This is a genomic window from Dolosicoccus paucivorans, from assembly GCF_900100125.1.
GTDB lineage: Bacteria > Bacillota > Bacilli > Lactobacillales > Aerococcaceae > Dolosicoccus > Dolosicoccus paucivorans.
Map to the genome: position 1 here is coordinate 1 of NZ_FNEL01000007.1, position 43385 is coordinate 43385.

General features: G+C 39.6%; 42 protein-coding genes and 1 pseudogene. 33 read left to right on the top strand and 10 right to left on the bottom strand.

The window, feature by feature from the left end; all coding sequences use genetic code 11:
• The first annotated feature begins 306 nt into the window (after positions 1-306).
• The 11 genes from cas1 to BLR79_RS02080 all read left to right on the top strand — a co-directional run bounded on the left by cas1 (position 307) and on the right by BLR79_RS02080 (position 11948).
• Entirely contained in the window at positions 307-1305 is a 999-nt protein-coding gene (gene cas1, locus BLR79_RS02030) for a CRISPR-associated endonuclease Cas1 (protein ID WP_092084371.1), read from the top strand.
• A gap of 7 nt (positions 1306-1312) precedes the next feature.
• Positions 1313-1636: a CRISPR-associated endonuclease Cas2 gene (gene cas2, locus BLR79_RS02035; RefSeq protein WP_092084373.1), complete on the top strand. Its 324-nt coding sequence runs from the start codon at positions 1313-1315 to the stop codon at positions 1634-1636.
• Positions 1637-1644: 8 nt separating this feature from the next.
• The gene (cas6, locus tag BLR79_RS02040; protein WP_092084375.1) at positions 1645-2409 is read left to right on the top strand and encodes a CRISPR-associated endoribonuclease Cas6; all 765 of its coding nucleotides are present in this window, start codon (positions 1645-1647) and stop codon (positions 2407-2409) included.
• Positions 2402-4669, top strand: a complete 2268-nt coding sequence (cas10, locus tag BLR79_RS02045; protein ID WP_092084376.1) for a type III-A CRISPR-associated protein Cas10/Csm1 — start codon at positions 2402-2404, stop codon at positions 4667-4669. The genes cas6 and cas10 overlap by 8 nt, the downstream gene beginning before the upstream one ends.
• The gene (gene csm2 / locus BLR79_RS02050) at positions 4669-5022 is read left to right on the top strand and encodes a type III-A CRISPR-associated protein Csm2 (RefSeq protein ID WP_092084378.1); all 354 of its coding nucleotides are present in this window, start codon (positions 4669-4671) and stop codon (positions 5020-5022) included. The genes cas10 and csm2 overlap by 1 nt, the downstream gene beginning before the upstream one ends.
• A 2-nt stretch (positions 5023-5024) precedes the next feature.
• Positions 5025-5687, top strand: a complete 663-nt coding sequence (csm3, locus tag BLR79_RS02055) for a type III-A CRISPR-associated RAMP protein Csm3 (RefSeq protein WP_092084380.1) — start codon at positions 5025-5027, stop codon at positions 5685-5687.
• A gap of 11 nt (positions 5688-5698) precedes the next feature.
• A complete protein-coding gene (gene csm4, locus BLR79_RS02060; RefSeq protein ID WP_092084382.1) occupies positions 5699-6634 on the top strand; it encodes a type III-A CRISPR-associated RAMP protein Csm4 in 936 nt (311 codons plus the stop codon).
• Positions 6627-7646 (top strand): type III-A CRISPR-associated RAMP protein Csm5, encoded by a 1020-nt coding sequence (gene csm5, locus BLR79_RS02065; protein ID WP_092084384.1) that lies wholly within the window; start codon positions 6627-6629, stop codon positions 7644-7646. The genes csm4 and csm5 overlap by 8 nt, the downstream gene beginning before the upstream one ends.
• Positions 7647-8104: 458 nt before the next feature.
• Positions 8105-9082 carry a LacI family DNA-binding transcriptional regulator gene (locus BLR79_RS02070; RefSeq protein ID WP_159427562.1) on the top strand — a complete coding sequence of 326 codons (978 nt, stop codon included), beginning with the start codon at positions 8105-8107 and terminating at the stop codon, positions 9080-9082.
• 114 nt (positions 9083-9196) lie between these two features.
• The gene (locus BLR79_RS02075) at positions 9197-10564 is read left to right on the top strand and encodes a PTS transporter subunit EIIC (RefSeq protein ID WP_092084388.1); all 1368 of its coding nucleotides are present in this window, start codon (positions 9197-9199) and stop codon (positions 10562-10564) included.
• A 4-nt stretch (positions 10565-10568) separates the two neighbouring features.
• Positions 10569-11948 (top strand): glycoside hydrolase family 32 protein, encoded by a 1380-nt coding sequence (locus BLR79_RS02080; protein ID WP_092084390.1) that lies wholly within the window; start codon positions 10569-10571, stop codon positions 11946-11948.
• A 48-nt stretch (positions 11949-11996) separates the two neighbouring features.
• Here the strand turns inward: BLR79_RS02080 and rbsK are convergent, their stop codons facing one another.
• Complete coding sequence (gene rbsK, locus BLR79_RS02085) at positions 11997-12917, bottom strand: ribokinase (protein ID WP_327020412.1); 921 nt, start codon at positions 12915-12917, stop codon at positions 11997-11999.
• A 274-nt stretch (positions 12918-13191) separates the two neighbouring features.
• On the opposite strand from rbsK, the gene licT reads away from it, so the two are divergent.
• The 15 genes from licT (at position 13192) to BLR79_RS02160 (ending at position 29856) form a co-directional block, all read left to right on the top strand.
• A complete protein-coding gene (gene licT, locus BLR79_RS02090) occupies positions 13192-15432 on the top strand; it encodes a BglG family transcription antiterminator LicT (RefSeq protein WP_092084394.1) in 2241 nt (746 codons plus the stop codon).
• Positions 15429-15974: a PTS sugar transporter subunit IIA gene (locus tag BLR79_RS02095; protein WP_092084396.1), complete on the top strand. Its 546-nt coding sequence runs from the start codon at positions 15429-15431 to the stop codon at positions 15972-15974. Before licT ends, BLR79_RS02095 begins: the two co-directional genes overlap by 4 nt.
• A gap of 16 nt (positions 15975-15990) precedes the next feature.
• Positions 15991-17415: a 6-phospho-beta-glucosidase gene (locus tag BLR79_RS02100; RefSeq protein WP_092084398.1), complete on the top strand. Its 1425-nt coding sequence runs from the start codon at positions 15991-15993 to the stop codon at positions 17413-17415.
• Positions 17416-17542: 127 nt separating this feature from the next.
• Positions 17543-18454, top strand: coding sequence for a DUF7916 family protein (locus tag BLR79_RS02105; protein ID WP_092084400.1), 912 nt, complete (start codon positions 17543-17545; stop codon positions 18452-18454).
• A gap of 11 nt (positions 18455-18465) precedes the next feature.
• Positions 18466-19167: a copper homeostasis protein CutC gene (locus BLR79_RS02110; protein ID WP_092084402.1), complete on the top strand. Its 702-nt coding sequence runs from the start codon at positions 18466-18468 to the stop codon at positions 19165-19167.
• A 65-nt stretch (positions 19168-19232) separates the two neighbouring features.
• Positions 19233-19940: an HAD family hydrolase gene (locus BLR79_RS02115; protein WP_159427563.1), complete on the top strand. Its 708-nt coding sequence runs from the start codon at positions 19233-19235 to the stop codon at positions 19938-19940.
• Between the two features lie 22 nt (positions 19941-19962).
• Positions 19963-21393 (top strand): NADP-dependent phosphogluconate dehydrogenase, encoded by a 1431-nt coding sequence (gene gndA, locus BLR79_RS02120; RefSeq protein WP_092084406.1) that lies wholly within the window; start codon positions 19963-19965, stop codon positions 21391-21393.
• Positions 21394-21406: 13 nt separating this feature from the next.
• Positions 21407-22336 (top strand): ribonucleoside hydrolase RihC, encoded by a 930-nt coding sequence (rihC, locus tag BLR79_RS02125; protein ID WP_092084408.1) that lies wholly within the window; start codon positions 21407-21409, stop codon positions 22334-22336.
• Positions 22336-22563, top strand: coding sequence for a DUF6198 family protein (locus BLR79_RS02130; protein WP_092084410.1), 228 nt, complete (start codon positions 22336-22338; stop codon positions 22561-22563). Before rihC ends, BLR79_RS02130 begins: the two co-directional genes overlap by 1 nt.
• A gap of 134 nt (positions 22564-22697) precedes the next feature.
• The gene (locus tag BLR79_RS02135; protein WP_143338757.1) at positions 22698-23009 is read left to right on the top strand and encodes a DUF6198 family protein; all 312 of its coding nucleotides are present in this window, start codon (positions 22698-22700) and stop codon (positions 23007-23009) included.
• A 228-nt stretch (positions 23010-23237) separates the two neighbouring features.
• Entirely contained in the window at positions 23238-23954 is a 717-nt protein-coding gene (locus BLR79_RS02140; RefSeq protein WP_092084414.1) for an MIP/aquaporin family protein, read from the top strand.
• A 12-nt stretch (positions 23955-23966) separates the two neighbouring features.
• The gene (glpK, locus tag BLR79_RS02145; RefSeq protein WP_092084416.1) at positions 23967-25481 is read left to right on the top strand and encodes a glycerol kinase GlpK; all 1515 of its coding nucleotides are present in this window, start codon (positions 23967-23969) and stop codon (positions 25479-25481) included.
• A 1-nt stretch (position 25482) separates the two neighbouring features.
• Positions 25483-27324, top strand: coding sequence for a type 1 glycerol-3-phosphate oxidase (gene glpO, locus BLR79_RS02150; RefSeq protein WP_092084418.1), 1842 nt, complete (start codon positions 25483-25485; stop codon positions 27322-27324).
• 34 nt (positions 27325-27358) lie between these two features.
• Complete coding sequence (locus BLR79_RS02155) at positions 27359-28837, top strand: amidase (RefSeq protein WP_092084420.1); 1479 nt, start codon at positions 27359-27361, stop codon at positions 28835-28837.
• Positions 28838-28860: 23 nt separating this feature from the next.
• Positions 28861-29856, top strand: coding sequence for a D-2-hydroxyacid dehydrogenase (locus BLR79_RS02160; RefSeq protein WP_092084422.1), 996 nt, complete (start codon positions 28861-28863; stop codon positions 29854-29856).
• A 49-nt stretch (positions 29857-29905) separates the two neighbouring features.
• On the opposite strand, the gene BLR79_RS09160 is transcribed toward BLR79_RS02160, so the two are convergent.
• The 5 genes and pseudogenes from BLR79_RS09160 to BLR79_RS02185 all read right to left on the bottom strand — a co-directional run bounded on the left by BLR79_RS09160 (position 29906) and on the right by BLR79_RS02185 (position 33258).
• Entirely contained in the window at positions 29906-30001 is a 96-nt protein-coding gene (locus tag BLR79_RS09160) for a type II toxin-antitoxin system RelE family toxin (RefSeq protein WP_327020413.1), read from the bottom strand.
• Positions 30002-30152: 151 nt separating this feature from the next.
• Entirely contained in the window at positions 30153-30371 is a 219-nt protein-coding gene (relB, locus tag BLR79_RS02170) for a type II toxin-antitoxin system RelB family antitoxin (RefSeq protein WP_092084424.1), read from the bottom strand.
• Between the two features lie 81 nt (positions 30372-30452).
• Positions 30453-31544, bottom strand: coding sequence for a M24 family metallopeptidase (locus BLR79_RS02175; RefSeq protein ID WP_092084426.1), 1092 nt, complete (start codon positions 31542-31544; stop codon positions 30453-30455).
• Positions 31545-31642: 98 nt separating this feature from the next.
• A pseudogene (locus BLR79_RS02180) lies at positions 31643-32642 on the bottom strand (virulence RhuM family protein).
• A 22-nt stretch (positions 32643-32664) separates the two neighbouring features.
• Positions 32665-33258 (bottom strand): LexA family protein, encoded by a 594-nt coding sequence (locus BLR79_RS02185; protein ID WP_092084428.1) that lies wholly within the window; start codon positions 33256-33258, stop codon positions 32665-32667.
• Between the two features lie 197 nt (positions 33259-33455).
• Here BLR79_RS02185 and yidD point away from each other — a divergent pair, with 197 nt between their 5' ends.
• The 5 genes from yidD (at position 33456) to BLR79_RS02210 (ending at position 37936) form a co-directional block, all read left to right on the top strand.
• Complete coding sequence (yidD, locus tag BLR79_RS02190) at positions 33456-33698, top strand: membrane protein insertion efficiency factor YidD (protein WP_092084430.1); 243 nt, start codon at positions 33456-33458, stop codon at positions 33696-33698.
• A gap of 65 nt (positions 33699-33763) precedes the next feature.
• Entirely contained in the window at positions 33764-34621 is an 858-nt protein-coding gene (cdaA, locus tag BLR79_RS02195; RefSeq protein ID WP_092084431.1) for a diadenylate cyclase CdaA, read from the top strand.
• Positions 34614-35702, top strand: a complete 1089-nt coding sequence (locus BLR79_RS02200; protein WP_092084433.1) for a CdaR family protein — start codon at positions 34614-34616, stop codon at positions 35700-35702. Before cdaA ends, BLR79_RS02200 begins: the two co-directional genes overlap by 8 nt.
• Before the next feature lie 27 nt (positions 35703-35729).
• On the top strand, positions 35730-37088 hold the full coding sequence (gene glmM, locus BLR79_RS02205) for a phosphoglucosamine mutase (protein WP_092084435.1): 1359 nt from the start codon (positions 35730-35732) through the stop codon (positions 37086-37088).
• Positions 37088-37936, top strand: coding sequence for a methyltransferase domain-containing protein (locus BLR79_RS02210; protein ID WP_092084437.1), 849 nt, complete (start codon positions 37088-37090; stop codon positions 37934-37936). Before glmM ends, BLR79_RS02210 begins: the two co-directional genes overlap by 1 nt.
• Before the next feature lie 44 nt (positions 37937-37980).
• Here BLR79_RS02210 and BLR79_RS02215 read toward each other — a convergent pair whose 3' ends face one another.
• The 4 genes from BLR79_RS02215 to nagB form a co-directional block, all read right to left on the bottom strand.
• Positions 37981-39084 (bottom strand): lactate oxidase, encoded by a 1104-nt coding sequence (locus BLR79_RS02215; protein ID WP_092084439.1) that lies wholly within the window; start codon positions 39082-39084, stop codon positions 37981-37983.
• A gap of 27 nt (positions 39085-39111) precedes the next feature.
• Positions 39112-39828 (bottom strand): LrgB family protein, encoded by a 717-nt coding sequence (locus BLR79_RS02220; protein ID WP_092084441.1) that lies wholly within the window; start codon positions 39826-39828, stop codon positions 39112-39114.
• Positions 39821-40186 (bottom strand): CidA/LrgA family protein, encoded by a 366-nt coding sequence (locus BLR79_RS02225; protein ID WP_092084443.1) that lies wholly within the window; start codon positions 40184-40186, stop codon positions 39821-39823. The genes BLR79_RS02220 and BLR79_RS02225 overlap by 8 nt, the downstream gene beginning before the upstream one ends.
• Positions 40187-40350: 164 nt before the next feature.
• Positions 40351-41058 carry a glucosamine-6-phosphate deaminase gene (nagB, locus tag BLR79_RS02230; RefSeq protein ID WP_234970772.1) on the bottom strand — a complete coding sequence of 236 codons (708 nt, stop codon included), beginning with the start codon at positions 41056-41058 and terminating at the stop codon, positions 40351-40353.
• A 138-nt stretch (positions 41059-41196) separates the two neighbouring features.
• Here nagB and nagA point away from each other — a divergent pair, with 138 nt between their 5' ends.
• Entirely contained in the window at positions 41197-42345 is a 1149-nt protein-coding gene (nagA, locus tag BLR79_RS02235; protein ID WP_092084447.1) for an N-acetylglucosamine-6-phosphate deacetylase, read from the top strand.
• 17 nt (positions 42346-42362) lie between these two features.
• The gene (locus BLR79_RS02240) at positions 42363-43046 is read left to right on the top strand and encodes a phosphoribosylaminoimidazolesuccinocarboxamide synthase (protein WP_092084449.1); all 684 of its coding nucleotides are present in this window, start codon (positions 42363-42365) and stop codon (positions 43044-43046) included.
• Positions 43047-43385 lie beyond the last annotated feature (339 nt).

Genomic DNA, 43385 nt, shown 5'->3' on the forward strand with positions numbered 1-43385 from the left:
TTCCTCGTAAGGGGACGGAAACTGTTTCAATTATAAAAGGTTCGTAGTCTTCTGAGTGTATTGATGAACCTTATTCCTCGTAAGGGGACGGAAACTCAAGTCCTTCATAGCGGGCTAGTTCTACTAGGTTATATTGATGAACCTTATTCCTCGTAAGGGGACGTTTAAAATAAATGCAGCGTAAAAACTCTTCATTCTAACAATTGAATGAGGAGTTTAGTTTATTTATAATTGGAAAGATGATAAAATGTGAATATATTAACTTGAGTGATAGGTAAGAAGATGTTAGATAAATAAAGGGGTATTATGAAAGAAATCTATATATTTGAGTCGGCGCAATCTCTTCATTATCGAGATAAAAAATTAATTGTTCAGAATAAAGAAGGTAAAAAGGCTTACGAAGTAGCTGTTAGTCAAGTCAAGCGGGTCAATATTTTTGGAAACCCTACAATTACGACTCAATTACTTAAAGCTTTAGCTCTTAACAAAAAAGAAGTGCATTATTATTCTCAAAATGGAAAGTATTTAATGAGTATGAATTTGCATTACGCGGAAAACTATTCAAGGCAACAAGAACAAATATTGGCGTTATTGGATGACTCCTTTTCTTTAGCGTTATCTAAAAGATTGATCCAATCAAAAATAAAACTCCAAGCGGAGTTATTGAAAGCCTACGATGAAGACGGCTTACTAACAGAAAAAGATTATGTAAAATTAAATAATTATTACCAAGAAGTAGAAAAAGTGGCCTCATTAGAGTCGATTCTTGGCTATGAAGGCCGGTCGGCAAAAACTTATTTTTATTACTTAGGCTTATTAGTACCAACCCCATTTAAATTCTCGCGCCGTTCTAAACGTCCACCGAAAGACCCTTTCAATGCACTGCTTAGTTTTGGCTACAGTATTTTATATAGCTATATAATAGGTGCGATTATTAAAAGTGGCTTAAACCCTGGGTTTTCAGCACTGCATCAAACAAGAAAAAATCATGCAACACTTGCCAGTGATTTAATGGAAGAGTGGCGTCCGGTATTAGTCGATGACGTTGTAATGCAACTGCTGATTAGCGAAAAGTTAACAACAGATGATTTTATTAAAAAACCTACAGGGGAAGTATATTTATCTGCTGATGCACGCCGATTATTTGTACAAGCCTTCAGAGAGCGTATGTTAGAAAAGCACTTTTATTTTGGTAAGGATCGTTATCGTTTTGTTTTTCTAAATAGTGTCGATCAACAAATAGATAGTCTGAAAAAGGCTTTTAAATATCAAGATCCTTTAATGTATCAAACGATTGGAGGATAAAAGAGATATGCGATTATTTAACGTCCCTCCTCATCAAAGAGAACAACTCGTAGAACGAAAAATTAATAGTTTAATTATTTATGATATTTCAAATGATAAACGTCGTCTTAAATTGGCTAAGTTATTAGAAGGCTATGGTATCCGAGTTCAATATTCCTGCTTTGAAGTCAGCTTACGACCAACTCAGCATAAAGAATTAGTGGATCAAATTATGACATTTCATGCAAATCATGAAGAAGATAACATCATTATTTATCAGTCACTAAATACAGAAATTACTCGTTTAAATGCTATAGAGGTTAATATTAATGAAGATTTTATATTTTTATAGGAGGGTCTATGCAAAAATTTATTATTAAATTTATCCCTTTAAGTGATGAAAGAATTTATGCTAATCAGTTGAATGCACCCCTTCATGGATTGTTGATGGAATGGCTACCTCCTCTAATTGCGCAACAGCTTCATGAAACGGACGTTAATCCCTATTCAATGAGCGTCAACTATTGTCAAAATTATTTTCAATGGGAAATTAACGCTTTAACGGATGAAATGTCTACTATTTTTTCTAATATATTACTTTGTGAGTCTCTAGCCCAGTTTGAGTTAAAGTCATTTAATCAGATGTCTTGTGCAATTATCGAACGAAGAGCTGAGACCCTGTCACCTAAAGAGTTGGCTCATCATTTTTATCAACGTCCTTCAAATCATTTACTAGATTTAACTTTTAACTCTCCCACTGCTTTTAAACAACAAGGTCAGTATGTGTTGTTTCCAGATATTCGCTTAATATTTCAAAGTTTACAAAATAAATATTCTAGCATATTTGAAGAAGATCCTAAAGACAACTTAGAGCTACTTGAAGAAGTTGAAAATTGTGTTTCTATTCATCGTTTTAACATTCAATCCAGTGTAATTTATGTACATGGTCATGGGGTGCCAGGGTTTACGGGACGAGTCGTTTTAAAGTTGAAAGGAAATGACGTATTAAAGTCATACGTTGAAATGCTAGCCTCTTTTGGCGAATATTCTGGTGTAGGTATGAAGACTTCCATTGGTATGGGAAGTATCAAGATCAATCATAGAAAGGAGTCTATAAATGAGTGAACAAACGCGGAATGATTTAGTAATGAGTGCCTTGTTATATAATATCGGAAAAGTGGTACAATACGCTAAAGACAGCTCGGGAGATTCTTTTGAATTGGGTTACGAATTACTTTCTTCCTTAAATGCGCCACAAGACATACTCGAGCCACTAAAGTATCATGACAAAAACGAAATAGAAAAGCAGCAATTGTCACCCAATCATTTAGCTTATGTGATTGATTATGCTAATCGTCTTGCCAATGAAACCGTAAAAAAGCCATCTAATGGGAAAGTAAAGGCTCAAAAAACAGATTGGACGAACCAAGCAGATATCTTTAACGACTTTGGAAAACGAACTGGACATCGTTTTTATCAGCCATTAACCTTTGATGATCGCCATTATTTTCACTTTGCTAGTGAATCTCAGCGACCTTATCAGCCGGAAAGTTATCAACGTATTTTAGATCAGTTAAAAGAAGAACTCGCGTTGATGGAGTTTTGTTTCAGCTACGAAGCCAAGGTGCTAAATATGTTAGAGCGATTACTGAGCTTTGTTCCTAGTGATATGGATTCATTAGCTGCACATGATATTTCTTTGTATGACCACTCCAAGATCACAACCGCTATAGCGACTTGTGTCTTTGATTATTTGATGGATCAAGAAAAGAATTTTAATCACTTACTCAATTCTTTGGCATTTAATAATGAACCCGCCTTTTTACTTTTAACTTATGATGTGAGCGGGATACAAGACTTTATCTACACCATTCGTGATAATAAGGCAGCTAAAATGTTACGTAGTCGTTCTTTTTATTTAGAGATGATTGCTGAAAATGTTAACTATCAGTTACTTAATTGCTTAAAGTTAAGTAGAGCAAACCTTCTTTATAGTGGAGGAGGGGGCGCGTATTTATTGATTCCTAATACAGCTCGCTCGAGGGAGGTAGTGGCGCAAGTTCAAAAAGAAATTAATGCTTTTTTACGCCACACCTATGGTTCAGGATTGTTCATCGCTTTTTCGCACCAAGCCTTTAGTGCCTATGACATGCTAGAAGATATGGGAAGTGTCTATCAAAAAGTTGGACACAAAATTAGTGAACAAAAGTTAAACCGTTACTCAGCAACAGAGCTTTTAGAGCTAAATACATTAGGTAAAAAGACTGGGAGAGAATGTAATGTTTGCCACCGTATCTATAACCACCCGACGTCTGAACGATGTGCTATTTGTGAAGGGTTAGTGAACTTTTCTAATGACCTACAAAATCAAGGGTTCTTTGAAGTAAGCTCTAATCAACGAGGGCTTCCTTTAGGATTTGGTGACTATTTAATACCGATTTCTGAGCAAGACCTTTTAAAAGGAAAAGTAGAAGGCCGAATCTACTCTAAAAATAAATTTTACGTGAGTGACTACCCAGCCACTCATTTGTGGATCGGAGATTATACAGATAAAGAAGCACCAACTTTTAACGATTATTTAAAAGACAATGCAGGTATTCGTCGCTTAGGTGTTGTACGATGTGATGTTGATGATTTAGGTAGTGCATTTATTGCTGGCTTTTCCAAGGAATATCAGTCCTTTACACGAACTGCCACTTTGAGCCGTTCACTTGCTTTATTTTTCCAGTATTACATTAATGAGATTTTACGCGAGTGCAACACGACAGGAAGTATTATTTATGCTGGTGGGGATGACGTCTTCGTTGTGGGACACTGGTTAGATATGATTGAATTTGCGATTAAATTAAGACAAAGTTTTATACAATATACGCAAGGAAAATTAACCTTATCGACAGGAGTTGGTTTATTCCCTGGGAAAACACCTATTTCCATTATGGCTCAACAAACAGGAGATTTAGAGTCAAGTGCAAAGGGGGCTTTCAGTGATAAAGATGCGATTACGTTATTCCACCCTGACTACACCTTTAAATGGAATCACTTTATTGAACATATTTGGTGTGATAAATACCCGTTAATTGCTAGTTTTTTTGATCAGTCTAGTATGGACCGCACTTACGGAAAAGCTTTTTTATACCGTTTGTTAGATTTAATTCGCTCAAGCTTTGTTGAAGCTCAAGGGTCATCTCGCGGGCAATTTAAAACAATTAGTTGGGCCCGCTGGGTCTATTATTTAAGTCAGATGGAGCCAAAGGGTGAAAAAGAAAAAGAGCATTTTAAAAAGTTTGCTCAAAAACTTCACCAATACTTTGAAGATGAACAAGAAGCTAAAGAATTAGAATTAGCAATTATGTTATATATTTATACGATTAGGGAGGATATATAATGGCGACACTAACGACATCCAATTATATTGATAAAGCTGAAAAAGTCTTTGACGATCATTGGTTAATAAATAATTTAACGACTAGTCAAATAAGAAAATTACTTAATTTAACGAGTCGGTTGTATGACGAGTCTAAAGTAAAGTCCTATGAGCAATTAGAAGAAAGTATTAATTATTTACGAGTGCAATTTCTCTATCAAGCAGGAAGAGAATCAGCGGTTAAAACATTGGTAGAAAGAGCCAATTTGATTGAAGCGGTCAAAGAAATCAAAGATATTGATTCATTAAGATTATTTAGTCGCTATATGGAAGCATTAGTTGCTTACCATCGCTATAAGGGAGGAGAGGATTAATAATGAAACGTATTAAAGCAAAGGTCAGAATTACAGGAACTCTTAGGTTACAAACAGGGCTTCATATTGGGTCAAGCTCAGCTTTTGCGGCGATTGGAGCAACCGACTCTCCTATTATCAAAGATCCGCTCACTAACTTGCCCATTATTCCAGGCTCTTCTTTGAAAGGGAAAATGCGTTCTTTATTAGCGCGTACAAAAAATGAAAAAGTAGCCAACCAACCTGATGAAGATCATGAAACGATTCGGCGTCTTTTTGGAGACGCATATGACCATAAGCAAGCGGCTTTAATTTTTAACGATTTATTTTTAATCAATGAGCAAGAACTTATGGATCGTGGCGCGGAGCTTTTGACAGAAGTAAAGTTCGAAAATACGATTGACCGACGTACTGCAGGGGCTAAACCTAGACAAATCGAACGAGCTATTGCAGGAAGCGAGTTTGGTATTGATCTTATTTATAATGTATCAGATTTGATAGAGTTAGATGATGATTTTAGCTTTATTTTAGATGGATTCAAACTGCTCACTCTAGACTACCTAGGTGGTAGCGGAACGCGAGGATATGGTCGAGTTGAGTTTAGTGATTTTCAAGCGGAAGTCGTTATCGGTGAATTAGGTGTGGAAGCACTTCAAATGATGAATGACAAACTATCAACAATTTAGAGGTGAGTAAGATGGATTTACAGCTTTATTTGTTGTCCTTTGATGTTGCTCATTTTGGTAAGTGTCTACTTGAAGATAGTGACGTTACGTTTAAAGTGCATCGTTTATATTCGGCTTTATACCTAGAAGCTATTGCGTTAGGAAAAGAAGAAGCATTTTTATCTTTAACAAGGCAAGGTGATATTTTACTTAGTGATGCTTTTTTCTATGATAAAGGGCTTTATTTACCTAAGCCGATCGGATTTCCTAAATTAGAACGCAAACTTCATGTAGAAGACATTACCCAAGCACGTCAACAAGCAAAAATGAGTAAGAAACTAACTCAAATTCATCATCAATACTTCGACTCATTTGCTATGGGTGAAATGGATACGAGCCAACAGTTAAATGAATTATTAAAAGATACGAGTCAATTTTATCAATCAACGGATGCAACACATGTGCATGTTGAAGGGGATCCTTACCGAGTGGGGACTGTATTTTATGATGAGGGCGTTTATTTAGGAGTTATCGGCTCTAGTCACGATTTATTAGTCGATCTATTTAAAAGCCTGCAATTTTCAGGGCTAGGAGGAAAGCGCTCAGCTGGGTTAGGTCAATTTACGCTAACTATTAAAGAAATTAATTCAAATGTAGCCAAACGATTAACTACAAAGTGCGACTATCCAGTCATGTTATTAAATAGCAGTATACCGGTAGATGAACAGTTAGAAAAATCGATGAACAACGCTCACTTTATTGTTGAAAAAAGCAGTGGTTTTGCATTTAGCAGCGGATTAAAAGAAGCAGTTAGGAAAAATGATTTGTATAAGTTTATGGCAGGATCAACGTTTGAGCAAACATTTGACGGCAATCTCATTGATGTGGCGCCGAATGATTTCCCACATCCAGTGTGGAATTATTCTATTCCATTATTTTATCGTTTAAAGGAGAAAGCGGATGACTAAAATGAATAGATTTAATTTTACTTTAGTTACGTTAGGTCCAGTTCACATTGGTAGTGGAGACACTTACACATTAAAAGAGATCGCAAATTATAACGGATACTATTATTTTCCTAATATGGGGAAAATATACCAAAAACTCGCAAGCCTCGGTCCTGATAAAGTGACCTCTTTTGAGAATTATTTGATAACAAGTGCTAGAGGCAAGAGACAGCAGCGCTTAAATGAGTTTTTAGAATGCCAAAACATTTTAAATGAAATCGAACAATTTGGAGGCTACCGGATCAAAGACGTGTATAAAGATCGTCGCGATCCTTTATCTCGTAAGCCAATAACGAATGTCAGTGCATTTATAAAAACTCCTTTTAATGAGCCTTATATTCCTGGTAGCAGTTTAAAAGGTGTACTTCGAACAGTAATTGAAAATACGCAAGCAATTCCTCGTTCAGACTATGATGAAGTGTTTAAAAGTATTCAAATAAGTGACAGCGAACCACTGACAGTAGACAAACTAGCGATTGTACCTAAGATAGACTATAGCCCTAGAAATAAAAGAGTTTCCCAATTAGATGCGATTTATAGGGAAGCAATTTTGCCAAGAGTAGCAGTAAAATTTACTATTACAACTGTGGGAGATAAAGCCTATCATGCGATTAAAAACTTGACTCACTATGCAGCTCAAAGCTATGAAGCTTACTCACAACTGTTATTGAGTAGCTTGCCCATTGAACTCCGTCCCGCAAAGCAACTTAGAAAACTTAAGCATATTATTTATCTAGGCGGAGGGACTGGTTTTTGGACGAAAGTTAACTTTGAAAATACTCGGGTAAAAAAGCCTCAAGGAATGAAGGAGTTAGGTGTACTCAAGTACTCTCATTTACCTTATCATTATTTACCTTTATCGAAAGGAACGCGCGTTCCATTATTTAATACGTATGAACAATCTAATAAAACTTACAACTTATACGAAATGGGCAAGTGTAGTTTTTCATTGACTGAAAGAAAAGAGATGTGACTCACCTTTTTACCTAATGGAACTCCTCCTAAATTACTAACTTACGAGAAGTAGCGACTTTAGAAATTTTTATGGAAATATTATCGTTAATGACTGGTTGTTTCAAAATATCTTTACGTCTTATGGAAATGAGGACATGTTGTTAAGCTTGTCAATGGTATACTAGGAATAATTTTTGCGTTAATGAAGCCCTGTGAGATCGATGATGCGAAGAAGATTAAAGCAATAAATCTAGATTATATAAAAGTTGATATAAGAGCGTGGAGTAAAGTCCACATTCTTGTGTAAATTTCTTCTACAATGCTCTAATTTAATCATCACTATTTTTACTTGATATAGAGAGTGGACATGATAGTCACGGGAAACAATATCGGAGCAATAAGCGATTTGTAATGCAGAAAAAGAACATGTCAGAAGGGAAGAACTTCAAGAAGGTATTCAAAGTAAGGAGGTGTCCCATGGTCAGTTTAAATGATATCGCAAAGCTTGCGGGGGTTTCTAAAAGTACCGTGTCCCGGTATTTGAATAATGGGTCGGTGAGTGAGAAGACGAAAGAGAAGCTTCAAAAGATTATTGAAGAAACAGGGTACCAGCCGAATGTGTATGCGCAAAGTTTAAAGGCGGAACGGACCCATTTAATCGGGGTCGTTATTCCAAGGTTTAGATCCCCTTCCACCAACGATGCGTTAAAGGTGATGGACCGTATGGCTTATGATAACAATCTGCAGTTAGTCATTATGAACTCTGATCTTAAGTCAAACCGGACTTTAGAAAATATTCGGCAATTAGAACGTCAACGTGTCGATGTGATTGTTTTATTCGCCACTCAGATGACTGAGGAATTAAAGGAGGCTGTCTCTAACTCAAAGACACCCATCATTGTGGTGGGGCAACAATTTGAAGACGTAACGAGTTATATTTATGATGATTATGACGCTGGGCGACAAATGGCTCGCTATGCCGATGAATTAGGCCATCGCCACTTTCTTTTTGTGGGCGTCAGTGAAACAGACCAAGCCGTAGGGATTGAGCGTAAGAAAGGTTTTTATGACTACTTTAAAGATCGTGATGTACAGATTGACTTTGTCGAAACGAGCTTTTCTAGAGAAGAAGCTTACCAAAAGGCGTTAAAATTTCTACCTAATTTAAAGGCGACTTACATTGTCGCCGCAACCGACCATATTGCGTTAGGTATTTTAAACGCTTGTCGATCACTAAAGCTTAATGTTCCTGACGATGTGTCTTTAAGCGGCTTTGGTGGGTATGATGAAGCACAATATGTCGTGCCAAGTATTACTACAGTCAATTATAATTTTGCCCAGATGGGTCAATGGGTGATGAAGCGAGTGTTGGATCTAGGCGAAGAGACTTCTTCTGAATTAGTTGTTAAGCCCGTTTATTTAACGAAAGGAACTTCAACGAAGCGAGTGAATTAATTTTCACTCGTTTTTGTGTTGCTTTTTTATTTTTGTGTAGTATACTACAATTAAACGGAACCGGTTCCAAAATTTGTTTCAAGTAACTTCAATCCTAGAAAGGTGGCTATTTAAATGGCTTACGAAAATGTCATCCAAGGGCTCTTTAAAGCTCTTGGAGGTAAAGAAAATATCGCCAGTGCCGAGCACTGTGCAACGAGATTACGGATTATTGTCGATAACAATGACTTAGTCGACAAAGAATTAGCAGAACAAATCCCAGAATGTAAAGGGTACTTTTATACGACAGGACAACATCAATTTATCTTCGGAACAGGTAAAGTCAACGAAGTATACCAAGCTTTTAATGCTGTATTAGAAAGTGACGGGGATCCAGTTAAACATATAGCGGACCGTTATGCTCACTTAACGCCTGCTCAACGTGTTGTTCGGGTTTTAGCAGATATTTTAATTCCTTTAATTCCAGCCCTTGTTACGACGGGGTTATTAATGGGTGTACGCGGACTGTTGTTGGAATTAGGTATGACTATGTCCGAGGACACGATCGCGTTATTCCAAATTTTTACCGATACAGCTTTTGCCTTCTTACCAGTCCTTATTGCTTATAGCGCAACGAAGAAATTTGGCGGAAACCCGGTGATGGGTATTGTCGTAGGGCTGATGATGGTGGCTCCTCAACTACCGAACGCTTATGCGGTTCTTGGTGGGGACGCTGAACCTTTATCGGTTTTTGGACTTAAATTATATGGTTATCAAGGATCAATTTTCCCAGCGATTATTGCCGCTTGGATTTTATCAAAGTTAGAACATTGGTTACGTACATGGGTGCCACAAATAATGGACTTAATTGTCACACCGTTCTTATCCCTATCTTTAACCATTATCGCGATTTTATTTGTATTAGGACCTATCATTCAAATCATTGAGACCTTTGTAATTGGAACGATTACGAACTTATTATACGCCCCTCTAGGCATTGGTTATATTGTCTTTGGTGCCTTACAACAAGCTTTAGTGATTACGGGCTTACACCACTCATTAGGACTGATTGAAATTAGTTTATTACGTGAGCAGGGGGTTAATATTATTCAACCTCTAACAACCGCAAGTATGGCCGCTCAATTTGGGGCAGCAGTCAGTGCCGCGTTACTTATGAAAGATAAAGTACGTCGTTCTAATATGTTAGCCGCAACCGCGCCAACACTATTTGGTATTACTGAACCGTTATTATTTGGGGTTAACTTACGTTCAATGCGTGTTTTTGCTTCAGGGATGTTAGGTGGGGCCATTGGTGGCTTTGTCACCTATCTATTCAACTTAGCAGCAACAGGGATGGGTATTACCTTCTTACCTGGTCTATTACTCTACGTTGGTAACTTTAGTGGTTTACTTCAATATTTAGTGGTCATTATTGTTTCTGCAGCGGCTGGCTTTATGTTAGTCCAAGCTCAACGTGGTGCGATTATAAAGGAGATTGGCTAGATAAATGAATCAACATCATTCAAAGGATCAGTGGCGTTTAACTTACCATATTATGCCGGAGAAGGGTTGGTTAAATGACCCTAACGGCGCTATTCAATTTAACGGACTGTACCATATTTATTACCAATACGTTCCCGAAACCCCTTTAGGAGGAGCGACTCATTGGGGGCATATGACCTCTAAAGATTTAGTCCACTTTAACCAAGAGCCGATCTTTATGTCGCCGGACCAACCTTTTGACAGTCACGGTGTTTATTCTGGGGGCGGCTTTGTAAAAGACGGGCTGATTCACTTTTTCTATACGGGGAATGTGAAGCTTGATGGGGACTATGATTATATTTATAGTGGCCGTAAGCAACATGTGGTCCATGTGGTCAGTGACGATGGATTTAATATTTTAAAGCGTGAAGTGGTCATTGACCACGATACGTTTCCTGAAGGATTTACCGATCATATTCGTGACCCGAAAATTATTGAACATGATGGTGTGTTTTATATGATTTTAGGGGCTCGTAAGGCGGATAATTTAGGTGCTGTTATTACGTATCGCTCTACGGATTTAAGTGAGTGGACTTATGTGGGGAATTTAATTGAAGGCACCAAAGACGAAGGATATATGTGGGAGTGTCCCGATTTATTCGAACTAAATGGGCGTTATGTCTTAATCTTCTCACCTCAAGGGATCCGGGAAGAAGCGTATCAATTCAATAACCCTCATGTAGCCGGGTATATCATTGGCTGCATGGATTGGGATGAAGTGAAATTTATTCCTGAAACCGAATTTATTGAATTGGATCGCGGTTTTGATTTTTATGCGCCTCATACTTTTGAAGACGAAACGGGACGCCGGATTATGTGGTCTTGGATGGGTGTGGGGGATATCATGCCGGAATATACGAACCCGACGATTGCTAGAGGCTGGCAACACGCCTTAGCGATGCCACGCTTATTGACGATCAAAAATGACCGCTTAATTCAACAACCTTTAACCGCTTATGAAGGGTTACGCAAAGAGGAACAACCCCTCAATATTAATGAACGCTATACACTAGAAGATAAAGCGTTTGAGTTATTGTTTGAATTGCCAACTGAAGATGAGTTTTCAATTGACCTGATTGAAGATACGACTTTAGAGTATAAGAACGGTATTTTAACTTTAGAACACGGTCCAAGTGGTTACGGCCGTCGTTGGCGTTCGACGAAAGTGGATCATATAGAAACTATTCATATTTATGTGGATACTAGTTCCATTGAAGTCTTTGTTAATGACGGAGAAGTGGCTCTTGCGAGCCGAGTATATCCAAAAGATAACATGCCTCATGCCCATGTTAAAGCGAGTGACCAAGCAAAGGTTACGTTGTGGGGATTAAAGCCAAGTATATAAACAAAAAAGATCTGAGTCCAGAGAGAGGGATTCAGATCTTTTTTCTTGTTAAATATTCCATTTTGCATCAAAGTGAGGGCTTTGTTTCATCTCGTCTAAGGTTGGGATACCCCCTTGGGCGCCTTTTTGTTGAATGGATAAAGAACCAGCCAGGTTGGCAAAGCGAATGGCTTCTTCTAAAGATAAGTCATTAGACAATGCGACGGCTAAAGCTCCGTTAAAGGTGTCTCCGGCTCCCGTTGTGTCAATCACCTCTTCAGGTTCCACTAAAAACGCAGGAACTTCTACCAGTTGGTCGCCATTATGAAATAGAGCACCTTTTGATCCTAAAGTGATGATCAGTTTGTTTGGGTAATGCTTTAGAACAGCTTCTACTTCTTCTCCTGGGAATAGTTCTGCGAACTCTGTTTCGTTAGGGGTTAAGTAAGTGGTTTTGTCGATCCATTGTTGACCAAGTAAGCGAGCCGGGGCTGGGTTTAAAATAAGCGGCACATTTAGTTGATGGCATACTTCAATTAAACTTTCCACTGTTGGAAGAGGGGTTTCATTTTGGACAATGACCATGTCAGCTGATTGAATTAGGTCTGTTTGATTTTTAATATCTTCTGGGGTGACTTTGTTATTGGCTCCGGCAACGTAAATAATCGAGTTGTCTCGGTTATAAAGAGTAATAATCGCTGAACCAGACGGGGTGTTTTTCGCTGTTTTGACCGCTTTTGTGTCAATGTGATAGTCTTTTAAGTTATCAATAAGAGCTTTACCGAAGGAGTCGTCTCCTATAGCACCAATCATCGCAGTATTAGCCCCTAACTTAGCACAAGCCACCGCTTGGTTAGCTCCTTTACCACCAAAGGACGTATTGAAGTCCTCTCCAAAGACCGTTTCTCCTTGGGCCGGCTGGTTATGGGTCTCCACCACAAAATCCGTTGAAATACTTCCTACGACAATAATCTTCGCCACGTGAATCATCCTTTACATTGTATAGTCAATTAAATTATAAGACAGGAAGGAACAAGGGACAAGGAAACGATAGAAAAAGTACTCTTTTAAAGGATAAACGACATTACTCTAGAAAGCGGTTGCAAAAAAATAAACTTATTGTATAATAAAGAAAACGGATTGTTACTGGACAGCAGGCAAGACCTAAATCATATTACATATAAAAACCTATATAGTGTAGGCTTATTTGTAATGTGATTTGGGTCTTTTTTTGCTTTCTTCGGACTGATAGAAAGGAGATATTATGCGTGTATTAAAGGTTTTGAACAATAACGTCGTCCTCGCCTTAGATGACTCCCTTCAAGAAGTGATTGTCATGGGCAAAGGGATCGGGTTTCAACGAAAAAGAGAGGATTGGATACGTCAAGAAGAAATAGAAAAATATTTTGTTCTCTTAGATAACTTAACTGCCTTTCAAGAAGTATATGAGCAACTACCAGCCAATGAAATTGATTTAGTCTTTGAATTAGTGAGTTTAGCTGAAAAAGAACTTCGTCAACAGTTCCACAGCAATATTTATATCACGTTGGCGGACCATATCCACTACGCTTTGGAAAGACACCGAGAAGGAATTGTCATTCAAAACCCTCTCGAATGGGAAATTAAACGATTCTATCCTGCTGAATATGCAGTAGGGGTCAAAGGACTTGAAATTATTGAAAAATATACCGATGTACAATTATCTGATTCTGAAGCAACTTCGATTGTATTGCATTTAATTAATGCTCATAAAGGTAACAAGCATTTCAATCAATCGACAGAGATGATCAAAATTGTTAAGGATATTATCGAAATTGTGCGGTTATTTTACGGTTACAGCTTTCAAGAAGATACTACATCATTCACCCGTTTTATTACCCACTTGCAGTTCTTTGCTCGTAGAGTTTTAAAGTCAAAAGTGGATGAAATAGATAATGACTTTCTATTTGAAAAAGTCTCTCAAAGCTATCCTAAAGAAATAGAATGTACCACCCTTATTAAAAAATATATTAAAAATCGGTATGACTTTGACATTAGTCTAGAGGAACAGTCATTTTTAGCAATTCATATAAGACGTCTTGTAATGGACTATGAAGAAAAAAGGAGAAAAACTATGAAAAATTTAAAAGATTTAGCCATCGATATTCTTCAAAAGGTTGGTGGAGCAGACAACGTCATCGACGTGAGGCATTGTATTACGCGACTACGGTTTAGACTAAAAGATGAGAGTTTAGCCGATACAGAGTATTTAAAAGAGCGTCCTGGCATTGTAACTGTCATTCAAAACGGAGGACAATATCAAGTCGTGATTGGAAATCATGTGGCCGATGTGTATAAAGAGTTGATTGCTTTACCTGGTATGGGTGAAGAAGAAAGTGACTATGTCGTCAAAGAAGACGCCAGTTTATTAGATCGTTTTGTGGACACACTTTCAGGTTTGTTTCAACCCTTTTTAGGTGTGTTAGCTGCAGCAGGAATCATTAAAGGACTTGCAGCTATCATTAGCGCCAGTGGTGTGGATCCTCAAAACTCGACGGTTTTATTGTTGAATATGGTAGGAGATGGATTCTTCCAGTATCTTCCATTTGCTTTAGCGGTAACAGCAGCTCGTCGTTTTAGATTAAATCCTTTTTTAGCTATCGCTATTGCGGGTACATTCCTTTATCCTAATATTGGAGAGATATTAGCTAATCCTGAAAGCGGTGTACTGTATACGTTATTTAATAATACTCCCTTTGAGTCGGAAGTGTATTCTACATTTTTAGGATTGCCGATTATTTTACCACCGGCAGGGAATTATTATAGTGCGGTTATTCCGATTATTTTTGCGGTATGGTTTGGCGAAAAAGTAGATCAGTGGGTAGACAGTTGGATTCCTCAAGTCATTAAAAGTTCCCTAGGCGCTGTCGTGACTCTTTTAATTGCAACACCCATTGCAATTTTAGTCATTGGGCCAATGGCTACTTGGTTAGCAGACTTAGTCGGTTGGTTCTTTGCGACCATCGATAGTTTTAGCCCGGTTATTTTAGGCATTTTGCTCGCTTCTTTATGGCAAGTTCTTGTTATTTTTGGAATGCATTGGGGTATTATTCCGATTATGTTTATTCAAGTGGCTCATACAGGAGCGACTAATATTGGTGCGTTAGCTCAATTATCTACCTTTTCAATCCTTGGTATGTTAATGGCTGTAACCCTTAAAACTAAAGATTTAAAACTTAAAAACATTGCCGGGTCTTCGATTATTCCAACTCTTTTTGGTATTACTGAATCAGCTATTTATGGTGTCATGCTCGTTAAAAAGAAATTGTTTGCCTATACTATTCTTATAAACGCCATTGTTGGTGGGATTGCTGGTTACTTCCGCCTTAATCAATATGTGATGGGTGGATTAGGAATATTTTCTATTCCTACATTTATTCATCCCGAGTTTGGTTTTTCAAGTAATTTTTGGGTTGCGGTAATAAGTATGGCAGCTCTTGTTATTTTAGGTTTTGTGGGTGGATGATTTTACCGGTTGATGAAGATGATAAAGAGATTGAAGATGTAAGTGATGAGTCTTCTAATACAAACGTTCTAAAGACTCAAGAAGAAATTTTAAGTCCTCTAGCCGGAAAGGTAGTTCCTTTAGAAGACACTCCAGATGATGTATTTGCAAGTGGCGTCATGGGGCAAGGGTTAAGCATTGATCCTATGAATAATCGTGTAGTATCGCCTGTTAAGGGAGTGGTTAAAACAGCCTTTTCGACCGGACATGCGGTAGGGATTGAAAGCGAAGACGGGGCTGAAATTTTAATTCATATTGGAATAGATACGGTTAATTTAGAAGGTGAAGGCTTTAATTTGAAAGTTAAAGAAGGAGACCGAGTCAATCCAGGCGATCTATTAGTTGAGTTTGATAAGCAACTGATTATGGACCGGGGATTGTCTCCGTTGACGATGATCATTGTAACGAACACGCCTAATTATTTAGACGTGTTATTGACAGATCAAGAGGTTGTGGAAGAAACAGATTACTTAATGACTTTAGTGAATCAACAAAATAAATAAGAAAGAAGGGATCTAGATGTTAAAGCAAGATTTTCTTTGGGGTGTAGCTAGTGCGGCTAACCAAATTGAAGGGGCTTATTTAGAAGATGGTAAAGGTGTATCCAGTGTAGATTTAATTCCTCACGGTAAGTTCCGTCCTGAAATTATGGAAGGAATTAGACATTATTCAGACGTTCCAGAAGGGTTGTTTTATCCTTCCCATGAGGCGGTTGACTTTTACCATCACTTTAAAGATGATGTTAAATTATTTGCAGAAATGGGAATTAAAGCCTATCGTTTCTCGATTGCTTGGTCACGAATTTATTCAACGGGACTTGAAGAAGAGCCCAATGAGAAAGGGCTAGCTTTTTATGAAGCGCTCATTGATGAGTTGTTATCTTATAATATTGAGCCGATGGTGACAATTAACCACTTTGATGTGCCTAAAGCGTTAATTGATCAATACGGATCATGGAAAAGCCGTGAAGTCGTTTATTTATTTGAAAAATATGCTGAAACACTTTTCCGTCGTTTCAAAGGAAAAGTAAAGTATTGGATTTCCTTCAATGAAATTAATATGTTATCGCACTTGCCATTTATGGGTGCAGGCATTTATTTTAAAAAAAATGAAAATAAAGACGATGTTTTATTTACAGCAGCTCACCACGAACTATTAGCGAGTGCATTAGCTACTAAAAAGTTACGCGAAATTGACCCAGAAGCGCAAATAGGGTGTATGATTGCTGCAGGGGACTACTATCCATATAGTTGTGACCCGAAGGACATTCGTCAAGCACAAATTGATAATCAAACAAACTTTTTATTTACCGATGTTCAAGCTTTAGGTCATTATCCACGATGGGCTTTGAAGAAATTTGAGCGTGAAAACATTCGTGTAGAAATGAAACCTGGGGATTTAGAGCTTTTAGAAGAATATACTGTTGATTTTATTAGTTTTAGTTATTATTCAACGCGAGTTTCTAAATACGATTTAGATGGTGTTGAAGTAACTCAAGGAAATGTCTTTGTCGGCGTCGTAAACCCTTATTTAGAAGAAACAGAGTGGGGTTGGGCAATCGATCCTTTAGGTTTTAGAACGACAATGAACACCTTGTGGGAAAGATACCATAAACCCCTTTTTGTAGTGGAAAATGGCTTAGGTGCTGTGGATACTCTCGAAGAAGATGATACCATTAGCGATCCATACCGCATTGATTACTTGTCAAAACATATTAAAGTGTTAGTGGATACAGTCAATGAGGATGATGTTCCTGTCATTGGTTATACAACTTGGGGATGTATTGACTTTGTTTCTGCAAGTACAGGACAAATGAGTAAACGTTATGGTTTTATTTATGTAGACCAAGACGACCAAGGAAATGGAACTTTGGAACGGTATAAAAAAGATTCATTTGACTGGTATAAAAAAGTAATTGAAAGTAACGGCGAAAATTTAAGCTAACTTTAGTGAGCTCTCATGTAAGCATCAAAGCTTATGTGGGAGTTTTTGTCTTTTTATAGAACTTTCCCCTCTTTCCCCCTATAATTAAGATATATCAGTGTTGTAGCGGGAGTGAGGAGGAGTTAGGATGAAGCGTTTATTTGATTTAACGGCGGATGAAGTGCGTCAGTTATCAAAGGACCAATTGTTAGATAGTTTAAAGTTATGTGAAGGTCGAGTCATGATGAGCGAGTTGATGGCTCATATGCCGGCGATTTTAGGGGATGTGTCTAACGCAGAAGTGGCAGCGGCTTTTGGAGCAGATATTATTATGGTGAATACGTATGATACGACGAAGCCCTTTATTGCTGGAATTGACCATGAGGTGCCTTTAAAGGAAGTGGGGCGTTTAACGGGGAGAGTGCTCGCTGCGACTTTGGAACCCGTGGATTTATCTGTTCAGTCGGATCATTATCAAGAAGAATTATCCCCAGGACGCTTGGCGACGTTAGATAACGTGGCTCATTTAATCGATCAAGGGGTACAAATGGTATTGTTAACAGGAAATCCAAGTACTTTTGTGAGTAACGAGGCTATTTTAGAAGCCATTCGTGCTATTAAAACCGCTGTTGGTGACAAAATCGTCATCGTTTCTGGAAAAATGCATTCCTCGGGTATGGTAAATGAAAGCTCTGGAGACATGGTTCAAATCTCTGACGTCGATGGCTTCATTGATGCTGGAGCAGATATTGTTTTAGTTCCAGCGCCAGGGACAGTACCAGGGTTCACGACGGAGAAAGTAGAATCATTAGTTCAACATATCCAACGCCGAGGTAAGTTGGCGTTAACATCTATTGGCACCTCCCAAGAAGGAGCCGACGTGGACACGATTCGTGCCATTGCCTTACAAGCCAAGATGGCGGGAGCGGATATTCATCACATTGGCGACTGCGGTATGGGTCCAGGGATGGCTATTCCGGAAAATATTATGGCCTATTCTACTGTCATTCGGGGCCGTCGTCATACGTATCGTCAGATGGCTCGTTCACTATTACGTTAAGGAGAGTTTAGATGTTCATTGAATTATGTACAGCCCGGCTAGAAGACTGCTTAAAAGCAAAAGATCAAGGCTTTGATCGCATTGAATTGAATGCGGATTTAGTTACAGATGGGTTAACGCCAACCTTTGGTTTAGCTTCATCGGCATTAGAACAAGTGGACCTCCCGATTGTGATGATGCTTCGTCCAAGAGGTGGTGGGTTTTGTTATTCGGATTTAGAGTACGATGTGATGATGACCGATTTAGAATGGCTATTAAAGTTAAAACCAGAAGCTATTGCGGTAGGTATTTTGACCCATGACGGAATGATTGATGAAGTGCGGATGAAACGAATTATTGATCGTTGTCATGAAGAGGAAGTAAAAGTCGTCTTCCACCGAGCTTTTGATGTAATTACAGGTTACTCCTTAGATGAAGCAGTGGAGCGACTGATTGTTTTAGGAGTCGACCGTATTTTAACCAGCGGCGGTGCTAAAACGGCGATTGAAGGGGTTGATACCTTGGCTCGTCTACAAGAAAAGTATGGAGATCAGATTACTTTTGTTGCGGGAGCAGGGATCACTACAGAGAATGTAGTCGAGATTAAAAGTCAAACGGGTTTAACAGAATTTCATGGCTCTTTTAGCGTTCCGTTTGAGGATCCAACAAGTGAAGGTCCTAACGTCAGCTACGAAGTGCTCTTATTAAAGTTAAATGATCAAGTAAAATGGTAACAGTTGATGGATAAACCGTGTTACAATGATAACTAGAAAGAGTAAATAATTAAAGGAGCTTGAACGTGGCAATAAAAGCAGTCGGATTTGACTTAGACGACACCTTGTACGACCGAAATGAAATTTATGCCTCAGTTTATAAAGTGATGCAACAAACGGTATTAGAGTTGCCCGTTTCTTTTTCGGATTTTAATGAAATTTACCAGTTGGAATCAATCAAATGGTACCAACGTTTCATGAGCCAAGAGTGCAGTGAAGAAGACTATCAAATCCAACGGGTCATTGATACTTACGATCACTTTGGTGAAAAGGTCCGTTTTGCGGATGGGAAGTTGTTTAATGATCTTTATGTATACTTTAAAGATTCAGTTAAACTGCGTCCTTTTATGAAGGAAATGATTCAATTAGTGATAGACCGGGATTTAGATTTGTTTATTCTAACGAACGGACCGTCAGCTAACCAATGGCACAAAATCGAAACCTTACAGTTAGACCGCTGGTTTAAACCAGACCGATTATTTGTCTCAGGAGACTTAGGGTTAACCAAGCCAGACCGGGCGATTTTTGATCATTTAGCTGACCAAATGGGTTATGAAAGTAACGAGCTTTTGTATATTGGTGACCATTATGTTAATGACATTAAAGGCGCCAAAGAGGCAGGTTGGCAGGCGATTTATTTTGATTGCTTTAATCAAGGGCCCCTAGAAGAAGCGGTGCCCACATTTCAAACAGAACAACAATTATACGATTATTTACACCGTCGTTTTCCTTAATTTAGAAAGGTAGGAATTATTTATGCAACAAGTAGGCGTTGTCGGCATGGCCGTTATGGGGAAGAACTTAGCGTTAAACATTGAAAGTCGAGGGTATACGGTATCTATTTTTAACCGAACCTCCGCAAGAACGGATTTAGTTTTAGAAGAACATCCGGATAAAAATTTAGTGGGTACTTATTCTATTGAAGAATTTGTCGCTTCTTTAGAAAAGCCGCGTAAAATTATTTTAATGGTGCAGGCCGGTCCAGCAACCGATATGACCATCGCCAGTCTGTTACCCCATTTAGATAAAGGGGATATTTTAATTGACGGCGGGAACACGTTCTTTAAAGATACGATTCGCCGTTATGAAGAATTAAAAGATTCAGACATTCACTTTATCGGAACGGGCGTTTCTGGTGGGGAAGAAGGGGCTCTTAAAGGCCCAGCCATTATGCCAGGAGGACCTAAAGAAGCTTATGATTTAGTGGAAGACTTATTAGTAGCTATTTCTGCTAAAGCGAAAGATGGCGAGCCTTGTGTGGCTTATATGGGACCTAATGGTGCCGGACACTTTGTTAAAATGGTCCACAATGGTATTGAGTACGGGGATATGCAGTTGATTGCGGAAGCTTATGCGTTAATGAGCCATGTCTTAGGTCTGTCTACTCAAGAAGTGGGTCGCGTTTTTGAAGAGTGGAATAAAGGGCGTCTAGAAAGTTACTTAATGGAAATTTCCGCTCATGTTTTACAAACGATGGATCCTGATACGGGCGAGCCACTAGTAGAGAAAATTTTAGATGCGGCGGGAAATAAAGGAACAGGTAAGTGGACTTCTCAAAACGCTTTAGATTTAGGGGAGCCTGTTTCATTAATTACCGAAGCGGTCTTTGCACGTTATATTTCTGCTTTTAAAGACGAACGTGTACATGCTAGCACCTTACTCAAAGGGGTCGAAGAAGTTTCTTTAACTGAAGCAGAAAAAGAAGTCTTCATCGACGAATTAGAACGTGCTTTATACTTTAGTAAAATTATTAGTTACGCTCAAGGGTTTGCTCAATTAAAAGAAGCGAGCCGTGTCTATCATTGGGATTTACAATTAGGGGAAATCGCGAAAGTATTTAGAGCTGGCTGTATTATTCGTGCGGCCTTTTTAGAAGATATTACGAACGCTTACCGTAAAAATCCTGAGTTAGACAACTTAATGTTAGATGACTTCTTTATGGACACGTTAAACAGTACTCATCAATCATTACGTCAAATGGTGATGGTGGGGGTACGTTTTGGTGTGCCGATTCCTGCCTTTAGTGCAGCGATTAGTTATTATGACTCTTACCGTGCGCCTGTGTTATCAGCCAACGTCATTCAAGGTCAACGCGACTTCTTCGGAGCTCATACGTACCAACGTGTAGATAAAGAAGGCATTTTCCACTTTGACTGGCAAGAAGGCGTCGAATATCGTTTAGATTAATCGAGGTGATTTGATGACTAAGAAAATACCGATTATTTTAGATACAGATCCAGGGATTGATGATGCGGCAGCCATTGTCATTGCGGCCACTCACCCGGCGTTTGATTTAAAGTTAGTAACAACGGCTATGGGGAACGTGGACGTCGAAAAGACGACTCAAAATGCGTTGAAGTTGTTAGAGTTTGTTGGAGCGGACGTGCCCGTAGCTAAAGGGGCAAGTAAACCTCTTCTTAGAGAATATGTGGGTGCTCCGGAAGTTCACGGCGAGTCTGGTTTAGGCGGATACGTCTTGCCTGAACCAACGACGTGTCCCGTGGATCAGTTTGCCGTAGAAGCCATGCGTGATACGCTGTTAACAAGCGATGAACCGATCACCTTAGTGCCGATCGGTGCTTTAACAAATATCGCTCTTTTACTTCACCAATACCCTGAAGTTAAACCACATATTAAAGAAATTGTCTTAATGGGAGGAGCCTTTGGGTTAGGTAACCGCAACAGTGTGTCGGAGTTTAATATTTTTGCCGACCCTCACGCCGCTCAAATGGTTTTCCAGTCTGAGGTTCCAATTACTATGGTGGGGTTAAATGTGACTCATCAAGCTTTAGTAAGTATGGACAGTATTCAAATGATCCAAAAGGCTAATAAAGTCGGTGCCATGCTAGAAGAGATGTTCCGTGATTATTTAAGTGTGGGAACGGAAGGAACGGCGTCTACCGGGTTAGCCATTCATGACGCTTGTGCGTTGTATTACGTCTTACATCGGGATAAAGTGGAGGCTCAACCTTATCCTATTGATGTTGTCTTAGATGGACCGGCAGCTGGAGCGACGGTTGTAGATATTTTAAGTAAAGATCGTCCAGCGAACATTAATGTGACGTTATCCTTTGATTTTGATCATTTTAATGATTGGTTTGTTGAATCCATTAAAGGGACGGTTTCTTAATGGAGAGATCATTTAAGTTACCCCATCGTTTAATTCCCCGGCTCGTGTTATATGTCGGGGGATTAATGATGACATCGACGGCGATTGTCTTTTTTGTACGTTCCCAATTAGGCGTGTCGCCGGTGGTGTCCGTTCCTTATGTGGTGAGTCAATTTCTTCCTTTAACTCAAGGGCAAGCCGTGATGGTCGTTTTTCTTTACTTGTTTTACTTCAGTGGCCTATTTTAGGGAGAGCCTTTCGTTTAACGACATTTTCGCAATTATTTGCGGCTATTTTATTTGGCTATTTAAATGATTTAGCCTTCTTTTTATTTCCTATTGCGACTCCTGCGACTTATTTAGGTCGTTTAAGTTTATTAGGGGTGGGACTGATACTCTTTGCGATTGGCATTATTATTTATATGAAAGCCGGTCTGTCCCTTCTTCCCGTTGAAGGAATGCAACAAGCGATTGTATTAAGTTATGATTTGCCTTTTTCCACCGTCAAAACTGGCTTTGACTTATCCATGGTCGGCGTGTCGGTACTATTAGGTCTTGTATTTATGGGACGAATTGTTGGTGTTAGAGAAGGGACGTTATTAGCCGGTTCTTTAGTGGGACCTTTAATTCATTTATTCCACCGCTGGTTTGCGCCGATTTGGGCAAAGTTAGACCAGTGGGTAGCGGGGGAATAATTTTTAGAACTCATTTATTGTCATAATAAATGGGTTCTTTTTTTATGGCTTAAGAGATAATTTCACAATCTAAAATTAACAAACCGCAACAACACCCCCTTTAAACCCTCTTAATTTGTACCTTTGTGAACAAAGAGGATAAGATTATGTAAAGCAAAACTCTTTTAGAAAGCGCTTACATGTGGTATATTTTTGGTGACAAAATTTTATTTATAGGAGGTAGGAAAGATGGCATTAGAATTATGGGGCGAATTTATCGGGACCTTAGTGTTGGTTTTGTTAGGTAACGGGGTTGTTGCCGGAGTTGTACTCAATAAAACAAAAAACGAAAACACTGGTTGGGTGATGATTGCCTTAGGTTGGGGTCTAGCGGTTACTTTAGCGGTATATATTTCCGGCTTTATGAGTCCGGCGCATTTAAACCCGGCAGTGACTTTGGCCATGGCCGTATTAGGAGACTTATCGTGGTCTAAAGTGTTGCCGTATATGGTCGCTCAAATGTTAGGAGCCTTTGTTGGAGCAATCTTAGTATGGATTCATTATTATCCTCACTGGCAAGAAACAAAAGATCAAGGAGCTATTTTAGGTAGTTTCGCGACAGCGCCGGCGATTCGTCATACCCCTTCTAACGTAATTGGTGAAATGTTAGGAACCGCTGTTTTAGTGATGGGAGTTATGTCTATGGGCCAACACAACTTAGGAGACGGAATTGGTCCGATGGTTGTGGGAATTATTGTTACCGCCATTGGTTTTTCACTCGGGGGAACGACAGGTTATGCGATTAACCCCGCGCGAGATCTGGGCCCACGAATTGCCCATGCGGTATTGCCGATTGCTAATAAAGGAGACAGTGATTGGGAATATAGTTGGATTCCTGTCGTGGCACCTTTATTAGGAGGCGCTATTGGTGCTTTTCTATACAATTTACTTATTCAAATGATTTAAGGAGGCATTATCATGAGCGAAGAAAAAACGTACATTATGACTATTGACCAGGGCACGACCAGTTCCCGGGCAATGATCGTCGATAAAAAAGGGGACGTCGTGTCCATGAGTCAGCGGGAATTTACGCAAATTTTCCCAGAACCGGGCTGGGTCGAGCACGACCCCAATGAAATTTGGAACTCGGTTCAATCGGTGATTGCTGGCGCTTTTATTGAAGGTGGGATTAATCCTCGCCAAATTGAAGGGATCGGCATTACGAACCAACGGGAGACGACCGTTGTTTGGGAAAAGGATACGGGACGCCCGATTTATAACGCCATTGTTTGGCAATCCCGTCAAACAGCGGGCATTGCTAATAGTTTAAAAGAAGCAGGACATACAGAATTTTTCCATAAAAAAACCGGTTTAGTCATTGATGCTTATTTTTCAGCGACAAAGGTACGCTGGATTTTAGACCGTGTTGAAGGAGCCCAAGAGCGGGCAGAAAAGGGTGAACTACTCTTTGGAACAATCGATACGTGGGTAGCATGGAAACTCTCCGACGGAGACTTACATATCACTGATTACTCTAACGCCTCTAGAACCATGTTATTCAACTTAGAGACGTTGGATTGGGATGATGAGATTTTAGAGTTATTGAATATTCCACGCGTCATGTTGCCTGAAGTTGTACCAAATGCAGGTAACTACGGTAAAACAAAGAGTTATCATTTCTTCGGTCATGAAGTGCCGATCACTGGAATGATCGGAGACCAACAAGGCGCTTTATTTGGTCAATTAGCTTTAGAACCAGGAATGGTTAAATCGACTTACGGAACGGGAGCTTTTATTGTGATGAACATTGGGGACGAGCCCATTTATTCAGAGCATAATTTATTAAGTACCATCGGCTACGTTATTGACGATAAAGTGACTTATGCGCTGGAAGGGTCGATTTTCGTTGCCGGAAGTGCCATTCAGTGGCTCCGAGACGGGTTAGAGATGTTAAAAGACTCCAAAGACTCCCAAGAAATGGCTGAAAGATCGACGAACCACGACGAAATTTATGTAGTACCAGCCTTTACCGGGTTAGGTGCACCTTATTGGAACTCTGATGCTCGAGGGTCTGTTTTTGGCTTAACTCGCGGTACTACAAAAGATGATTTTGTTAAAGCTACACTTCAATCGATTGCTTACCAAGTTCGTGATGTAGTCGATACGATGGAAAAAGATTCAGATATTGATATTCGTTTATTAAAAGTCGACGGTGGAGCAGCATTAAATGACTATTTAATGCAATTCCAGTCAGATATTTTAGGTAAAGAAATTAAACGAGCAGGCAACTTAGAAACAACAGCTCTAGGGGCAGCTTATTTAGCTGGCTTAGGCGCGGGGTATTGGAAAGATTTAGACGAACTAAAAGCCTTTGTTAAAGAAGGGGCGACCTATACGTCTAAATTAAACGATGCTCGCCGGGAAGAGTTATATGAAGGCTGGCAACACGCCGTAGAAGCGACTCAATTATTTGCGAAATGGAAAGGTGAATAACATGACCCAATTTTCATATTTAAACCGGGAAAAACAACTCGAGGATTTAAAAAATACTCACTTTGACTTAGTTATTATCGGCGGTGGGATTACCGGTGCAGGTTTAGCTCTTCAAGCAGCCGCCAGCGGGTTAAAGACCGCACTATTGGAAATGCAAGACTTTGCGGAAGGAACTAGTAGCCGTTCCACTAAACTGGTCCACGGCGGGATTCGTTATTTAAAGCATTTTGACGTAGGGGTCGTTGCCGATACCGTCGGGGAGCGAGCTGTCGTTCAACAAATTGCGCCTCACATTCCAAAGCCTGATCCGATGCTTTTACCGATTTATGATGAGCCGGATACGACCTTTGGTTTATTCGAACTTCAAGTAGCCATGAATATGTACGACTCCTTAGCCGGAGTTGAATCCACCCCTTTTAAAAACCGTGTTTTAACTAAAGAAGAAGTGCTACAAGAACAACCGGATCTTTTAGAAGAAGGGTTAATTGGCGGTGGAATTTATTTAGACTTTAATAATAATGACAGCCGCTTAGTGATCGAAAACTTAAAACAAGCTCACGAAGACGGCGCTGTGGTAGTCAGTCGGGTGGAGGTCGTTGATTTTAACTATAACGATGAAGGTCAAATTGAATCCGTTAAAGTTAAAGACCGTTTAACGGATGAAACCTTTAACGTAGTGTCCCATGCTTTTATTAACGCCACGGGTCCTTGGAGTGATACCATTCGTGAACTGGACACTCAAGACGATAAACCGAACCAAATGCGTCCGACTAAAGGGGTCCACTTAGTGGTCGACAACAGTGTGTTAAAAGTTAAACGTCCGACATATTTTGATACAGGGGAAGAAGATGGCCGGATGGTCTTTGTGATTCCTCGTCAGAAAAAGACGTATTTTGGAACAACAGATACGGATTATGATGGCGATTTAGCTCATCCAACGGTCACTCAAGAAGATGTGGATTATTTACTACGCATTGTGAACCGCCGCTTCCCTGAAGCTAATATTACGATGGACCACATTGAAAGTAGTTGGGCTGGTCTTCGTCCGTTAATTGCTGGTAACCAAGCTTCTGACTATAATGGTGGAAATAATGGTAGCTTACCTGACGATGTTTTTAATAAATTATTAGAACTATTCAGAGGGTATGAAGAGGGGAAAGTAAGACGAGCTGAAATTGAAGACAGCATTTTAAATGCGGAAAGTAGCTTGTCTGAAAGTGGAAACTCCCCTTCTAGTGTATCTCGAGGGAGTGATTTAAGTCAGTCTCCTTCAGGATTATGGACGTTAGCTGGAGGTAAAATTACCGACTACCGCAAAATGGCGCAAGGGGCTTTAAAAGCCATTATTGAAGAATTAAATGAAACAACGGACCAAACTTTCTATTTAATTAATTCAAAAACTTATCCAGTATCCGGCGGTCGTTTTAACGCCCAAGATGTGCCGCGAGCCATGGAAACTTTTAGTCAATTAGCGATGGATAAAGGGTTAAGTTACGACTATGCCCAAGAATTAGCGCAATTATATGGTTCAAATACGCAACAAGTTCTTTCTTATTTACCAAAAGCAAAAGAACTAGCAAAAGCCTATAACTATCCAGTCCACGTGGCGTTAAGTTTAGTGTACGCCGTGGAAGAAGAGATGGTTTATACATTGGAAGATTTCTTTACTCGCCGCACCAATTATTCTTTATTTAACGAAGCCGCTTTAGCTGATTTAATTAAGCCAGTCGCTCAAAGTTTAGTTCAGTTACTGGATTTACCTCGTGAAAAAGTAGACGAGATGGTGGCTCATTTTGACACATCAAGAGAAGAATATCAGTTAAATCATTTGAAAAACAACTAAACTTCGACTAAATTTAAGTCGAAGGAGTGAAGAGATGTTTACAAAAGATGCCTTATATTATGCCGAACAAATTAGACAGAAAAAAATTTCCATCGAAGAGTTAACAATCCGTACGCTAGACAACATAAAGCGTTATAATAAACTCATCAATGCCGTAATTATTTCACAAGAAGACAGTGCGTTAAAACAAGCAAAAGCAATGGACAAAGCGTTAAAAGATAATCCAACGGATTTACCGCCCTTTTATGGTGTGCCGATTTTAACGAAAGATTTAGGCCAGACCGAAAAAGGGGTCCCGACCCATAGTGGCGCAAAAATAATGAAAGACGTGATAGGTGCTTGGGATCACGGGTTTACGACAAAGTTAAAAGAAGCCGGCTTTATTATTTTAGGCCGGACGAATGTGCCTGAATTTGGCTTTAAAAACATTAGCGACTCCCAGTTTGAAGGGGTGGTTAATGCGCCCTTTGACTTAACTCGTAACCCGGGTGGATCCAGTGGAGGAGCAGCCGCTGCTTTAGTAGCCGGGTTAGTCCCTATTGTAACAGCCAGCGACGGGGGCGGTTCGATTCGTATGCCGGCGAGTTTTTCCGGTCTTATCGGCTTAAAGCCAACCCGGGGAAGAATGCCTATGGGACCGGTCAGTTTTAGAAGTTGGCAAGGCGCTGCTTTAAACTTTTTCTTAACGAAAACCGTCGAAGAAACGTGGGAGTTGTTAAAATTCCACCAAGTCGAACAATGGGACAGCGCGTTTATGCTTCCTTTAATTAAAGAAGAACAGCTGACCCCCTTAACCCGTCCGTTAAAGATTGCTTATAGTTTTAATATTAACAGCGTTGATGTACCCCCAACCGATGAAGCCAAACAAGCCGTAGAAGAAATGATCACTGCTCTTAAAGAATTAGGTCATCAAGTAGAAGAAGTCGATTCTCCCATTGACTGCCAAAGTTTAATGGAAAGTTACTTTTTAATGAACGGTGTGGAAACAGTCAAAATGTTATCAGGATTTGACCACTTACAAAAAGATGACGTGGAGCCGTTAACATGGGCTATTTATCAATCAGGACTTAAAGTCCCAGCGTACCAATACAGTCAATTATTAGACTTATGGGACGTTGAAGGAGCGAAGATGGAGCAGTTCCATCAAGATTACGATGTTCTTTTCATGCCAGCAACAAACGGTCCCGCTCCTAAACAAGGTCAATTTGACTTGACCCCGGAGCAAAAAGAACAGATCGATTTAATGGCTGACTGGCCTTTAGAAAAACAACAAGCTTTCGTGTGGGAGCTATTTACCCCGAGTATGAAGTGGACGCCTTATGCACCCCTTCTTAACTTAACCGGACACCCAGCGATTAGCTTACCGACTCATCGGACAAAAGATCACCTTCCTTTAGGCGTTCAGTTTTCTGCGGGCCGAGGAGAGGAATATCTTTTACTTCAACTGGCTAAACAACTTGAAGAAGCGGGGCATTTGGATGTGTTACAAGTGGATCTAGCGAAAGATCACTAACTTAGGATAGGAGTGAGATGGAAATGTATAAAATAATTGCTTATGGTATAAAAGACGAAGATATCGCGATTGCTAAAGAATGGGCTGAGGAAAACAAAGTTGACCTGACTTTATTAGAAGAGCCGTTAACCATTGAAACAGTTGAAAAAGCACAGGGTTACGATGGTGTATCAGTCAGCCAAGTGTATAAAATTCCTCGTTCAGTTTATGAACGTCTAGCAGAGTTTGGGATCAAACAAATTGCCCAAAGAACGGCTGGATATGACGTACACGACTTAAAAGCAGCGAGCGATAACGGCATTATTATTACAAATGTTCCTGTCTACTCTCCTGAATCCATTGCGGAATATGTGGTGGCCGGAGCACTTATGGGCATTCGTAAGTTGTCTACGACAATCGCGGCTGCAAAAGAACAAGATTTTCGCTGCATCCCTGAACGTGAAGGTCGATTATTAAAAGACATGACCGTTGGTATTTTAGGGGTGGGTAATATTGGTCGCCAAGCCGCTCGTATTTTTAAAGGCTTTGGTTGCCGCGTCATTGGGTATGATTTATACCCTAATGATTTAGGCCGAGAATTTTTGGAGTATCAAGATTCCATTGATGACGTCATTAAAGAAGCTGATATTGTCAGCCTTCACATGCCTTTAAATGATGAAAGCTATCACTTATTTAATATGGATATGTTCAAAAAAATGAAACCGCACGCCATTTTATTAAACTCCGGACGTGGGGCGCTCGTTAATACAGAAGATTTGCTTGATGCGTTAGATGAAGGGTTAATTGACTATGCTTTCTTAGACGTTTATGAAAATGAAGCCGACTATGTGTTTCATGATCTACGAGATGAAACCATTCATGATGACTTGTTTAAACGTCTATTAAACCATCCCCAAGTTGATTATACGCCGCACTTAGCTTTCTATACTGACGTCGCCAACCGTAATATTTTAACCTTTGGGTTAGATGCGGTCATTGAAGTATTAGAAACTGGCGACTCTAAAAAACGTGTCAACTAATAAAAAACAGCACGCACCTAATTTTAAGGAGCGTGCTGTTTGTTTTATATTATTGTTTAGAGATTGAACGTCTCTGTCCTACATCTACTACGATTATAATTAATTTATTATCTTCAATCTCGCAAATGATACGATAATCTGAAATACGGTAGCGCTAAAATCCTTTCAAATTAGCAGATAGCGCTTTACCTCTTGCTCTTGGTTCGTCTAATTTTTCATATAATCAATAATTAAACGACTGGCTTGCTTATCTAGCCTCTTCAAAGACTTTAAAGCTTTTTCAGAGTAGATTACTTTCATAACCCTAACTCTTTTTCTACTTCATCACTAGTGTAAAAATTCATTTTATTTTTATTTAAAAGATATTCCTTTACAAGTTGCTCGTCGTACTCTTCTTCGATAGTTTTCAATAATGTTTCTCTTGCCCAATCAGATAAAGTTTTGTTTTTTTCTTGAGAAACACTTTGAAAAAGTTTTTTGTCTTTTTCGCTTAAACGGATAGTTAAAGTAGTCATTGAAATTCCTCCCTCAAACGTGTGTTACGATGTAATATAATTATGTTTAAAAGAGAGAGCGGTGTCAACAGTTGTTAATTTTCACGGTTCAATGATTAGTGGTTCTTTAGTAAAGCGGTTTAACACGTCACAGCCGTCTTCCGTTACGACGACTAAATCTTCAATGCGAACGCCTAGTTTTCCTGGTAAATAAATTCCCGGTTCAATAGAGAAGATATGTCCGACTTCAGTCAACTCAGGGTTATGTTCACTGACGTCGCCGGCTTCGTGAACGTCTAATCCGATAAAGTGTCCCGTGCGGTGGGTGAAGTACTCGCCGTAACCCGCTTCTTCAATAATTTGACGAGCCGCCTTATCAATCTCGCTGTAAGGAACGCCTGGTTTAACGGCTTTAATCGCAGCTTCGTTGGCTCGTTTAACTGTGTCGTAAACTTTTAACGCTTCCTCACTCGGTTCGCCGTAAAAAACCGTCCGAGTCATATCAGAAGCGTAGTTTTTGTAGTAAGCGCCCATATCAATGACGACGGAGTCACCTAATTGTGGGGTGTCGTCATTAGTTTCGTGGTGGGGGTTGGCTCCGTTAGCGCCGTAAGCAATAATCGGTTCGAAACTAAAGCCATCCGTCCCTAATTGTTGGTAAATTTTCCCTAATTTTTCAACCATTTCGGCTTCAGGCAATCCTTTTTCTAAAAGTTTAACGATTTGTTCCATCGCTTGGTCGTTTAACTCAGAACTTTCTTTCATCCACTGAATTTCTTGTGGAGATTTAACGGCTCGTAATTCGTCAACTAAATAAGAACCATCGACATAACTTAAATGAGGCGCCAAGTTCATGAGTTCAATTAAAAAGCCGCTGGCCCAAAACTTATCAATTCCAATAGGGCCTTGTCCTAAGTGATGGGCGACGCGTTTCATAATCGGTTCGCCGTCTTTAAAGACTTCGATTTGGAAATTCTCTTTAATATCTTCTGGGAGCTGGGGTAGTGGAAAGAGTGCGTTAACAATGAATTGATGTTGATTGTCACTTGAAATATTTAAAGCGAAGAGACGCTCGCCAGGATCGACTTTGTAGCCAGTAAAGTAATAAATACTTAACGGATCGCTGACGATATGATTTGTGATATCATCTTGTTTCATTTTAGCGACCAGTTTTTGTAAACGTTGTTGATACATGTCCTTCATCCTTTATTTTAAGATACTTTCATTATACTAAAGTATTGAGTGATTTTCTTTGGAGAGAGTTTTCGTACCATAACACTTGACGTTCGAGATTAATTGAATTCATCCAGCATCTTTTGAATGTGCTGGTCGAAATCAGACACAATGGTTTGGTTTTTATTAAATTCATCGTACTCAGCGAAGGCTTTTTCCTGAGCAACTTTCATCGAGATGTTTCCGTGACCTTCTAAAATCTCGTACTCATTAAAGGTTAAAAAACGATCCACACTGGCAGCAAACTCTTGGGTCGTAAAGGTTTGTCGTCTTTCAATCAACCCTTCAATGTAGTCAAAGTAGGCTGAAATATTTCTTTCTAAGGCTTTAATCTCATTTTCTGTGAGATAATTTTTGGCCACTTTCGTGTCGCTTTTCAAAATTCTTCCATCAGGAGCATGCTTCCATGTTGTCAGTCCCATATTTTTCTCGTTGCGGTCGGCTTTATTGTAAATCAATTCGGCTGCCGTTTGTCCTGTAATCCCATAATGAAACTTGTTTTGAATGGTGGCGTAAAAATAGCGGGTTGTTGGACTATCTTTATCATAGTCCGTGCTAACTTCGGCGAAGATGTCAGTAATTTTTTGCCAAATGTGTCGTTTGCTAGCACGGATAGAACGGACTCTTTCAAGTAATTCTTGAAAATAATCTTGTCCAAGTAGGGTGCTTCCTTGTTTTAGACGCTCATCGTCCATCGCAAATCCTTTAATCATATATTCTTTTAAGACAGAGGTGGCCCATTGTCTAAAGCGTGTCGCTTTTTTTGGAGTTTACCCGGTAGCCGACGGAAATAATGGCGTCGAGGTTGTAAAAGCTGGTCATATAATTTTTATTATCTTGGGCAGTTATTTCCATTTTGGAAACAACTGAATCTTTTAATAATTCGCCCTCATTAAAAATATTGGATAAATGCTTAGATATCGCCGGTATGCCTATATCAAACAGTGCTGCCATCTGTTTTTGAGTCATCCAAAGGGTTTCATCCTTCACTAATACATCAGCGATGACTTCATGATCATCTGTTTCATACATGATAAATTTTGATTGTTTTAGTTCCATTGTTTGTCGCCTTTCCTAAATGTTATAAATCTACTTCTAACTTCACCGCTTTACCAATCATTTGAGCGGGATTGTGTTCGTTAATGAGATAAGGTGCGTATTCTTCGTTCACAGTTTCTAGTAGAATATAGTCATCGAGCTTACGGACGCGTTTAAGGGTCACTTCTTTAGTATCTTTTAAAAGAACCGCAGCGATATCGCCGTTTTTTACTGTTGATTGTTCTTTGACTAAGACAAAGCCTCCTTTAGGAATCTTTGGTGCCATAGCGTCGTCTTTTACTTTGATATAAAATAAATTTCCTGATGGAAGAGAAGCCTTTAGTGTCTCGCGATATTCACAAATATTTTCTTTTGCGGTAATAGATGACGAGCAAAGGATGGGACCAAGGACCGGTAAAAGAAGAGTGTCTTCTGAATTGGGGACTTGTTCAAAGAAAGTATTCATCGATACACGAAAGTAATCAGCTAATAAAATAACCCGGTCCATCGTAGGGTAGTTGGCCCCTCTTTCCCACGATGAAACAGTTGTTTTACTAATATTTAACGCTTTAGCTAAATCTTCTTGCGTCATTTGGTTCTTTTTCCTTAAGTGTTTAATGATATCTTTAAATTCCATCTTATTTCCTCCTTTTTCTCAATTATATCGAAAAACTCTTCTATAATAAACTGTTAATCCGTATTTTTATAAAATAAAATAATATAAAAACATAAAAAATGTATTTAAATGATTGAAAATGAATCAGCAAGAGTGAAGCGTGCTATAATATAGAAAAGAAACAGTTTGTTATAATAAAACAAAAAGAAGGTGTTGCTATGAAAAGGCTACTCATTGGTGTAGTGCGTTTATATCAAACACTCATCTCCCCGTTATTAGGCCCAAGTTGTCGGTATCGGCCGACTTGTTCAAGTTATATGATTGATGCGATCAATCGTCACGGGGCGCTTAAAGGATTAGTGATGGGAATCGCCCGGATTTTAAGGTGTCATCCTTTTGCTAAGGGTGGGTTTGACCCGGTGCCGGATCATTTTACGTTAAAGCGTTATGAAAAAAGATGACGGGTTTTGTAGAGAAATGGTATACTATAAGGGTATGACAGTTTAAGAGAAAGGAGTGTGTCGATGTGGTAAATTGGCTGAGTGGTTTGTTTACGCTCGAGGTACTTGTCCAAGTGTTAGACCTGCTCCTCGTATGGTTTATTATTTATAAAGTGTTACTTTACTTTAGAGGAACTCAAGCGATTAACCTGTTAAAAGGCGTAGCTATCATTATTGGGGCTAAGTTTTTAAGTTCGGTGACAGGGCTTGTGACCATTGATTGGCTGTTAGGTCAAGTCATTTCTTGGGGTGTGGTGGCACTGATTGTTTTATTCCAACCGGAATTACGTAAAGCGTTAGAGATGATGGGACGGAATTTATTTAGAAATAAACGTCTCACCCGTAACCCAAGCGAACAACTGATTGAAGATTTACAAAAGGCTATTTTATATATGTCCCGGCGTAAAATTGGCGCCCTTATTGTAATTGAAGATGAGGATCCAATGCAACAATACATTCATACTGGAACCCAGATGAATTCAGAAATTAGTGACCAATTGTTAATTAACATCTTTATTCCTAACACCCCTCTTCATGACGGGGCGGTGATTATTTCTGACTTTAAAATTGCGGCAGCAGCGTGTTATTTACCTCTATCTAAAAGTGATATGATTCCTAAAGAATTAGGAACAAGACACCGAGCAGCCATTGGATTAGGGGAAGTATCTGACGCTTTGGTCATTATCGTCTCGGAAGAAACTGGAGCGATTAGTTTAGTTAAAGAAGAATTATTACACCGAGATGTTTCGAGAGACGAACTGCATTCTTTACTAGAAGATTACTTAGTGGTAGATGAAGATGAAAAACAACAAGCAAGTGGATTGAAAGGTGTTTTACAAACATTGACTTCTACTTTTACATCCAGAGGTGATCATAATGGATAAGAAAGTATTTAATAACGTTTGGGCGATTCGCCTGATTTCCCTATTATCGGCTATCTTGTTAGTCGCTTTTGTGCAAACCGAAAACTACGGCGCTCGAAGAGATGCGACTCAATCGGCGAGTTTAGAAGCGAGTGAGACGATTTCTAACGTGCCCGTTTTATTAGGTGAACATTCTCAAGATGTTTTTGTAAGTGGTCTGCCTGAAACGGTAACAGTTAAAATTAGTGGACCTCGTAATTTAATTAGTCAAATTACGGCTGATAATTTCCGAGTGGAAGCTCAAGGATTAAACGACTTAGAACCCGGATCCCATACGATTCGTCTCGTGGCCGTTGGTTTACCAGAAAAAATAACGGGAACAGTTACCCCATCAAGGGCAGTGGTTGATGTGGACCATAAAGAAACATTAACACTACCGATTGAATATGAAGTAAGCCAAAATGCGATTGCTAAAGGTTATGCATTACAAGATGTGCAAATCAACCCAGCGGAAGTGGTTTTAACGGGCCGTTCGGAAACAATCCAACAAGTCCACGATGCGACGATTGTGATTAATCCCGAGGCACCCATTAGTAAAAATGTTAAACAAATTTACGCGTTACAAATTCGTGATGAAGCAGGGCAATTACTCGATGTGAATGCCGATGTTTACGAAGTGACGGCTACGATTACCGTTGAAAAGACGAACAATGAGTTACCTTTAACTGTTGTTCCTCAAGGTGAACAAGAAGGGTACCTTTATCAATACCGTTTATTAGACGGTGTCACGATGACCGTTGACGGTGACCCTCAAGTGATCAACCAATTAGGCGCTTTGGAAGTTTATGTTGATGTAACCGACATAACAAAAACACAAACGGTGACAGGTTATATTCAAGAAGTTCCTGGCCTAACCCTTCCTACCTCTCAAGTTGAAGTGGAAGTGACCGTCGTCTCAAGGAACGACGAAAGTGTCTCTTCAGAAAGTGAAACCTCTGTTTCTGAAAGCAAAAAAGAAGAGGCCGAGTTAGATGAAGAAAAGCCAGAAGAACAATTAAAAGAAGAAGAAAATCAAGAAGAATCAATAACATCGCATGAATAATGAAGACGATGTGAAGGAGAAATGTAAATGACTAAATATTTTGGTACAGATGGTGTACGTGGCGTGGCAAACGTAGAGTTAACGCCGGAGTTAGCCTTTAAATTAGGACGTTTTGGAGGATATGTGTTGCAACAACACTCTCCCGATATTGAACATCCTCGTGTCATTGTCGGCCGCGATACACGCATTTCCGGTCAATTACTTGAAACCTCTTTAATTTCCGGACTGTTATCTGTTGGTATTGAAGTAATGCAAGTAGGCATTATCCCGACACCAGGGATTGCTTATTTAACTCGCACCCAAGGAGCAGCGGCGGGAGTTATGATCAGTGCTTCTCATAACCCAGCTTTAGATAACGGTATTAAGTTTTTTGGAGCCGATGGGTTTAAATTATCCGACGATCAAGAAGCAGAAATCGAAGCCCTCCTTAATAGCGACACCGATGATTTGCCTCGACCAAGTACTGACGGCTTAGGAACGGTGGATGATTTCCCGGAAGGAAGCATTAAATACTTACAGTTTTTACAATCAACCATTGCAGAAGATTTAACGGATTTAAGAGTCTGTTTAGACGGGGCTAACGGAGCGACATCGCCTTTAATTAGTCAACTATTTGCAGATTTAGATACGGATTTTTATACAATGGGTGACCGTCCAAACGGATTAAATATTAATGATGGGGTTGGTTCAACTCACCCGGAAGCATTACAAGAATTTGTTAAAGAACAAGAAGCAGCTTTAGGATTAGCCTTTGACGGCGACGGTGACCGTGTTATTGCGGTAGACGAAAAGGGTAACTTAGTCGATGGAGATCATATTTTATATATTTGCGGTAAATATTTAAAAGACCGCGGTATGTTAAAAGACGACACCATCGTCGCTACAGTGATGAGTAACTTAGGCTTCCATAAAGTTTTAGAAAAAGAAGGTATGACGGCGATTACAGCGGACGTAGGAGACCGTTATGTCGTGGAACAGATGCGCCAAGGAAACTATGTTTTAGGTGGCGAGCAGTCCGGACATATTGTCTTTTTAAATCATAATACAACTGGAGACGGCTTATTAACCGGACTTCAATTGATGGCTGTTATGAAAGCTACAGGTAAACCATTATCGGAGTTAGCCGCTGAAATTGAAGAATATCCACAAGAACTGGTTAACGTTCGCGTTCGTGACAAGTATACTGTCATGGATGAACCGGAAGTTCAAGCGGTTATTCGTGAAGTAGAAGAAGAAATGAATGGCGAAGGACGTATTTTAGTTCGACCAAGTGGAACAGAGCCTTTATTACGTGTTATGGCTGAAGCATCCACTCCGGACCGAGTGATTAATTACGTCAACAAAATTGCTGATGTCATTCGTGATGTCCGTGGTATTGAAGACTAATGAAGAGTTTAAGTAAGAAACAACAAACGCTTTTGTGGCTCGAAAGGGCTCCAAAAGCGTTATTTCAATGCATTCATTGCCAAAGGGAACTTCATGTTACCCAAGACGGTAGTTTAAAGTGCCAAAATAATCATACCTTTAATTTAGCGAAACAAGGTTATTACTTTTTAAGTAAAGTCAGTGGAGATGATAGTTACGATGCTGAACTCTTTAAAGCTCGTCGCCGGATTATTACGAAAAGTGGCTTTTACACTCCTCTTCATCAAGCACTCCAGCCTCTTTTAAAGTCGGCTCGAGTCATTTTTGATGCTGGTAGTGGCGAAGGCAGTCACTTAGCTTGTCTTTTAGTAGAAGATCAATATGGTTTAGCCTTTGATTTGTCTAAAAGTGGCGTTCAACTAGCAACAGACTACAACTTAAAGCAATTTAACGCGGTAGCGGATTTAACCCATTTACCTTTACAAGACCAATCTGTGGACGTTATTTTGTCGATTTTGTCTCCGTCTAATTACGACGAGTTTAAGCGAGTCGGTAAACGCCTCATTAAAGTGGTTCCTAATGAAGGTTACTTACAAGAAATAAGGCAGATTATGTACCAAAAAGGATGGTTAAAAACCAACCGCTATTCCAATGAAGATGTGTTAAAAGTATTTAAAGAACATATATCCCAGTATGACACATTAACGGTGAAAAAAACGGTGTCGTTGACGCCGGATCAATTAAAGGACTTAGTGCAAATGACGCCGTTAACTTGGCAGTTGACGACAGAACAACGCCATGAATTAATAGATGAATTACTGAAAGCATCGGTCATGACGTTAGATGTGACCATTTTAATAACAACATAATAAAAAGCAGGAAACTTTCGAGTGTTTCCTGCTTTTTTAGTGAATTAATCTAAGTCAACGAGACGTGCTTTTTTCACTTCTTCAATATTTTGTGTTCCTGCTAATTGCATGACGCGTTTTAAATCTTTTTCGAAGTATTCAAACACGGAACGAACGCCTTTCCAACCACCTAAGGCTAAGCCGTATAATACCGGACGACCTAAGGCAACGATATCGGCACCACTTGCGAGAGCTTTAAAGATATGCTCACCACGACGAACTCCACTGTCAAAGACAATTGGCACTTTTCCTGCGACAGCTGTTGATACTTCTTCTAACATTTCAAAAGAACTTGGTGCGCCGTCTAATTGACGTCCACCGTGGTTAGAAACCCAAATACCATCAGCGCCAGCACCGATAGCTGCCAGGGCGTCTTCTGCACATTGGACTCCTTTAACAAAGACTGGTAAATCCGTATGATCTTTAATGAATTTAATGTCTTCTAAGTTAATTTTTTGTTTTGATTGAGCATAAACGTTATTTAAAGACATGTTTAAACCAGCGTTTTCCATATAGTTTGAAACTAACGGCATACCGAATGGGTAGATGAATTTGTTTTTGTCATCGCGATCACGGTTACCTGAAATGGTTGCGTCAGCGGTTAAAATAATGGCTGAAGCGCCTGTGTTTTTCGCTTCGTCTAAAATTTCACGGTTTAATTGGTCATTTTTACTCATGTAAATTTGGAACCAACGTGGGTTATCTTGTAGCCCTTCGTCAATTTCTTCAAAGGTTGCACCAGAGTATGCAGAAATAGACATTAACGATCCACCGAACTCGCGAATACCACGCGCTGTTCCAGCTTCTTTTGACTCGTGAGCTAATCCGTGAGCTGCGATAGGAGCCATAATGAATGGAACTTTTAATTCGTGTTCAAAGATTTTAGTGTCTGTTTCTGGAAACTCTACGTCAGCTACTACGCGAGGGATAATCCCTTTTTTGTTCCATGCTGAAATGTTACGTTCTAACGTAAACTCGTCTCCCGATCCTCCAGTAATATAATGATATCCACCGTGAGGGACGATCGCTTCAGCTTCAATCGCTAAATCGTACGTGTTAACAATTTCTAAGTCCTTAACCTCTGTTGGGGCGTTGTAATTCGTTGACATATGATCAATCCTTTCTAAATTAAAACATTACATTAAAAACTGCACTAAAAACGGGACAGCAGGTGCTAAAAGAACCACTGCTAGACCTGTAACAATGATGGATAAACCAGCCATTGAGCCTTGAATTTCTCCCATTTGAATTGCTTTAGAAGTTCCTACCGCGTGAGCAGAGGTTCCTAAGGCAATCCCTTGAGCGACGGGGTCGGTAATTTTGAAAGCTTTAAGGATGGTGTCACCAATGGTTGCGCCGATCACGCCGGTAAAGACAACGATCGCGACAGTTAACGGAACAATACCACCCGTTGACTCAGCAACACCAATCGCAATGGCGGTTGTGATGGATTTAGGATAGAGTGTCGCAAACATTTCTGGGGTCCAATTAAAGAGTAAAGCAAAACCAAAGACCATTAAGGTGTGGAATAAAACGCCGACAATAATTCCTGTTAAAATGGCTGGGTAATAACTCTTTAAATAAACAAAGTTCTTCTCCAACTTAATTCCTAAAGCAACTGTTGCCGGGGTGACAAAAAGTCCAATATATTGACCTCCAGACTGATATTGCTCATAAGGTACATCTAGCACTAAAAGTAAGATAATAATTAAAATGGCTGAGATGAGTAGGGGGTTGAAAAAGGATCGCACAATTTCAATCGGAATACGGGATTGAAGTTGTACCACAAGTAAAAAGGTGGCGAGAGTTAAAACAATCCAAAAGAATGGACTTAAAAGCAATGCATTAATCATGTTGATCCTCCTTATCTTTAGTTAGGGCTTGGACAATGACGCCAGAGACACCCATTAATAAAGCAATCGTTACGATCATGGCGATTAATAATTGCCACCACACATCACCTAAAATGTGGAACGTTGTAATTAATCCCACGCCAGCTGGAATAAAGAACACTAACATATTATCAGTTAGCCATGACCCTACTTCTTCCACTTGTTCCATTTTGATAAAATTAAAATGGAGCGCCAGGAACAATAGAATCATTCCAATTACGGAACCTGGAATTAATACAATTGGTGCGATAATCAAAGAAACGACCTCACCGAGTAACACGAACAACAATATCCAAAATAATTGTGTAATGAGCTTCATTACGCTACCTCCATTGGTTTTAGAAAACGCTTTCACTTATTTCATAAACTTATAATATCATATTATTTTTAAAAATCTACAAAAATTGTCATATAAGAATCGTTATTAGAAAGGATTGATTCAAAAGAGAAAGACAGATTCCCATGAATCTGCCTTTTGAGTGATTATTTACTTAATTTACTTGCTGCAGCTTGATCTAATAAAATAGTGACGTTTGGGTGGTTTTGTAAAATACTTGCTGGGACTTCGTTAGTCACAGGACCTTCGATCATTGCTTTGACTGCATCAGCTTTTCCTTCGCCAAAAGCCATTAAAACAATTTCTTTAGCATCCATAATGGAAGCAATACCCATACTAAAGGCTTGAGTAGGTACATCCTCAACAGAGTCAAAGAAACGTTTATTAGCATTAATCGTTTCGTCAGTTAAATCCGCTAAGACTGTGCGTTGTTCAAAGTCTGTTCCCGGTTCGTTAAAGCCGATATGTCCGTTAGAACCCAGACCTAACAATTGTAGATCAACTGGATGATCCGCTAAAATTTGGTTATAGGCTTTAATTTCGCCTTCAACGTCTTCATTCGTTCCATCTGGCAAGAAAGTTTCTTTAAAAGGTTTATGATTGAAAATTTTTTCTTGCATATAGTAACGATAACTTTGTGGGTGATCACCCGCTAAGCCGTAATACTCATCTAAGTTAACGGACGTTGCGTTAGAAAAGTCTAAGTCTGAAGCGACTAATTTTTCATAAAGAGGCTCGGGAGTTGATCCTGTTGCCAAACCAAAGACGCTCGCGCCATTTTCAAGGGCTTCTTTGAAGATCTCAAAGGCTTTTTGTGAGGCTTGGTCGGCCGTGTCAAACGTCAATACTTTCATTTTATCACCTTCCATATAATTATAGGTTAGTTATATTTTATCACACCTTTTTGTGAAGCGCTTGTCATAAGTGAAAAAAATACTTATTCTTTTCAAAAAATGATACACTAGAAGTACCAAAAGAAAGGAGATGCGACGATGGCTCAATACCTTCAAGCTAAGTATGTTGTATTGCCCGACGCAGTGCTAGAAGATGGCTGTTTAGTTGTCGAAGATGGAAAGATTGCCCAAATACTCACAAAAGTGCCCGACGGAGTCCCAGTGACTGAGTATTCTAACGGTATTATCGCCCCGGGATTGGTGGATGTTCACATTCACGGATATAAAGGTCACGATGTGATGGATTTAAATGCTGATGGTGTAGAGGAAATGGCGGCTCATTTACCTGAAACCGGCGTTACTTCTTGGTTACCAACGACTCTAACGGCAGGGACAGAGTCTTTAAATGAAGCGGTTCAAGCGGTTAAAGAAGCGGTGGATGCTCCCGGAGCTAAAATTCAAGGTATCTTTTTAGAAGGACCTTATTTTACAACGCCTTATAAAGGAGCGCAAAATCCTTCTTATATGTCGGACCCTAACATTGATCAGTTGCGCAAGTGGCAGGAGTTAAGTGGCGGTATCGTCAAAAAGATTGCGATCGCTCCGGAACGAGAAGGAGTCGAACCCTTTACGAAAGAAGCCACTGAAATGGGTGTTCACGTTAGTCTTGCCCACAGTGATGCGACTTATGAAGAAGCAAAGAAAGCTGTCGAAGCCGGTGCGGATACCTTTATCCACACCTTTAACGGTATGCGCGGGCTCCATCACCGTGAACCGGGGATGGTAGGCGCTGCGATGAGCCTAGACGAAGCTTACGCAGAAGTCATTGCTGACGGCCACCACGTTCATCCGGTTTGTATTGATCTATTAATGAGATTAAAAGGGGAAGACCGTTTAGTCCTCATTACAGATTGTATGCGTGCAGGAGGACTGGGGGAAGGAACTTCTTCCTTAGGTGAGTTTGAAGTCATCGTTAAAGATGGAACGGCACGCTTGAAAGATTCAGGTAATTTAGCCGGTTCTATTTTAACGTTAGATCAAGCGGTTCGGAATGTAGCTCAGTGGGGCATTGCGACACCTTTTGAAGCGCTACGGATGGCTAGCCAAACACCAGCTGAATCCGTTGGCATTGATGATGTGTGCGGTTCGATTCAACTCGGGCGAGCAGCCGACTTAGCAGTATTTGATGCAAATACTTTAGATCTTTTAGCAACTTATATCGATGGAAACACTGTATTTACAAAATAATATTTAGAGGTGGAAAGATGGAAAAAGTATATTCTGGTCGTATTAAAGATATTTTAAAAGATAAAGAAGGTAACGTATTTTTATACTTTAAAGATCAAGTTGCTGATGAGCAAGGAATGAGCGAAGTGGACACTGTCGCTGAAGTGGTTGACTGGGAAGGAGCCGGCGAGTCGCGTTTAAAAAGTTCGATTTACTTTTTCAACTTATTAGATAAAATTGGCGTTCCTCATCACTTTATTGAAGCGGATTTAGATGAGCGTTTAATGAAGGTGAAGCCAGCCACTGTTTTTGGTCACGGGACCGAAGTCTTTGCTCGTCATCGTGCCATGGGAACGTTTTATCGCCGTTTTGATAAGTATTTACGCCGTGGTGAAGAGTTAAAACAATGTGCGGTAGAAGTTAAAGTAAAAGACCCTTACCGTGAAAAAGCGATTATCGCTCTGGGTGTCGCGGAAGCTTTAGGTATTTTCACGAAAGAAGAGTACAACGCCATTGAAGAGATTGCTTTAAAAGTCGCTCAAGCCGTTAAAGAAGATTTAGCTCAGTACGATTTAGAGCTCTATGATATTAAATTAGAAATGGGACGGCTAGAAGACGGAACTGTTGCGGTGATTGATGAGATTGCTGGAGAAGATATGCGTGTGTTTAAAGGACCACAATTTGTCCCAGCGGATCAATTAGTTAAACATTTAGGCTTATAAGTCAACATAAAAAATCCACTCCTTTTTAAAAAGAATATAGTGACCCCAAAAAGTTAGACTAGATTTTATGAAGAGTTACCCCAATAATGGGTAGCTCTTTTTTGTGTTTCTGAAAGATTCAATAAAGATATAAAACTTAAGTTGCTTCAAGGTGACCAATTTCGCAAAAACAGAGGAGCTGCTAATTGACCTAACCAAAACATCTCATCAGACATCCAGGCTTGTCAAGAGAAAGAGCGAAGCGGCTCTTGATAAGTCTGGATGGTTTGTGAAACCATTGAGGTTAGGTGATTTACGACATGTTTAGGCACTTAAAAGTAATTGTTGTTGTCTGTATTC

What these genes read in the sequence shown, in the direction of transcription:
- cas1 (WP_092084371.1), top strand. Translation starts at nt 307, where the DNA reads ATGAAAGAAATCTATATATTTGAGTCGGCGCAATCTCTTCATTATCGA.
- cas2 (WP_092084373.1), top strand. Translation starts at nt 1,313, where the DNA reads ATGCGATTATTTAACGTCCCTCCTCATCAAAGAGAACAACTCGTAGAA.
- cas6 (WP_092084375.1), top strand. Translation starts at nt 1,645, where the DNA reads ATGCAAAAATTTATTATTAAATTTATCCCTTTAAGTGATGAAAGAATT.
- cas10 (WP_092084376.1), top strand. Translation starts at nt 2,402, where the DNA reads ATGAGTGAACAAACGCGGAATGATTTAGTAATGAGTGCCTTGTTATAT.
- csm2 (WP_092084378.1), top strand. Translation starts at nt 4,669, where the DNA reads ATGGCGACACTAACGACATCCAATTATATTGATAAAGCTGAAAAAGTC.
- csm3 (WP_092084380.1), top strand. Translation starts at nt 5,025, where the DNA reads ATGAAACGTATTAAAGCAAAGGTCAGAATTACAGGAACTCTTAGGTTA.
- csm4 (WP_092084382.1), top strand. Translation starts at nt 5,699, where the DNA reads ATGGATTTACAGCTTTATTTGTTGTCCTTTGATGTTGCTCATTTTGGT.
- csm5 (WP_092084384.1), top strand. Translation starts at nt 6,627, where the DNA reads ATGACTAAAATGAATAGATTTAATTTTACTTTAGTTACGTTAGGTCCA.
- BLR79_RS02070 (WP_159427562.1), top strand. Translation starts at nt 8,105, where the DNA reads ATGGTCAGTTTAAATGATATCGCAAAGCTTGCGGGGGTTTCTAAAAGT.
- BLR79_RS02075 (WP_092084388.1), top strand. Translation starts at nt 9,197, where the DNA reads ATGGCTTACGAAAATGTCATCCAAGGGCTCTTTAAAGCTCTTGGAGGT.
- BLR79_RS02080 (WP_092084390.1), top strand. Translation starts at nt 10,569, where the DNA reads ATGAATCAACATCATTCAAAGGATCAGTGGCGTTTAACTTACCATATT.
- rbsK (WP_327020412.1), bottom strand. Translation starts at nt 12,917, where the DNA reads ATGATTCACGTGGCGAAGATTATTGTCGTAGGAAGTATTTCAACGGAT.
- licT (WP_092084394.1), top strand. Translation starts at nt 13,192, where the DNA reads ATGCGTGTATTAAAGGTTTTGAACAATAACGTCGTCCTCGCCTTAGAT.
- BLR79_RS02095 (WP_092084396.1), top strand. Translation starts at nt 15,429, where the DNA reads ATGATTTTACCGGTTGATGAAGATGATAAAGAGATTGAAGATGTAAGT.
- BLR79_RS02100 (WP_092084398.1), top strand. Translation starts at nt 15,991, where the DNA reads ATGTTAAAGCAAGATTTTCTTTGGGGTGTAGCTAGTGCGGCTAACCAA.
- BLR79_RS02105 (WP_092084400.1), top strand. Translation starts at nt 17,543, where the DNA reads ATGAAGCGTTTATTTGATTTAACGGCGGATGAAGTGCGTCAGTTATCA.
- BLR79_RS02110 (WP_092084402.1), top strand. Translation starts at nt 18,466, where the DNA reads ATGTTCATTGAATTATGTACAGCCCGGCTAGAAGACTGCTTAAAAGCA.
- gndA (WP_092084406.1), top strand. Translation starts at nt 19,963, where the DNA reads ATGCAACAAGTAGGCGTTGTCGGCATGGCCGTTATGGGGAAGAACTTA.
- rihC (WP_092084408.1), top strand. Translation starts at nt 21,407, where the DNA reads ATGACTAAGAAAATACCGATTATTTTAGATACAGATCCAGGGATTGAT.
- BLR79_RS02130 (WP_092084410.1), top strand. Translation starts at nt 22,336, where the DNA reads ATGGAGAGATCATTTAAGTTACCCCATCGTTTAATTCCCCGGCTCGTG.
- BLR79_RS02140 (WP_092084414.1), top strand. Translation starts at nt 23,238, where the DNA reads ATGGCATTAGAATTATGGGGCGAATTTATCGGGACCTTAGTGTTGGTT.
- glpK (WP_092084416.1), top strand. Translation starts at nt 23,967, where the DNA reads ATGAGCGAAGAAAAAACGTACATTATGACTATTGACCAGGGCACGACC.
- glpO (WP_092084418.1), top strand. Translation starts at nt 25,483, where the DNA reads ATGACCCAATTTTCATATTTAAACCGGGAAAAACAACTCGAGGATTTA.
- BLR79_RS02155 (WP_092084420.1), top strand. Translation starts at nt 27,359, where the DNA reads ATGTTTACAAAAGATGCCTTATATTATGCCGAACAAATTAGACAGAAA.
- BLR79_RS02160 (WP_092084422.1), top strand. Translation starts at nt 28,861, where the DNA reads ATGTATAAAATAATTGCTTATGGTATAAAAGACGAAGATATCGCGATT.
- relB (WP_092084424.1), bottom strand. Translation starts at nt 30,371, where the DNA reads ATGACTACTTTAACTATCCGTTTAAGCGAAAAAGACAAAAAACTTTTT.
- BLR79_RS02175 (WP_092084426.1), bottom strand. Translation starts at nt 31,544, where the DNA reads ATGTATCAACAACGTTTACAAAAACTGGTCGCTAAAATGAAACAAGAT.
- BLR79_RS02185 (WP_092084428.1), bottom strand. Translation starts at nt 33,258, where the DNA reads ATGGAATTTAAAGATATCATTAAACACTTAAGGAAAAAGAACCAAATG.
- yidD (WP_092084430.1), top strand. Translation starts at nt 33,456, where the DNA reads ATGAAAAGGCTACTCATTGGTGTAGTGCGTTTATATCAAACACTCATC.
- BLR79_RS02200 (WP_092084433.1), top strand. Translation starts at nt 34,614, where the DNA reads ATGGATAAGAAAGTATTTAATAACGTTTGGGCGATTCGCCTGATTTCC.
- glmM (WP_092084435.1), top strand. Translation starts at nt 35,730, where the DNA reads ATGACTAAATATTTTGGTACAGATGGTGTACGTGGCGTGGCAAACGTA.
- BLR79_RS02210 (WP_092084437.1), top strand. Translation starts at nt 37,088, where the DNA reads ATGAAGAGTTTAAGTAAGAAACAACAAACGCTTTTGTGGCTCGAAAGG.
- BLR79_RS02215 (WP_092084439.1), bottom strand. Translation starts at nt 39,084, where the DNA reads ATGTCAACGAATTACAACGCCCCAACAGAGGTTAAGGACTTAGAAATT.
- BLR79_RS02220 (WP_092084441.1), bottom strand. Translation starts at nt 39,828, where the DNA reads ATGATTAATGCATTGCTTTTAAGTCCATTCTTTTGGATTGTTTTAACT.
- BLR79_RS02225 (WP_092084443.1), bottom strand. Translation starts at nt 40,186, where the DNA reads ATGAAGCTCATTACACAATTATTTTGGATATTGTTGTTCGTGTTACTC.
- nagB (WP_234970772.1), bottom strand. Translation starts at nt 41,058, where the DNA reads ATGAAAGTATTGACGTTTGACACGGCCGACCAAGCCTCACAAAAAGCC.
- nagA (WP_092084447.1), top strand. Translation starts at nt 41,197, where the DNA reads ATGGCTCAATACCTTCAAGCTAAGTATGTTGTATTGCCCGACGCAGTG.
- BLR79_RS02240 (WP_092084449.1), top strand. Translation starts at nt 42,363, where the DNA reads ATGGAAAAAGTATATTCTGGTCGTATTAAAGATATTTTAAAAGATAAA.